Below are 47,783 nucleotides of genomic sequence, written 5' to 3'. Positions count from 1 at the left end.
TGGCTCAGGTTTTTGGTGCTGATAATTCTCTGACTTCTCTCGATTTTCTCACTCTTTCGAGTTAAGATAAAAGCGCAATAAACAGCGTGTAAGGTTCCATTCACACAGCACCTTAGCGCTGTTTATTCAAAAACTCTAATCCTAAAAAAATAGCTGCGATGCTTCCTGATACACAAATTTCTCTGTTTTTTATTTTTACCAAAACTTCGGTAATGGGGACTAAAACTACTTCAATATCTTCGGTAATATCTAATTGAATTTTGCTGGCAAGCTTGACATTTTTAGCAAAGTATAGGTAGATAGAATTAGTGTCTTTTACAGGGTTATCATATAAAGTTGCTAGTTCCAAAATTTCTTCAGCAACATATCCCGTTTCTTCGGCAAGTTCTCTGGCGGCTGCCGATTTACCGCTCTCTTCAGCAGGGTTGAAACATCCAGCAGGCAGTTCCAGCAAAATTTCGCCTGCTCCGTGCCTGTATTGGCGCACTAATACAAGTTCTTGCTGCTCTGTCGTGGCAAATATTAGGGCGATATTGGGTCGGACATTAACAAAAAAGTCGTCTATAATTTGTCCGTTTGGCAATTCTATTTCATCTTGTCTAACCTGACACCACTTGTTTTTAAGAACAAAGCGCGATCGCAATAATTTCCATTTAGTTAAATTTTTCATATCGCCATAATGCTAAACTTTCAGCGTCATCCGAAGGCACAATTTTCCCATCCATAATCTATTTCAGATCAAAAATTTCACTTAGCCGCCATGCCATACAAAAAATTATTCACCCGATTTGGGGAAGACTTACAAAAATTGACTGTTAATTCTCTAGCACCCGGATTGTTGGCGATCGAGTCACTGAGTCTGAGTCTAGCAGTCGTTACCGCAGTTGCGACAGTGCCGGTAACACTAGAACCAGCAAATGCTTCTACAGTCACAAGTTGGAAATTCGATCCGGCGACGAATCAGTTAGAAATTACTCTTCCAGAGGGAACAACCCCTACATATTCTCTACTCAACCCGTCTCAGATTGCTGTGGATTTACCCAATACTGAGCTCGGAGTAGATGCAACTCAGCTATACCCACAAGGCAGAGTGCGTTCTGTGGGGGTGAGTCAACTTCAACCGGGAACGGCGAGAATTCTGGTCAATTTGGCTCCTGGAGTCGGTTTCAGCGCAGGGAAAGTTCAGTTCCAAAGAATAGGGGTAGAAAATCGCTGGGTGTTGCGTCCTTCGATCGAACCGACTCCAATTATGGAAACTTCCGAAACTCAACCCCAGCCTGCAATGCAAGTACCGCAAAACCAGCCACCGACAGATTCCAACTCAACTGCTGCCACAGAGGTCGATCGACCTGAGTCTCCTACTTCCCCAAATCCCGGTTCAAATTTTTCGCAGCGGTCTAGTTCAAATGACCAAATCCGGCCGATAACAGTGCCTTTAGTTAATGTTCGCCTTGACGAACGCCGTGGGGTACAAGCTGCTGCTGTACCCCGCCTAGCCCCTCAAATAACGGCTGTTGCTGCACCCCAACAGCGCACTCTTACTTTTGGTGAACCACTTCCTCGCGGCCGCTCAAATGCTCCTTTGCAGGCTGCGACTGGGGCGAATGTTTTGTTGCCGGCGGGAACGGAACTCAGTTTGCTCTACCCCGGCGATCGGGCTTTGCGCCTTGCCCGTGCGAAGCCCAGCCGAGAGGAAGTGCTGCTGCTGCAAGGGGGAATTCTCGACAGTCTTGGCAATACGATCGTACCTGCTAATACATCGGTCATCGGTCGATTTGAAACGACTAACCTCGGCAGTCGATTTGTAGTGGAAGCTATTAGTCTCAACGGCCGCAATATCCCTCTGGTGGCTCGCTCGGAACCCCTGGAAGGTCGGCGGGCTCAGCCTTCCGATCGCAGTTTGTTGCGAAATACTGGTATTGGTGGCTTAGCTTTGTTCTTGCTGAGCGGCTTTTCCGGTATCGGTTTGTTGGCGGGAGCAGCAGGTGGTGTTGCTACCACTTACGTCGCGGCTCCTCAACCTGCTACGATTCAACCCGGCCAAATTTTGCAAGTTCAGTTAACCGAAGATTTCCCCCAGTTCAGTTTTTGAAGGAAGAAGGAAGAAGGAAGAAGGAAGAAAGTCTTCTTTCTTCTTCCCTCGAACCTCTTGGTTCAAAATTTACTTAGAGCAGTTTTCCATTCTCTGAAATAAAGTAGGGACTTAGGCTAAGCCTAAGTCCCTACCCCATATCTCTACTTCACTCTAATCAAAATCGCTATATCGGCGGTTTAGAAATTTTGACCTTCAGTGGTTGGAGCTATCGAACCCGGTTGGTTGAGGAACAGGTTTTTAGCGCCGTCGTTTTGGTAGATACAGTTAATTTCGGGTTGAGCTTCCAAGGGGCCGGTGAAGCCAAAGGTGTTCATGCGATTTTTACAATCGCGCACTTGGTCTTGGCTGATGAGTTTTCTTTGTTCCAGAATTGCCCAGTTATTGGTTCGCAGGACGCATCCGGGGCGCATACTCGGCTGCGAGATGTAGACGTTGAAAGGGTTGAGGGTGACGTAGAGGCGCATATCTGTCACCATCGCGCTTGCTCCAAACTGCACGCAAAGTTCTGGGTTCGGGGCACTGCGATCGATAAATTCACGGGAGGCTACGTTCTCTGGGCTAATTGTAGCTGTGGAGCTAAAGGCAATGCCAATCCCAATTCCCAGAATAAAGACGGCTGTTAAGATTCCTAGGGTGGCGGAATTGAGGAAAGAGGGTTTGCCGGACTGAGGTTGACGCCGCGACTGTCCGCCCATGGAGCCGGGGTAGTCGGAGTCTTCATCTCCTCGGGATGGGTCGCCGCTGAATCTGTCGTTGTAGGATTTAGGTTTGCGTTTCATATAAGGTTCCCTCAGTTCTGGAGACTCAACAGGTAGTAGTTTGTTATTTTTAACCGATCTCGCCTTTCTAATATTATGGCGCTAGGAAGGTGGTTGCGGAGGGCCCAGGACACCTCCTGTGGGTTTGGTGTTGGGTTCACAGCTCGCGATCGACCAAGGGGCTGCCTTGTCTGAATTTTCAGATTTCAATAAAATAGCTGAAAGTGAGATAGTCTTGCACAGCGGAGGAATCCGGCTCAAGATTGTTGACAAATTTTAACATTTTACAAGTCAGGAGGTATAGATTAGTGTCTGTCGAAATTATTCAAAAGCCTTCCACAGTCCGCAAGCTTGCACCGCGCTACCGCGTTCTGCTGCACAATGATGATTTCAATCCTATGGAGTACGTGGTGCAGACTTTGATGGCGACGGTACCGAGTCTGACTCAGCCACAGGCGGTAAATGTGATGATGGAAGCCCATACTAACGGGATGGGATTGGTGATTGTTTGCGCTCTCGAACACGCTGAGTTTTACGCTGAAACCCTCAACAATCACGGATTGAGCAGCAGCATCGAACCTGACGATTAAAACCTGACGGTACTGCAACGAATTCGCCCAGCCGATTTCAGTATCATACCGTAAACTCTCATACCAAAAAGCCAAGGGTTAGGCCCTTGGCTTTTTGGTATATTTAATGCGGTAGATATGGAAACTTGAAGAGCATAGGTTTTTCGGAACGGCCGGAAGTGGTTCGGAGCTAGGTGAGCTCTCGCACCAATTTCAACTCTCCAATCTCAAATCTTTATCCGAGGAAATTAATAACGTCCTCCTCCGCCTCCTCCTGCGCGACCAAATTTGCCAGGGCCGCCGCCCCGGTTGCCGCCGCCCCGGCCACCTTCATCTTCGCGGGGCTTAGCTTTGTTAACTTTGAGATCGCGACCCATCCACTCTGCTCCGTCGAGAGCACTAATGGCTGCATCTTCTTCTGCATCTGTGGACATTTCTACAAAACCAAAGCCGCGGGGGCGACTGGTTTCTCTGTCGGTAGGTAGATGTACTCGCTTAACGGTTCCGTATTCGGCGAAGACGGTGGTGATGTCTTCTTGGGTAACTTGGTAGGATAAGTTACCGACGTATATCGACATGAGGAATAACTCCAAAATTTAGACAGTGCGAAGATTTCAGTTTCGGAGAGTCCCCTGCCGATACAGAAGGGCAAGTTTTTAGACAATTCTGTAGCAATGAACAAAGCCTGCAACTGAATCTGATTCACACTAGGTACTTTAACATAGAATAAAGTCTTTTGAGTAGTTTTCAGGAGTTAATTAAGTCGTTCTGATTATAATGTAAAACTTTTAGGGTATTCAGAAACCTGCTCGATCGGTGTGATGTTTTGCCTGCTGTGGAAGCAGAGAAGTTATGTCGCGCCCTCTCACCGCAGGAAAGATACATCCACCTTGCCAAAGTTGGTAGTCAAAGCTAGGTTTACGTTTTCCAGGGCTTTGACTAACCACACCACGCCTTCTCGGGTACTGCATTCGTAGTGACCGAACAAAATTGCCAGTCGCTTCTCTAGGTAGGGCTTGACTTTGCCACAAATTAGTACGATTTTCAGCAGTAAACCTGTGGTTTGGGTGGGTCCGAGGTTTGAGATTAGGTCGATGAAGACAAAGTGGTTGGGCCGCACAGTACTCTCCACTACTAAAAAGTTCAATAACTGGCTGCAAGTTCTGATCATTAAAAATTCGTTAAACTTCTGATCGTCGCTGTGGGGCAGGGTGTTTTGTAGTTGCTTATACAATTTTTCGTTAAAGAGACGTTTGCCGTAGCGCTCATCGGTGACAGAAGAAATCAGGTATTCGTACAAGTCGTCTTTAAAGGAGCGGTAGGACTGATGTGTGCTGGCGTTCGCCGTGAAACGGCCCGCTAGCTGTCTGTAGGTATCGGCTCCTTCTACTTTTCCGACAAATTGCTTGAGGGCAAAGAATAGTTCCGAGTCGGTCAACAGTGTGGGATTTTTTATAACTTGTATATTTCTGCCGAAGGAAAGGGAGGTTTCCCGACGAGCTATTTGGGTTTTTCTCACTTGGTGAGCGACGTATTGTGAGAGATTGATCTCAAATTGCTGCTGCTTTTGAGCTTGGATTTTTTTAATGATTTTTTGCTGTTCGTAGGTGCTGTCGTCGCTGAGGAGGCAGTGTTTGTAGAGGTAGGGGTAACGGGGAATTAAGGTTCCGAGGGCAAGGGTAGCAGGGGTTTTGCTGTTGCTGCTATCTTCATTGCTGTGAGTTATGACTTTGGCTAAGCGTTGGAGGGTGAGGTACTGTTCGCTTTCGGTAAATTGATTTACTAATTGGGGGATAGAGCCTCGCCCCCGCGATCGATTGTATCCAAATAATATTTTGGGCGCTTCTTCAAACACAGCGATCAATTCAGGGATGGCTGCTTGCTTGCTGGGGTATGTTTGCCAACGGTTGATCAGGATGTGGCAGCAGCGGTTGAGGATGTATTTGAATTCTTGTTCGGCGTGTTTTGAGGCTGCTATTTTTTCAAGTGCGTCGGCGATCGAGCGATCGGGATATCCGGTACCTTGGATAAACAAAGTGCGAAAGCGGCCGATCAGTTCAGCCGGCTGCTCTCGTTGTACCAACTCCAGCCAGTGCTTGTAAAGTAGCTGTTCTTCTTCGTGGCTTTGTCTGTTGTAGTCGTTCACTGTGGATTAACCCTCCGAGGCTGAGGCAGGAGCTTTCAGCCCTATTATCTTGATGAATTGGCCAATGAATCGCAACAATTGAGTCAACCGAGCTTCTCGCCGGATGAGGCTTATGGGTAGAAGCTGTCAGCAGCTTAAGCCGATCGATATTTTTTGCTTAGTTAAACTATTTATCAACACCAGCATGACATGAATTGTTTGTAATTAGCAAGGCCTTAAATCACCATCTACTTTGTAAAGTATTGGTAAAGATTGTGGGTAGGTACGGGATAATTTCTTGGTGGGCGGACGATTTCGTATTAGGATGTTCAAGGTCAATCCCGATCCGCAGCCCGCTATTAGTTAAATTTGAGGTTGGGCGAGGTAGAATTAGCTGTGAAAATAATTATTTGAAATGTGAGTGCTGGTTATGGTTTGTCGCGTAAGTATCGCCCAACTTGCTGAAATTTTATCTGTACCTTTGCCTGCTGTGTCTGAGGGCGTTTCGACAATTTTAGGGACAGGTATTGCCACAGATACGCGCACTCTTGAGGGGGGTGAAGTATTTTTGGCACTGCGGGGAGACACTTTTGACGGCCATCAATTTGTGGCAAAAGCCGAGGATTTGGGGGCGATTGCCGCGATTGTCGATCGAGATTGGGAAGAGGAATTGCCTAATTTTCCGCTATTGCGCGTGGACGATACTTTAAAAGCTTACCAATCGATCGCCCGTTGGTGGCGCGACCAATTCAGTATACCTATAGTTGCTGTTACTGGTTCTGTAGGTAAAACTACTGTTAAAGAGTTAATTGCGGCGGTTTTGTCAACGAAGGGAAATGTTCTTAAAACTCAATATAACTACAACAATGAAATTGGCGTACCAAAAACTCTGCTGGAGCTTTCACCTTCCCACAATTATGCTGTAATTGAAATGGGAATGCGCGGGAGTGGCGAAATTGCGCTGCTGTCGCAAATTGCGCGTCCTACTGTGGCGGTAATTACTAATGTAGGAACGGCGCATATCGGGCGATTGGGTTCGGAAGAGGCGATAGCCAAAGCTAAGTGCGAACTGTTAGCTGAAATGCCTGCTGATAGCATTGCTATTCTCAATCACGATGGTGACAGATTAATTGCAACTGCGGCCAAATTTTGGCAGGGAAAAACTTTAACTTATGGTTTAGAAAACGGGGATTTGTGGGGAGAATTGCTTAATCCTGATAGAATGTTAGTAGAAGGCGTAGAATTGCCGCTGCCGCTGCCGGGACGGCACAATGCTGTAAATTATTTGGCGGCATTGGCGGTAGGAAAAGTTTTAGGTATTGATTGGGAAGTTTTAAAGCAAGGTTTGTCTGTGCAGTTACCGGACGGACGGGCGCGCCGCTACGATTTGCCCCAGGATATTGTGATTCTGGATGAGACTTACAATGCTGGTTTGGAGTCGATGTTGGCGGCGTTGAGACTGTTAGCAGATACTCCTGGAAAGCGCCGGATTGCGGTGTTGGGAACGATGAAGGAATTGGGCGACAGGGCGATCGAATTTCACCGACAAGTGGGAACGGCTGCGCGAGATTTGCATCTTGATGCTTTATTTGTTTTTGCTGATTTTGAGGAAGCGGCGGCGATGGCTGCGGGTGCGGCGGGTTTGCCTTTTGTGGAGGTAGAAGATATTGCGAGGGAGAATTCCCGCGAAGATTTAGCAAGGCATTTAATGGAGTTTGTCACACCGGGCGATCGCATTTTATTTAAGGCTTCTCACTCGGTAGAGTTAAATCGAGTTGTGGAGAAGTTTAGGGCAGATTTTGCGGGGGAGTAATAGAAAAGAAATTTTGGGGATTTGAAATTATGCGATCGCTTCTAGTCGATCGCCCCCTCAAACTCACGTTTCGATCGTTGATGCGTAGGGTAAGATGCCCATCTGCACCTAAGTCCCGATGGCTTAATATTTTGATAGCCCTCTGGCCTCGATTTCGATATCGGGAGCGATCTCAATTATTGAAATTTTGGCATTTTCAACTACTGTATTTCCCATCATTGTATTGTGCATTGCCTCAAACTTAGATTCATCTTTAGCAATTCGTTCGTAGTGCAAAATTACGTGATAATGCTTTTCAATCGGCTCTCCAGAATCCGAAATTTCCACCGCATCCCAATCTATATTTTGAGAGTCTTCGGCTTGCTGGCGGTAGCGAGATGCTAAATTTTCCAGGGCGATCGCGATCGCGTGTTCTTTCGTTTGTCCGTAAAAATTCATGGTATCATTGGGGCGATCGCTCAGAGATGACGAAATCTGACAAAGATACTGCCCGTTTGATTGAGCGCAAACGTCGATCGCAATTGTACCAGCAGTGCGATCGGGATTTATTTGAGTCATAAGCTGTTCGGCATTTAAAAGACGATAGTAGGGTGCGTCAGTCCATAAGCGTTTCCCAAGTCCTGTAAGTATTCTAACTGACGCACCCTACAAGGCTGAAACTCACCACAGCACAAGTTTTAGGAACCAGGGAAGCGTGACCTATTTCAGGATATATCGAAAAAAAGCTAAAATATCGATTAGTTTTCGTTGCACTTGTCATGTCGGAGAGCAGATATGAATTCAGTTGAGGAAACCGGATTGTCACAAATCGTTGACTTGCCACTGATAGGGTCTGCTGAACAATATCTCTTCTCAGTCGAGGACGATCGAGAGCGTGCTGATAAGCTAAAAGAATTACTTGTCCCTAAGCTTAAAATAATCATTAAACAAGCTTGTGACCAAATTCACCAAGTTTATGGCACAGATGTACTCTCAGATTGTCGAATAACGACTACACCAGCTCATCGCTCTGGAGCCAAGAAAACCAAGCCATTCAAAATAGCAAGCGCTGGCTTGACTATAAAAGGAACTTGGTATTTCCAACTGAGATTCGAGTGTACTTCTGATAGTTTATTTGTGAACTTTTTTGGATTAAGAGGACTAGAAGGGAATCCGATTGTTCAAGTCCTGAAGAAGCATTTGAAAGATGTTACTCAGATTTGGGAGCAGGGTGAATATGAAGTTTACTCTGAAACTATTGCACCGAAAGAAGATGAAAATTTAGAGTATGATGAGTTCATTAACAAGCTGCAATTAGTTCCTGAACGAGATGGGAAAGGTACTTATATTCAGAGTCCATCCCTAGTTCTTCCTATTAAAGACCTAGATGCAGCTCAGCCAGTGATTGATAACTTTGTCGAACTCTTTGCTATCTTTCGTGCTGCAATAAATGTGTATCTTGGTGAGGAAGACCGTTTTGAAGAATATCTAAAATGTTTGAGGAATTGGCAAAATCCCCGTTTTGAAAAATACCTAAAATGTTTGTTGGATTGGCAAAATCCGCTTCAGGTTCAGGAATCTGTAACTACTAGATTGTTTCCTGATGAAGTAGATGCAGTACAAACATTTCGTGAGGGGGCAGTACGGCAAGTTTCAGTCAACGCCTATGAACGTGAGCCTAAAGCTCGGCAAAAATGTATTGATTATTACGGTTCAAGTTGCTCTATTTGTGGTTTCGATTTTGGCAGAGTTTTTGGGCAACTGGGAAAAGGTTTCATTCATGTTCATCATCTAAGACCCCTTTCAGAAATTGCAGAAAAGTATGAAATTGATCCTATAAAAGATTTGCGTCCTGTTTGCCCAAATTGTCACGCTATGATTCATCGTAGTTCACCACCATTTAGTCTTGAAGAAATCCAGATGTTGTTGAAGTCTGCTCGTGGTTCTACTATCTAATATGTGGGGCTTGCTGAATAAGCCGATCGCAAACCCAGACCACCCAATATGCGGTATATTCAGCAAGCCCTAATTACTATCAACGGGGTTTTAAACCCAGTTTTCTAATAAAATGCCTACTGTCGGCGAATCATAGCCATCACAGCATCAACCGTAAGTTCCGGGAGAATACCTAAAACTGGTAAAATATCTGCACCCGAACAGATTATAGGTAGCTCCTCACCCTGCCATACCCAAACTTGTTGGTGAGAGAGATCGATTAGCCATGCTAATTGCGTGCCGTTAATGAGGCAGTGGAGGATCTTATTCTGCAATTTTAAAGTGCTTTGATCCGGCGATAGAATTTCAATTAACCAATCCGGTGCGCCGTTAAGTGGTCCGTCTTCATCGGTAAGCCGATCGCCTGCTACAATCGCTATATCTGGTACTGGCGAGTAGGGAAGTACCAAGCAACGCAACTCTGGTATCGCTTCAAATCGATCAGTCCGATCGTTGATATAGTTAACCAAGTTGTGTTGCAGTCGCGAATGAAAAAGGGTTGGCATAGTTTTTTGAACTGCTCGCCCCAGAATAAATTCCCATGCAGGCGAGGATTCAATATCCGGTTGAGCGAGGAAGTCTGTTAGTGAAAGTGTTGCGATCGACTCAATCATATTTTTTTGTCGAACCTCACTGTACTTATTATCTAGATTAAATCCCCGACTTCGTAGAAGTTGTCGGGGATTGAATTGTTCTGTTTGACTCCAGATAGCACCTACCGGGAGTCAAATACATTACTTCGCAGCTTGACGCTCTTTTGCCGCCTTAATCACTTCTTCAGCGATGTTATTCGGACAAGGAGCATAGTGCGAGAAGGACATTGAGAACTGGCCGCGCCCAGAGGTCATAGTACGCAAATCGCTAATGTAACCAAACATTTCGCTCAACGGTACATCTGCCTTGATCCGTGCTCCTGTCTGGCTTGTCTCTTGAGATTTCATCATCCCCCGGCGGCGGTTGAGGTCGCCGATCACGTCGCCCATGTAATCATCTGGAGTGAATACATCGACATTCATAATCGGTTCGAGCAACTGAGGCGCCGCTTTAGGCAGAGACTGCCGATAGGCCGCTTTGGCAGCAATTTCAAAGGCCATTGCTGACGAGTCAACGGGGTGGAAACCGCCGTCTAGTAGGGTGAATTTCAAGTCCAAGCAGGGGAATCCGGCCAAGACGCCTTTGTCGATGCAGCTTTCAAAGCCTTTTTCGACCGCTGGCCAATATTCTCTCGGCACGCTACCACCAGTCACTTTGGACTCAAACTGGAAGCCACTTCCCACCTCACCAGGCTCGATCACATAGCCAATTTTGGCAAATTGACCGGAACCACCTGATTGCTTTTTGTGGGTGTATTCGTCTTCGAGGCGCTTGGTAATCGATTCGCGGTAGGCTACCTGTGGTTCGCCGACTTCTACTTCAATGCCGTGGGTGCGCTTGAGAATGTCTACTTTGATGTCGAGGTGTAACTCGCCCATCCCCTTGAGAATCGTTTCGCCGCTTTCTTGATCCGTCACCATGTGGAAGGATGGGTCTTCTTGCACCATCTTGGTGAGGGCTGCTCCCATTTTTTCTTCGCCGCCTTTTTGTTTCGGTTTGACCGAAATCGAAATAACGGGATCGGGGAATACCATCGGCTCTAGGGTGGCGGGATTTTTGGGGTCGCAGATGGTGTGTCCGGTGCGGACGTTTTTCATGCCGACGATCGCCACAATGTCCCCTGCTTGCGCGGATTCAATTTCTTCGCGAGAGTTGGCGTGCATTTCCACCAAACGGCTGATGCGCTCGGTTTTGCCTGTGGCGGTGTTGAGTACGGTGTCGCCCTTGGACAACTTACCGGAGTACAGGCGCGTGAAGGTTAAAGCACCGTAGCGATCGTCCATGATCTTAAACGCGAGTGCCCGCAATGGCCTGTTGGGATCGACTATCGCAAACTCGCCGGTTTCCTCGCCCTCGAGATCGACTTCTGGCTGCGGTGTGACTTCCATCGGGTTAGGCAGGTAATCAACTACGGCATCGAGAACCAACTGCACGCCTTTGTTTTTAAACGATGAGCCGCAGTAAGTGGGGAAAAATGCCCGATCGCGAGTACCTTTGCGAATGCAGCGCTTGAGGTCGTCGAGGCTCGGCTCGTTGCCTTCGAGATACTGTTCCATCACAGTGTCGTCTTGCTCGACGGCCAGTTCGATCAACTTTTCGCGCCAAGTTTCGACATCATCGACCATATCGGCGGGGACATCTTTAATTGTATAGTTCATGGGATCGCCGGAGTCATCCCAGATCCAGGCTTTGCGGGTCAGCAAATCGACTACGCCGCAGAACTTTTCTTCTATGCCGATGGGCAATACCATTACCATCGGTTTAGCGCCAAGGATTTTATCGACTTGCTGGACAACGCGGTAAAAATCTGCACCCGTGCGATCGAGCTTGTTGATGTAGATGACGCGAGCGACTTTGGAATCGTTAGCGTAGCGCCAGTTGGTTTCCGATTGCGGTTCAACTCCACCCGAACCGCAGAACACACCGATGCCACCATCGAGAACCTTCAAAGAACGGTAAACTTCGATCGTAAAATCGACGTGTCCCGGAGTATCAATGATGTTGAGCTGATGGTCGTTCCAGAAGCAGGTGGTAGCAGCGGATTGAATCGTAATACCGCGCTCTTGCTCCTGTTCCATGAAGTCAGTAGTCGCCGCGCCTTCGTGAACTTCACCAATTTTGTGGATTTTACCTGTCAGTTTCAGGATTCTTTCTGTTGTGGTGGTCTTGCCAGCATCTACGTGGGCGAAGATGCCGATATTTCGATAACGAGTGAGATCTTTCATAATTACTGTTGAGATTAAATGCGACGAACCGTCGGCGACCACCTGCAAGCGTAACCAGCGAGGAATCAATGTTGCCTTAGGCGCCAGTACAGGCTAGATTTCCTTTCCCCTGTTTCTGGCAGAACTATCTTAATTTTGACACTTCTTCGTCATTCCTGCGAAGGATTCTTGGTCGAATAAGTACCCCAAGCCTGGCTCCTTATCAAAATAGCGTAGATTAAGGCCAAAATCCTCTCTTAAAGTAGTTGGGGTTGAGGCACTCGTTTCCAACAAATTCGTGTTTTTGACGTTTCGATCAACCTGATATTTTGCAGCAGTCTCAGCAAAAAAGTATAAACCGCGTTTCCTGACAAAAAACCTAGGATTTTACGTGAGTTTATGGGAAGAAAACCAGTTTCTGACGTTACTGACATTAAAGAAGTAGGTGCAAATAAACCGCCCTATGGGGAGGATGGTGGGTGAGTGCAGCAATAAACTGGCGGATTTGATATATATTTGCTTAACCCGCCACTACAAAATATTATTAAAAATCCCGTTGCTGCGTTCAAAACCATCTAAGTCAAAATCGAGCCGCTCATCATCCGCTGATATCTCCGTTCCAACTCATCCCGCACTACCGGCCACTGATTCAAACTTTCATCATTCTCAATTACCATTTGAGCCGCCGCCCTCGCCAACTCCAAAACTTCCTGATCCTCCACCAAACTTGCCAAAGCAAAATCCGGCAAACCTGACTGCCGAGTTCCCAAAACCTGACCGGGCCCGCGCAATCTCATGTCCATTTCCGCAATAAAAAAGCCATCTTGAGATTGTTCTAAAACCTTCATTCTCTGCATAGCTTCCCCTGTTTTGGAGCCAGGGATTAACAAACAATAAGAACGGTTGCTGCCCCGACCGACTCGACCCCGCAACTGGTGCAGTTGGGACAGTCCAAAACGCTCAGAATTTTCAATCAGCATTACCGTGGCATTCGGCACGTCTACTCCCACTTCGACCACAGTAGTAGATACTAAAATATCAGTTTCTTTGTCCCTAAATTTAGAAATTGCTTCATCTTTGTCGGCACTGCTCATTCTACCGTGCAGCAAACCAACCTTAAACGCAGGAAATACGCTTTTTTGCAGTTTCTCTTGTTCCTCAATTGCCGATCGCACATCCAACTTTTCCGACTCCTCCACCAGTGGCAGCACCACATAAACTTGACGCCCGCTTGCCACTTCCCGGCGAATCAAATCGTAAGCTTGGATGCGTTCTTTGGCAGACAGTACAGTGGTTTGAATCGCCTGCCTACCAGGGGGGAGTTCATCAATTTGACTCACATCCAAATCCCCGTGCAGCGTCAGCGCCAACGTCCGGGGAATGGGAGTTGCCGTCATCGTCAAAACGTGGGGAGCTTCGCCTTTTTGCTGCAATTTAGCGCGCTGCTGCACGCCGAATCTGTGTTGTTCGTCAATTACCGCCAAACCCAATTTATGGAAATTCACCGTATCTTGAATCAGGGCGTGAGTTCCCACTAAAACTGGCAATTCTCCGGTTTCTAACTGGTTGTGAATTTCTCGGCGCTTGGCTACTTTTGTAGAACCAGTTAACAGTTCAACAGACAAGTGCATCAAGTTAAACCAACCTACCAATTTGCGGTAATGCTGTTCTGCTAAAACTTCTGTCGGCGCCATTAAAGCGGCTTGATAGCCGGATTGAATTGCTGCTAGCATTGCCACGACTGCTACTACGGTTTTGCCGGCGCCGACATCGCCTTGCACTAATCTATTCATCGGTTGCGACGAAGCTAAATCATTGAGGATGTCATTAATTACTCTTTCCTGAGCATTAGTCAAGGCAAAGGGCAAGATTTCATAAAAATGTTCGATCAATTTGCCACTAGGAATGATTACTGCACTAGCTTGAGCTTTTCTTTGGGTTTGGCGGCGCTTTAAAAGTCCTAATTGCAGGTAGAAAAATTCGTCAAAAACTAAGCGGCGGCGGGCGGCGGCCAAACAATCTCGATCGAGCGGAAAGTGAATATTAGTCACGGCATCCGCTAAACCCATTAAACCGTAACGCTCGCGCAAATCCTCTGGTAGGGATTCTGGCAACATTTTCGCCGCCGGCATTGCCGCCAAAATCGATCGCCTCACCGAACCGGCATCCACCCCCTCCGTCAGCGGATAAACTGGTATCAGGCGGCCGACTTTCATTGATTCGATCGCACCGCCGGAGTCGTCTAATACTTCTAACTCAGGATTTTCTAAAGTAATTCCATATTTACCCTGCTTCACTAACCCGGAAGCTGCCAGTACCGCACCAGTACAATACTCGCGCTTTTTGAATTCTTGCCAGCCGCGATTGCTGTAGCGAGGGCCTGCAAAAAAACGACTTATTTTTATTTCTCCGGTGCGGTCTTTTAAAATTACTTCTAATATGGTTAATTTCTTATTCTTAGGACTAGAAAAGCAATTGCAGCGCTTTACTTCGGCGATTAAAGTGACAGTTTCCCCGGCTACTAGCTCGCGAATTTGTACTTGCTTGGCATAGTCGATGTGGTTGCGGGGATAGTAGTAAAGCAAGTCATATACAGTGTATAAACCCAGTTTTGCTAAGCGGTTGCCGTTGGCGGGACCGATGCCGGTGACGCGGGTTAACTGTTGGTCGAGAGTCAGGCTGGGCGGTGCGGCTGCTGTACTCAGGGGTACTGTTCGGGGAACGGAAAGTGCTGGGGCGGTTGGTTCAGAAGCGTTAGCGTTTGCGGGTCTGACTTGTGCTACTTGTTCTTGCTGGTGGCGAGTTTCTTGTTCCCAAACTTGCTCCATTTGCCTCAGAAAACTGACCGTAATGGCGATCGAATGTTGGCGCTGTTCGAGATCTTTCTGAGGGTAGATGTCAAATTCAGCAGCTAATTGTCTGGCTCGATCGCGCGAAGAAGCGGCCACAGAACCTGCAAGTTGTCTCAAACTCAGGCCCAGAAACTCGCTGAAGCGGTATTGACTGCCTTGGATGTCGTTAAATCCGCGATCGGCTTCTACTGAAAGAGCTTTTTGCAATCGCTGCCATTCGGGTTGGTTATTAGTCATCAGTCATTAGTTATTAGTCATCAGTTATTAATAAGTAGTCATTAGTCATTAGTCATTAGTTATTAATCATAGCTCAAGAATTCCAGACACCTGACAACTGACACTTGTCAATTGACAACAGACTAATCTTCAAACCAACTCGATCGCCAAGCCGACTCAGCCTCCACCACAGCGAGTTCCCGCTGCTTTTTCTGGTAATCGCGGCCCAGCGAGTTCAACTTTACAGACAGGTTGCGAATTTGCTGGCGCCAAGCCGAGGTTCCCGCATCGCCAAACTCTATTTCCGATAGTCGCAGTTTAATCGCTGTAATGTGCAGCGCCCTACTACCAAAGGTTTCTGCCAATTTTCGCGATGCTGATGAGGCATCGGTTTCAATGATTAAGTTTAATAAGTTAGGCGGCCCGGCAACGCTGTCGCCGGAGGATTCAGCACCAGAAGCAGCTTCTAGAACCGGTTCTGGCAATTGACTCGGCAAGATTCCCGACTGTTGCAGCAAGCGGTTGGTGTCGCGAGAAAGCAGCTTGAGTATATGGACGATCGACTTTTCAATACTATTTTGCCAGCGTGCCAAACTTTCAGGGGAATTGGCGTTTGGCAATTGATAATTTGCCAATGAAAATAGATAGTTAATTGCGGAAACTTGGTTTTTTTCCTTTTGGTCTTCTTCCTTGTCGCCTGCTTCGTCTTCCTCTTCTTCCTCTTCGTCTTTGTCGAAGTCGTCTTCCTCTTCCTCTTCCTCTTCCTCTTCCTCTTCCTCTTCCTCTTCCTCTTCCTCTGCTTCTGATTCAGTCACCAGCGATCGCAATTTTTCCTCCGACGCCGCGGCCAAAGCCCTTACAGACTGCTGCATTTTTTGCCTTCCCTCGAAGGACAACTTGAGAAACGACTCAGGTACTGATTGAGTGCAAAGGTGATAGCAAGCCAAAATTAACTGCTGCCGCACCGCTTGTCCCAACGCAGTTAAATAACCTTCGTAGGTACTGCTAAACTCCAACTTCAAGGCTGCTAAAGACTCTTCGAGTCCTGCCAAATCTTGCTCTATTCGCTCTCTTGGTCGCACCATATCTCTCGTATAAAATTAAAATAGTACTTAAGCAAGTTTTAAATCCTTACGCTATCTGTAGTAAGGTATGCACTGCACGCCCTACAAATATAGTCGGTCTATAAGTCCTGTAAAAATTAAAAATTAAAAATGCAAAAAATTGATTTTTCACATTTTTAATTTTTAATTTTTAATCTTAATTTGGGATTATTGAACACCCATTTGGGCTGCCACTTCGTCGGCAAAGTTAGCTTCTACCTTTTCAATGCCTTCGCCCAAGACAAAACGCACGAAGCGACGCACTTGGACATTTTCTCCAATTTGGGCGATCGTTTGTTTCACCAACTCTTCCACCGAGATATTCTGATCTTTAATAAAAGGCTGATCCATCAAAGATAACTCTTTCATGCGCTTCTCAATCCGCCCTAGAACAATCTTTTCTTTGATGTTTTCCGGCTTGTTGCCCAAGTCATCTTTGCCCATTTCAATTGCCTTTTCTCTTTCGACAACTTCGGCGGGGATATCTTCAACTTTCACGTATTCCACATTCGGGCAAGCTGCAATTTGCATCGCAATATCCCGCACCAACTTTTGGAATTCTTCGCGACGTGCCACAAAATCTGTTTCGCAGTTAACTTCCACCAGCACTCCCACGCGGCCGCCGGTGTGAATGTAGCTGCCTACAAGTCCTTCTGAGGCGACTCGTCCACCTTTTTTACCTGCCGAAGCCAGACCTTTTTTCCGCAGCCACTCAATGGATGTTTCGATATTGCCTTCGTTTTCAACGAGGGCTTTTTTGCAGTCCATCATGCCCGCGCCAGTTTTTTCGCGCAGTTCTTTAACAAGTTTTGCAGATATGTCCGCCATCTTCTTTAAGTTCCCAATCAAAATTAGTTATTAGTCATTAGTCATCAGTCATTAGTCATCAGTCATTAGTCACTAATTTTAATGTTAATGATTAGACCAGAGTGAAGAAATACCCAGTCGATCTTAGTACCGACTTTGTAGGTGTAGCGCCAGAATTAATTCTGACCCTGACACAATGAATGCTTTTGCCAGAGATCTACTAATGACGTAGACTCGTGCTATCTACAATTAAAAATTAAAAATATCCAACTAAAAATAATAATTATTTTTAATTTTCAATCTTTAATTTTTAATTTCCTGATGTCAGATTCCGAGGGCAATACTAGCTCTCGGTTTCTTCGCCCTCGGCCTCAGCAGCGTCGTCGGGATCTACATAATCGGGGTCATCCAATTCTTCGATTTCGACATCATATTCAGCGCCTTCGTAACCACCGTCGTAGTCGTAGTCTTCCTCAGAGTCGCCGCCCTGCTGACCGTGACGACCTTCGTAGATGGCATCAGCCAACTTGCCGACAATCAGCTTGATCGATCGAATAGCATCGTCGTTCGCCGGAATCGCAATGTCAACCAAATCCGGGTCGCAGTTGGTATCCAACAGAGAGACGATCGGAATTCCCAACTTTTGGCATTCCAACACCGCATTATACTCGCGGCGTTGGTCTACCAGAACCACTCCGTCGGGAATCTTCCGCATAGATTTAATCCCGCCCAGATATTTCTGGAGTTTTGCCATTTCTCGGCGCAGTACCGAAGCTTCTTTTTTCGGCAATAAATCGAGGGCGCCGATTTCCTCGCGGCGCTCCAAATCCTTGAGGCGCTCCACGCGGGACTTAATCGTCGTCCAGTTGGTGAGCATTCCCCCCAGCCAGCGCTGGTTGACGTAATAAGCACCGCAGCGTTGAGCTTCTTGGGCTACAATCCCTGCAGCTTGGCGCTTCGTACCCACGAACAAAAACTTTTTGCCTTTTTCTGAGGCAACTCTCATGTACTCGTAGGCGTCTTCCATAAGCTGAGCGGTTTGCACGAGGTCAATGATGTGAACCCCGTTGCGCTCTGTAAAAATGTAGGGAGACATTTTAGGGTTCCACCGACGGGTTTGGTGTCCGAAGTGAACCCCTGACTCTAACATTTGAGCCAAACTGACTACTGGCATTGTATTTTTAACTCCTGATTCGGGTTAATCCTCCACCCGGTCGTATTTCTGAAGGTTTGCGCCCTCGAAACACCCGAAAACCCGGATGTGCGAATTTAAACAACTTTTCTAGTTTATCACAGCGCGCGCTACTTTTTCTGACAATCTAATATCCGTAGGGTTGGCTTGGCAGACAGATGTGAGATTTAATGGGAGGGTTGGGTGTGGGGTGTGCACGATGCGGTTAGAGTTACTCGCAAGCGCTTCTTAAAAACGAAAAATCTAGGTGGGAGGTTGCCAAAGCCTTTGTTCGCTTGTGAGAGAATGGCGTTGTTGGTGCGCCTCTTGTGCCTTCTACCTTCGATCGAGCTGGCGGCATCCATTTTTTTCTCGGCAATCCAGTCAACTTTATTAGTCTGCCCTCTCTATCCGCAAAAATCCCAAAGCTAAAAACGCCATGCCCATACCCATTCTCGTTCTGCTTGAAGTTCTAATTGTCATTGCACTTTCGAGACTTGTAGGTTTAGGATTTCGAGCGATCAAACAACCTCAAGTCATTGGAGAAATTGTAGCAGGAATTATGCTTGGGCCTTCTCTGTTTGGCTTAGTTGCACCAGCCACCGCAACAGCACTTTTTCCAGCCGAAGCCGTTCCCTTCCTCAACGTGCTATCTGAGGTGGGGCTAATATTTTTCATGTTTTTGATTGGTTTGGAACTGAATCCCAAGTATCTCAAAAGCAATTTAGATATAGCGATTTTAACTTCCCACGTCAGCATTCTAGTGCCATTTTCTCTAGGAAGCTTGCTAGCGCTGCTGCTGTATCCTATCGTTTCAAATAATAGCGTTTCGTTTACAGCCTTTGCCCTATTTTTGGGCGCTGCGATGTCAATTACTGCCTTTCCGGTGCTAGCAAGAATTATTACAGAACACAACTTGCAGAATACAAAATTGGGGACGCTGGCCCTGACTTGCGCTGCGGTAGATGACGTAACGGCGTGGTGTTTGTTAGCGGTGGCGATCGCAGTTACTCGTACTAATTCGATGCTCGGTGCTTTGCCGACAATTATTGAGTCTTTAATTTACATCGGTTTCATGCTAACTGTAGTCCGCTGGTTCTTGCAGCGGCTTTCCAAGCACTACAACCGCACTGGCAGATTAACACAATTAGTTCTGTCCGGCATTTACATGGGAGTTGTAGCTTCTGCCTTAATTACTGAATTAATCGGCATTCATTTAATTTTTGGTGCATTTTTGCTAGGTGCTGCCATGCCGAAAAATGCTGGATTAACTAGAGAATTAGCAGAAAAAACCGAAGACTTTGTACTAATATTTCTGCTGCCGATATTTTTTGCTTACAGCGGCTTGCGGACTCAAATCGGCTTGCTCAACAGTCCCGAATTGTGGCTGCTGTGCGCCGCAGTTTTGGGAGTAGCCATTGTCGGCAAGTACGTCGGCACTTACGTTGCTGCCAAAGTTTGTGGCATCAACAACCGCGAAGCTTCAGCCTTGGGATGGCTGATGAATACTCGCGGTTTGACTGAACTAATTGTGCTGAATATCGGTCTTTCCTTGGGTGTCATTTCCCCGCTGCTATTTACGATGTTAGTCATCATGGCTTTAGTGACAACTTTTATGACTTCACCACTGTTGGAGTGGACTTATCCAAAACGGTTAATTAGGTTAGATATTTCTGAGTTTAACTCTGAGGATTCAGAATTAGAACGTTCAGAATTCGCGGAAAGCAGCGAAGAAACTGCTAACAAATTGCTGCCAACTTATCGAATTTTAGTACCTGTTGCCAATCCCAGCACGCAGAAAGGTTTACTGCGACTAGCGGTAGCGCTGGCGCAGCCGGCTGCTGGTATGGGTGGTGATGATTTAAAGTCGGCGGCGGTTCATCCTCTGAGTTTGATAGAATTAAATGATGACTATGCTTTTGAAAGTACGCCGGCGGAAGCCGATCGCATTATTCAAGAGCGCCGCTCGAAATTATCAGAATTGATTGAGAGTTTGGAACTGCCGGAGGCACAAAAATTCGTACATCCCATCATTCGGGTTACTAATGATGTAGCGAGGGAGACGGCACAAATTGCGACAATAGATCGCGCGGATTTGATTTTAGTAGGATGGCACAGACCTACTTTTAGCAGCAACCGTTTGGGAGGACGTGTCGGCCAAATTCTCAGCAACGCTAAAGTGGATGTAGCAATTTTTGTTGACAGAGGCCGGGAAACGTTGAATAACTTGTTAGTACCTTACGCAGCAAACATTCACGATGATTTGGGTTTAGAATTGGCGCTGAGACTGTTAGTTAATAGCGAGGATCGCCGTTTGACGGTGCTGCGGGTGGCGGTTGACGGGGAAGCTGGAAACGAGCTGAGTTACGAGTTTCAGCGAGTAATGGATCAGTTACCGGTTGATGTGCGATCGCGCATTGAAACTCCGATTGTGGAGGCTGCTGAGCCAATTCAAGCAGTAGTAGCGGCTTCTGCTAATGCTGATTTGACTATTGCAGGTACGAGTCGGGAGTGGGGAATTGAGCGCCAAACTTTGGGACAGTATACTGATGAATTGGCTGTGCAGTGTCATTCTTCGCTGCTGATTGCGCGGTGCTACGTTAAAGTGCGATCGCACTTGGCTTCGGTACTTCCTCAAAGCTAGTCGGTTGACTGTTGACAGTTGTTATTAGTTATTAGTTATTAGTTATTGGTTATTGGTTATTTGTGAGTTAGTACCAATGCCCAATGCCCAATTACCGATGACCAATTACCGATGACCAATTACCGATGACCAATTACCAATTACCAAAATCATGAATCAGTTTAACGTCAAAAAAATAACATTCTATGGTGTTTCTATCGCTTTTGTTGCGGTACTTTTTAAAATAGTGAGTGCTTACGGGGAAGCAAATTTAAAGGCTCCTCCGGCAATTGCGGGAAATTATCGCTTCGATGCTCAAAGTTTGCCCGAATGTCTGAAATCTGATGTTTTGGTATTGACAATCGAGCAATCGGGTGTTTATTTGAGCGGTAATTTGCGATCGGGCAGCAGGGAGGGCAGGGAAAAAACAGCCGAGGAGAGACCTTCTCTATTTGGTAAATGGGAAACTCAAGGATTGAACTTGTCGGGTGCGGTTGCTAATTTAGCTGGTTGCAGCGACTCCACCGCAACCGGTCAAAACAGCTCTGTTAAAATGCGCGCAATTGTGGAGCAAGATAGCCTCAAGGGAAAAATTAGCCTAACTGATAAGGCGGCGGCTAGTGATTTTATGGCTCAAAGAGAAGCAGCCACGAAACCCCAGAAGCAGGAACATTGATCGATCCCAATAGGAAATAAGCAATGGGAAATGGGTAATTCTTTGTCGCTTTCTGACTCTCCCCTTCTCCCCTAATGAAGCAAGGAATCACAAAGTGGTGGCGGGGTTGGGGGAATGGGCGATCGAACTCCCGCTGGAGCTCGCCTGTGACGGTCGGTTGCTGCTAAATTAGAAAATATACCTAAAAGTCAATGATAAAAATAAAGTATCCCAGAGAAGTTCTTGGTTGAGAATTTGTCTTGCTCAAGACCCCCCGTGCCCGTATAGTTTGTTTGGAATGGATGTTGCCGTGATATTAATGCCGTCAGAAACTTCGCTTACCCAGTCAAACCCGTTAATTTTAGACAGTTTGCCAGACTTGTCGCCTTCCGATGGGGGATGTCCCCGCCGAGCCAGATTACAAATTGACTTGATGTTGCTGGCGATCGAAGCCTTGTATCTCGGAGGTGCTGAAGAAATGCTGGCAGTGTCAAAGGAATTGGAATTGGAATCAATTATCAAAAATCGGGTTGCCCTGTGGCTGATGCGGAATACTAACCCGCTGAGACGCTACACCCAGCGCCGCTCCCTTACCATTGTGGAGGCAAAAGCGCTGGTGGCGATCGCCTGCAATATGGCGCGCAAGTTAACCGCCACAATTCGGCAGTTGCTGCTAGATTCGCAGCAGTTGCGATCGAGAAATCTCCCCCTCAACCAGAACCAGCCGCTGGCCGAGTATTTAGAACGCTTTCGAGCTCACTTTCGATCGCGCATGAACCCCAAGCGATCGCTAGTTGCAGCTTACGATTCTGACGACAAGCTCAACGAACTAGCTTTGAACTTGTTGAGCAAACTGCTATTTTGTACAGGCACAGCCGGAATGCAGCGCTTCTGGGTTAGCCTGTTTGATGGAGAAGTTGAATAAAAAATGACTATTAGGCGTCAGTACAGTCTGCCAAATTGCACCCTGGTTCTAGAAGGGTTGAGCGATGGTTCCGCAGCCAGCCAGTTAGATATACGGCCGGTGCTTTCCATATTAATGAGCGCTGAATGCTATGTTACAGGTCTCGGCGAGCCCCTAAGCGGGGGACGAGATTTTTTTGAAAGCTTGGTGAGGGCCGTCAGCAGCTACGCTCAAGAATTTATGAGCGGAGTGCATTATCCCGATCGCTACGGCCCGAATTTGGGTATGGTGCAGTTACAAAGAATTGACGGGAACTTGCACCGATTGACCGTTCTACCCGCCTCCACAGGCAGCCCAACCCAAATCGATCAAAAAACAGAACTGTCGGCAAAAGTAGATTTGACGACGGTACAGCTATTTGACTTGGTAGAGGCGATCGATCAGTTTTTTGCCGACACGCAGACGCTGCCGGAATTGTCGCTGCAATTAACCCCAATTTCCAGGCGTTACGTGAAGTCTGCCGAACCTTTGGCAAAGCGGAGTTTGCCTGCTGTCGTGGGGGTGTCGAGTTTGGCTTTGGCGGCCATGGCATTTTTCTTGGTACCGGTCCCCGAAGTGCAGCGCCAGAGAGATCCGGTGCCGCAGCCCAATCCAGCGGGCCAGAATCAGGGGACGCCGAATCCGGGCGGATCGGGTTCCCCGAATCCCAATCCCACGCCCCCTGCAGGCGGTTTGCTGCCTGGGACTCAAACTCCGAACGCTGAATCGATTTCGCCGACTCCGAGCCCCGCGCCGCAGCCGGACGCTTCACCTAGCGCCACACCGCAGTCGAGCACTTCGCCAGAAAGCACGCCCAGTCCTGTTGCTGAAGGTTTGGCAAGCCCTGATGCAGCAAGTTTGCCAATTACCGATCCAGCGCAAATTGAGCTTTTGAGGGGCAAAGTTGCTCAGCAAATTGACGGAGTTGTGAAGAATCAGCCTCCGGTTGATGCGGAGTTGGTTTATCGGGTGAGTGTGGCCCAAGACGGGGCGATTGTCGGTTACAAGTCGGAGAATTCGGCAGCAGTCGAGAGATCCGAAACGCCGTTGTCCGAGTTGCTTTACAAACCGGTTGGCAGCAGGCCACCTGCGGAAGCGCTGGCTGATTTCCGTGTAGTTTTGGCACCAGACGGCACTGTTCAAGTCAGCCCTTGGTAATGGTTGATTGTTGAGTGTTGACTGTTGACTTGATACGAAATCCGGTTTTCATGCCCCTTTTATTCTTTAGTCCCTCTCTGCTAGGACGAAAGTTTGTGTAGGATCGGTTTTAACCGCCGATTCTTATCAAGGGGTTTCTAACCCGGATTTGATATGATTCAAAGCCCTGTTGGTGCGATCGGCTCAATATCTGGGTCAAATCCCCCAACTTGATTGGTGCGAATTATCCACAAAAATGCTCCCTGTTTTAATAAAACTTTGGCGATTTCATCTTGGGTGCGCCTTGGCAACATTGTTCGGTAACTAATAGCAGCTTTTATCAGGTTTGCTATACCAACAAAAAAGGTTTTTTTCAGTTCAGAATCAATCCCCGCTAATCTCGAATTTTTGCGCCAATCTGGACGAACAATACCGAGGGGCATTAATACTTTTTCTAAACTCTCTCCTAATGCTACTAGCTGGTGAAATCTTTGGGTTTGTGCGTCGGTAGGATGTGTTTTTAGCCAGTCTTGAATCTGAGGATTTGACTCTATTTCGGAAGTAATTTTTTTAATTGTCGCGTAAATTGCCTGACTTGAATCTTGGACGCAAGAAGTTGCTGGCGTGACTAAACTTGCACCTGTTCCGTCTCCGCTGCGGTAGCGGGCCATCATGATATCTAGTTGCTGGTTTAATTCGGTTAAAGGCGACAAGGTGATGCCGTCAAAATCGTAATCGCAACACACGCAGTCTAGTTTACAGATGATATCGCAAACCGGGCGATCGCCCAACCAGCCGCGCTGCAAGTCTCCCATGTAGCTTTGCCATTTGCTGGAACCTGCGACAATTCCGTCGGGATTGTGGGCGTAAACTTGTTTGTATTCTATGTCAAAACGCAGTTCGCTGGTAAAGCGATCGCGCACCACTTTTGCTACTCCGAAAGCAAAATGTCCGGTGACAATTCCCAGCGGTGGCCGTTCGCCTTTTTGGCCGCCGATGCCCCCGAAACTGTGAATCACTATCCCGATATCTCCTTCTTGCCAAGGAGAGATGGAAGCGTTTTCTGTAGCATCATTTGGCGTTAACAATACTCTTTTTACTTGCCCTTTTTGGGCTGGTGTATTTTCCCAATTTTTACTGTTTAAATAAGCGAGAGATTTTTTCAGTCCTAAATGTGTTTCATCTGGTGTTAATTGGGCAATTTTGCGGGGTTCGATTGCCTGTACTACAAACATATTTTCTGCGTCTCTTTCGCCGTAAATGTACCAGCCGTCTGGATTTAATGGCGATTGTTCGATCAGGTGATTGGTAGACCTCGCTACGCCATTTTTGTCTGGCTGTACTTGTGGAATCCGAATAATTTCGGCTGCGCCGTCAAATTGTTGAGATGTTTTGTTGAAATGCCGGACAATAAATTGGTCGCTGTCGGGTTCTTTTCGCTGTAAAATTGAGACTAAGGCGCAGAAACGTCCGATAATTTGTACTGGTTCGCGATCGATCGTGAGCTCCTGGCGATCGCTGCTGCTATAATTAATCGCAATCACCGGCCTGCGTAGCATCACAGTCACGCTGTTTTCAAGTCTGCTGCCTGCTAGAGTTTCTAAAGGGCCGACATTTCGCCAGCCGTTCAATCTATCTGGATGGATATTGCCAGATTTTTGACTTTTTTTAGTTTCTTGTGTGAAGTTTATATCTTGACTGACTGCGTGGACAAAAAACTGTACTTCGCGATTTGTACTCCACTTCAAAAATGCTGTTTTCCCAATAAAATTTTTATACTTTTTGGGGGCATTTATTACTTCAAAAAAAACTGTACCGTAGGGCTGGCGCTGTTCGTTTGAGGGCAAAATTAAGCGCCCGTGCCAAAGGGCGATCGGTTTGTAGAGATAGGAAACTGATGCTGAATTTTCGCAGATAGTCTCCGGCTCAAAAGCTATTGAAATATCGCTTTTTCCTCCAAAAATAGTAGCAGTTAAATTTCCATCACTTTCTACAAATCGGGGTTCTAAAAAAACATTTTCCGGTTGTGCAATGTTAGCGGATAAATGACCAGTGTTTCTTATGGGCGAGCGTCTAAAGAGGTGATAGTTCTCGAATTTTACCTGCAACCAATTTAGAAAAATGCGAATAAAAATAAACGCTGTTAAACCAAAAACAACAGCTAAAATAATCAGCACCAAGGTCAAAATGAATTGGTTGAAAGACTGACCTGACACTAAAAAAATTGTTGGCCCTATCAAAGAAAATGCCGCCATAATATCTAAAAACGAGTTTTAGGTTCGATCCAGTCTGTGCTGGCTTGACTGCCAAAAACTAGGGGTTTGTCCTCGGTGACAGGTACCGTTTGCCCTGTCATATCCACTGCACAAAGAGGCCAAGATCGATCGCCCAAATTGCCTGCGCGGAACAGAACTTTTCCGGGACAAACTTGACTCCAACCCAACAATACAGCATGAGTGTAAAGACTGCGAGCGGGAGCAACGGTATAAGTGTAATTATCATTTTTGTCCCAAATGACACCGTAGTCGGACATATCGGAAGAGTTGAAAAGTGCTTCAAATTCGCGGGCGAGAATGCGGGAACCGTCTTGATTCCAAGAAACAGGCACTAAAATGGCGATCGTCCCGGACATATCTGTATCCTCGCTACCATACATCCCACTTTCCGCCAGTGGCGAAGCAGCCGCCACTGTTTGCAGTTCGCCGGTTTTGAGATTTTCCACAAACATGACGCTGCTAACCCGACACTGGGAGAATTCCGGCTGCACTTGCAACTCAATTCGACTGTAAGCTGCGTATTGGCCGTTAGTTGATACTAGGGATGGACTGCGATAATAGCGGAGGCCTGTGCCGGCAGTGGAGCTCACTTTAGCATGAGTGGCACTAATCCATTCCCAAGGAACGGGATAAGGGCTATTTAAAGGGTCAGTCATCGGTTTTTTTTCCAAAAGTTTTACTGAATTATCCAACAGATTCACGCTGGCACGCAACGGATTAGACACCCGGTTTCTGCCTCGATGCTTCGCCACCAAACCCCAGATTTAGAGAAACCGGGTGTCTTTTTGAGATTTTAGATTGGAGGACAAATCTAAAATCTAAAATCTCAAATTTCAAATCGGATAGGTAAGATAGTATCGAAATTAATCTGGTATTTACACTGAGAGGGATGAAATATGACGCGATCTTTTAACCAAAAACCTTCAATCCCCCCCACTCACGTCTCCAAGTCGCGGGGAAAAGGTTTGCTTGTACTGTCGCTGATTTTTCGACTGCTGCTGCTGGGGGTGGGCAGCGGTTTTGCGTGGGTTTTGGGGATGGCGATCGCTCAAATTTATCCGTCAGGCGCGACGGAAATGCCGCTGGCAGAGAGATTGCTGCGTGTAACTCAAAATTTGACCTCCAGCCCGAAACGCGCGCCAGCAACGCCAATTCCAGCGCTCCCGCCACCAACCGCTACACCGACTCCCCAGTCAAAACTCAGTCCTGCCCAGAGAGAGAAATTGCAGTCGGATTTGAGACAGTTGCAGGGTGAACTCAACGCGCTGATTGGTCGCACCGCGGCTTTGGAGAGTCAGTTGGGCAGCAGCCGCCCGACGGAAACTTTGGAAAAGCGTTTGCAGTTGATGTCGCGGGAATTGGCCGCGCCGGAAACGGCGGCAAGTGTTGCCCCTGCTTTACCGGCGATCGGCAGCAGCCCCAGTCTGAACCCTGAAACGGTGAATACTGCCCCACAGAATGCCAATAATCCGGTATTTGGGGGGGATGGGCTGATGGTGACTCTGCCCAGCGATGTTTTGTTTGATACTGGCAGCATTTCTTTGCGCGCGGGAACTAATGCGATTTTGGACAATTTGGTGGCGGAGTTGAGCAATCACGAGGGGGCAACTGTGCGCGTTGCGGGTCACACTGACGACGCGGGGGAAGCGGCGGACAATCGCAATGTGTCGTTTGCGCGGGCTCAGGCTGTGGTGCAGTATTTGTCGGGTGTACTCGGTCAGAAGTATCATTGGGTGGCGATCGGCTATGGGGAAAGTCGCCCTTCGGTGGATAATAGTTCCGATACTAATCGGCAGCGCAACCGCCGCATTGAAGTGGCAATTAGTCCTTAGTCAGCGGACTTGTGGATACTACATTTATTGCATGAATCTTTGATTGATAGTCAACCGCAGATGTAAGGCAGATAAACACGGATAAACGCAGATATTTTCCACAGAGGTGAGCGAATGCTTGCAATTGGAGTCTACTGTGTTGAATTCTCAAGGCGTAAGCTGCTGTTACGCTGAAGGTGTCAGAGGTGGCAAGTCAGAATTATTTTTAGCCCGATCTATTGTCTCTCGATGTTCGCTCCTAAGTTTGGGTTTTAAATACAAGTTTTCAATCAAAGCTGCCACTCCCGCAAACCAAGGTGGCACAATTACAGCTCCAATAATTCCTAATACTTGAACTCCTCCCAATACAGACAGCAGTTGATATAAAGGATGCACACCAACCGATGAACCAACCAGCAAAGGATCGAGGACGTAAGTTTCTAAATTCTGGATGATTACAAATAACAGTAATACCCACACAAGTACCCAGCCACCTTTCGCTAATGCTACGATTAATGCTGGTACTGCTCCTAACACGGGGCCGATGAAGGGAATCAAGTTGGTAACACCTGCGATCGCACCCAAGCCTAAAGCAAATTCCGGCATTCCCAAAATGCTCAAACCTGTGGTAATAAATATCCCTAAAATGCCCGAAACTAACACTCGCCCGCGAATATAACTCCCCATTCTTTGACCGATTGGCGCGGCTTGTGCGGCTAATCTTGTGTCCCAAGGTTTAGGGAAAAATTGCACCAAACTTTTGATTAATGTGTCGCTGTCGGCAACCATGTAACCTGAAATAAATAATGCTAAAACTAGGCTGAAGACCCCACCTAGAATGCCTCTCGTTAAACTGTACGATCGCAAAACCAGTTGTTGGCTCGATCGAATCAGCCAATTAGTCAGCGATTGAGTGTCCACCAACTGACCCACCAGGGTTGGGGCATCGTCGGTTAGGCGACTCAATACATTAGTTGCCACAGTTCGCAAACTTTCGACATAAACTGGTAGCTGCCGCAGCAGTAACTCTATTTGTTCGATTACCGTGGGCCCGATTAACACTACCGTCCCGCTAAATCCGCCGATGAGAGTTAAATAAACCATAATCACCGCCAGCCAACGGGGAACCCGCATGGTTTCTGCCCAATTCACGATCGGGACGATCGAAGCAGCCAGCACAACTGATATCATTAGAATTACTAGCAGGCTCCGCAATTGCCACAGCAGCACTAGCAGCAAGGACGATGCTACAATTAGCAGCAAGTTAGGTAAAGAAATAGTTATCCGCTGTTCTGACATAATTAAGTAATCAAGGTTTGTATTGGCACTTATGTCATCCCGCAGAGCGGGTTTATTTATATTCTCATTTACCAAATATATGTCGGGTAAAACCCGCACCTACTCATATTATAATAAAAAGTAACATCGGTTCAAAAAAAAATAATATGCAACCGCCATATTCAACCCAAGATTTATCCACCATTTCGTCTATAAAGTCACCAACGCTGTTTTACGAATGGCAAAACTATCGCTGTGCTTATGATGTTTATAACCCAACTACTGCGACAGAAGATAGCATCCCTTTGTTATTAATTCATCCGATAGGAGTTGGTTTGTCAAGAATCTTTTGGCATAGATTTTGTGAGAGTTGGTACAAAGCAGGCAACACTAATCCGATTTACAATCCCGACCTGCTGGGCTGCGGCGATTGCGAAATGCCGGCTGTGGCTTGCTATCCTGACGATTGGGCCGCACAGTTGCAATATTTCTTGGAAAGTGTAGTAAAAAAACCTGCGATCGTCCTCGTGCAAGGTGCTTTACTGTCTGTAGGCTTGGCTTTAGCAAAAATGCAGCAGGAAAGCGGCTCAAATTTAATTCGCGGGTTAGTTCTCGCGGGGCCTCCCGCTTCGGCGGTAATGAACAAACATTCGACAGAAAGACAGCAAAGAATTGTCTGGAATTTGTTAAATTCTCCCTTGGGAAATGCTTTTTACCGCTACGCCAGACGCGCTGAGTTTTTGCGTTCTTTTTCTGTGAAACAACTGTTTGGCGATGCGGCAAAGGTTGACAGCGAATGGTTGGATGCTTTGCAGGCTGGGGCGGCGAATCCTGACAGCCGTCACGCGGTTTTCTCGTTTTTAGCGGGGTTTTGGCGGCAGGATTACAGTAGCACGATTCAAAAGTTCGATCGACCCGTACTCGTTGTGATGGGAGAAAAAGCCTCAAGCATCAGTCAAGAGGGTAAGGAAGAGAAACCGGATGAAAGATTAGCGCAATATTTAACAACTTTTCCCAATGCGGAAGGTTTATTAATGCCGGGGCGCAATGTTTTGCCTTATGAATCAACCGCAGAATTTGTCGCGACTGTTGCGGAGTTTGTGGATAAGTTAAAGAAAAATTAAATCTATTTGTGGAGTTGTTATTTAATAATAACTGACACAGTTAATAGACCTCATCATGTGTCCCGATGTCGAGTAAAACAATGACTTCACTATTTGTTTCTGTATCCTCTTCAATCGAGAACACAATCCGACAATTATAGCCGCAAGAGCAGGACTGAAGACCATCAAGTTTGCCACCTAGTTTATGAGTACCTAGGTTGGGAAAAAATACATCTGCTTCCATTTGTTGAAGAGAGTCTTCAATACGTTGCTGGAGGTCAGGATTTCGTTTCACAAACTTGCGGAATGCTCGTTTGAATTTGGGAGTCAGAACCAGTGGTCTCATGTTTCGGACTCGTCCAAAGACTGGCGTAATGTTGAAATAACATCCTCGGCTGACTGCTGTCGGAATTTGCCTTTACGGAAATCAGCTAAGGTTTGTTGAGCATCCGCAGCTATTTCGGCGCGGATACTCTCGCGGTGACGGTTTTGCAGGATTTTTATCAGCATTTCCTGCTGTTCGTAGGACAGTTGCAAAGCAGTTTCTAGCACTTGGTCGAGGGTATTCATAGAACTAGGCTATTACCTCTAAGGTTGAACAACTTGCGAAGTTTAGTAAATTGTATCGCTTATTCCAAGACTAGGCTAAACTTCAAGAAAAATGCACTAAACTAGGTCTTGTCATGAGCGAGCGCAAAATCATTACGATCGAACCAGGTAAACGCGGTGGAAAGCCTTGCATCAGCCGAATGCGAATTACCGTGTATGATTTGTTGGGTTGGCTGGCTGCGGGAATGTCTCATACAGAGATTCTAAACGATTTTCCTGAGTTGACGGAGGAAGACTTTAGATCGTGTTTAGAATTCGGCGGTTGAAACCGCTTCTTGTCAAACAAAGTCTGCCTCCGCAGACTATGAATTTAGTTTCAACTCTGGTGCCAGATGGTTGTACCATCCTTTTGATCGATCAAAGTAATTCCATTATCCTTAAGTTCATTGCGAATGCGATCGCCCTCAGCGAAATTCTTAGCCTTTCGGGCATTTTTCCGCTGCTGAATCATCACCTCAATATCCTCATCAGTTAATCCGCTAATGATTTCAGGTTCAAGACTAAAAGATGAGTGATCGCCACCGATAGTCGCACGTGCCGGGACGAGATTGGTAAATCCTAGAACTTCGGCTAACTTAACAAGAGTCTGCCACTTTTGTTGCAAGACTTCCGAAGGCATTTCCGTTTTTCCCCCATGTACAATTATATTGCGTTCGCGCCGCAATTCCTTCGCCAATTCAAACACAACAGCTAAAGCATTAGGAGTATTGAAATCATCATCCATCGCTGCTATAAATTGCTGTACAGCCTCACTATCCCCTAGGGGCAATTTCAGAATTTTATCTAAATCCCAGCCCAATTGGGAACCGTGCAAATCACCAAAAACTAGGCTTTCTTTAAGAGTCTGCCAGCCATTTTTTGCAGAGGCGATCGCCTCTTCGGTAAAATCAATTTGACTGCGGTACTGCGCTGTTAACACAAACAGCCTCACCGCCATCGGTTCCACCGCTTTTGACTTCTCGCTTCCTTCACTCTTACTCCCCCCCTTACCAAGGGGGGGCTGGGGGGGGTTAGATTCCAAATCCCCCGACCAATTGCCCTCCAACAAATCGCGAATTGTAATAAAATTGTGCAAAGATTTCGACATCTTTTTGCCGTTGACAGTCACAAAAGCATTGTGCATCCAATAATTAGCAAGTGACTTGCCAGTCGCCGCTTCAGATTGAGCAATTTCATTCTCATGGTGGGGGAAAGTTAAATCGGAACCGCCGCAGTGAATGTCAATTGTTTCACCCAAGCAATCGCGCACCATCGCCGAACATTCGATGTGCCATCCGGGGCGACCTTTTCCCCAAGATGAATCCCAAGCAGGTTCTCCCGGTTTAGCACTTTTCCACAGGGCAAAATCTGATGAATCTTGCTTTTTTTGAGCTTCTATTTCTGCGGTTTCCAATCTACCGCTGGCCCCGGCCTGCATTTCTTCCAACTTGCGGCCAGAAAGTTTTCCGTAATCTGGAAATTGCCGAACATTGTAGTAAACGTCGCCGCCGGAAGCATAGGCATAACCTTTATTTTCTAACTCGTGAATCAGCCGTTTAATGCCGTCCATTGTATGGGTGGCGCGCGGATATTCATCTGCCCTGAGAATATTTAGCTTGTCCATATCTGCAAAATATTCCTCGATGAAGCGTTCCGCCACGGCTTCCATTGTGGAATTTGTTTCGCGGGCGCGGTTGAGAATTTTGTCGTCAATATCTGTAAAATTCTGCACGTAGCGCACATCGTATCCCCGCCACATCAGATAGCGCCGCACCATGTCCCAAACAATGTAAGCGCGGGCATGGCCGACGTGGCAGTAATCGTATACCGTAACGCCGCAGCAGTACATCCGCACCTTTCCTGGTTCGATGGGTTCAAAAGGTGATTCACGACGGGTCAAGCTGTTGTAAAGCGTTAGAGGCATGGGATTTGAGATTTGGGATTGACGTACTGCTCTAATTTATTATATTGCTGTTGGTGAATCTTTCGGTGTCACTACCAAACATCTGTTAAATCTAAGACAAACCCTGGTAACACATCTTCCCCTGACAAAGTGCTGGGATTATCTAATATTTCCACATCCTGATTTTGTCTGTATATTTAGACTTGCTTATTTTCGCGATCGATTAACCACCACAAACTTGCTCCATTCGCGATGTATTCCCGCATTTTTTCTCGCAATGGTTCCCTGTTGTCAGATTTAGATCGCAATTCTACAATAAAGTCTGCACAAAGGGGAGCGAAGCCTTCTTGTTCTTTGGGTGTGATAGTTTGCCACCGTTCTAATTTAACCCAGGAGGTATCTGGGGAGCGATCGGCCCCATTGGGCAGTTGAAAACCAGTAGAAGAGTCAAATACTACTCCTAGCTTGGTTTGTCGATTCCACTGCTACAGTTGTCCTGACACATCTTGGTTGCGTTTGCCTGTATCGCTTCCTGTGGGGGGCATAACAATTAATTCTCCTGTAGCTGTTCTCTCTAGTCTTAACTCACGGTTGACGGCAGCAATTTGCTGGAACTGTTCGTGAGTTACTTTGAAGGTTTGGGGAATGGTAATGGTGTTGTTGAGCATATTGTGCAGCCTCGCGCATCGGCTATTACCTATTGTACAGAGCCGAATACCGCAAATTCAATAATCTGCAAACGCCGATCGAACTCAATAATCGCTTTTAGTGAACCACCCCATCATTTTTTAACAATATTTTTTATACCCAAATCTGGAAAATTTATATATTCATTTATTAAAAGTCCTAAAGTTTATTAATTTTTAGAGCGGGAAAACTTTTATCACTAGCCACCGGATCAACAAGATAACGAATACTTTGTCAAAAACCGATTTTATCGATTGAAAAAACAAAAATTTTCCAGTATTCCTCAACATCAGCAATAAAAGCTGTATTATCCACTGTTAAATCCTCACCTTCATCAGCAGGTAAAGTCATATTCAGTCGAATAACACTCGCTTCTAGCGGCATTCGTCTTACTAACATTGTTTTCCTATCCAGCCGCTCAACTCTATATCTATTGGCTTTTTGGGCAATTTTTGGTGCGATTATGGGGTAGGGCGCATCCGTATCAAGAACAGCTTTTGTTCCACTATCTTCGACATAAAAAACAATAATAAATCGATTCGTTGGCTCGATAGTAATTGCCGGAATATAAGCATAATTAATCGCACCGCGCGCCAAATATTCTTCATCTGAGAATAGCTGTAGCTAATCATTTACCCGCTTTTACTGCTACCAAGTTACGGCGATATTTTTGCCAGTTTTCTCTCATCCGCTGGCGACTTGCTTGAATGTTTTTACGCTTTTCTATCACTGGGACTAACAGTAACTTTTGAGGTAGCGAGAATGTAAGCATACCGATAAATCTCTCCATTGTCCGGGTAATGACGCGCCGCTTCTATGGAAATCTCCTGGGTACTTTGCCAATTGCCAATATCTAAAGCTGCATCCATTTCTGGGGTAAAATATTCTGCTGCTGTGTTGTTGATATAGCAATCCTAAATGATTTATGAGATAATAGCCACGATCGCTACATAATTTGTATATGTTAGAATAGTTAACGGAATTTATCCAATCTAATCCCGATCCGCGCGATTTGAAACGAGAAATTACCGTCTCTATGCAGCTCAAAGGATATAAGCAACGCGAGATTCAGGAATGTTTATCAGTGAGTTCTGGCTTTATTAGTAAATAGACTCAGATATTCACCATGCAAGGTGTATCTGCTCTGAAGCTGGCTTATAAGGGTTCCGTGGGATATTTTAAAGTTGAGGAACGAGCAGCCATTATTGATGGGGTACGAAAAAAAATATGGGAATTTAGGAGAACTAAAAGCTTATATAGAAGAGCGGTATGAGATTGTTTTTAGTTCTCAGCAAAGTTACTATGAGATTTTTGACTCTGCTGGTTTAAGCTGGAACAAATCTCAAAAACGTAACCCTAAAACAGCTCCTGAACTGGTCAACAAAAACCTAAGAAGTGACCCAATGGTTAGATGCTCATCGCCAAGAAATCGAATGAGGTAAGTGGGTAGTTTTTTTTCAGGATGAATGTCATCTTCTTTGGGGAGATATCTGTGGGTATGTTTGGGGCAAGAAGAATCAAAGAGTGGAAGTCCCAATTGTGAATGAGAAAGAGCGACAGACTTACTTTGGTTCCGTAAATATTGCGACTGGTCAATGTCTAATTCAGGCATATCCAAAGGGAAATGGAGAACATACTATTAAATCTTTAAAGTATCTGATGAGCCAATATAAGGCTCAGCAGATAGCATTAATTTGGGATGGCGCTAAATATCATTCTTCAGCAGAGGTTAAAGATTTTTTATCAGTGGTGAATAATGGTTTAGATGAATCTGATTGGAAAATCACTTCTTTGAGATTTGCGCCCAACGATCCGACTCAGAATCTAATAGAAGATATTTGGTTACAAGCTAAACAATGGATTAAGGATTGCTATCATATGTGTAAGACTTTTGCTGCCGTCAAATGTATATTTAAGTTACTTACTCATTATCAGATATTTGATTTCGCTAAGCTTCACATTTATGGTAAATTCTCATAAATCATCTAGGACTACTATATTTGTTGTTATATTAGTTGATAGCTGGGGACTATTTGGGGTAGCTAACTTTTTGGCTGAAAGTCTTGCAGTTTGTCAGATCCCAAAAGACATATAGCACTACTAAACCAAAAGGGTAATAACGGGACGGAAAAACTAAAAAATCTGCTGCTTTCATCCAGTCGAGGACATCTTGATGGCATCACATCCGTTTATTTACCTGTGCCAAATAATTCTTTTTTGGTAGTAAGAATGTTTCGGGCTGAAAAATACATCAAAGCCACTAAAGGAATCACCAAAATCACTACGAAATACCAAGGAATACCTGCATAGATAAAAGAGTTAACCCAGAGATTTATCGTGCTGCTGGCATATTCATTAGCTTCAGAAGATGTATCTTGGATTCTGATAATTGGTCCATGGGTTAGCATCCGAAAAATATTACCAAATCCTGCCTTCAACATATCTATTGATTGGCTATTTTTCCAACTCCAAATAAATACTTTATCACCAATTAAACCGCGCTGTGTGGCATACTCCATCCGAAAATGCCAATTAGAAATAATTGATGATAACCCTAGAATAAAACCAAAAGTTCCTAGAATTATGGCAGTAACTTTTAAAAGTTTGTCTCTCAGTACATACTCAATATTGACCGCAAATGGTAAAAATATTAAAGGCAAAATAGTAATGTAGTGCCTTGGCCCCCATCCCCAAGCGCCATACCAACTTCTTAATCTACTGTGAAGTAGAAACCATAGTATTATTAAAGCACCAATGTATATGGCTTCTTTCTGATGTTCTTGATAAAATTTCTTAAACAGGAATGCAGACAAAATTAGTAAAGGTGCATAAATCAATAGACTTTTCCCTGGGCTAATGAGTATACCTGCTATTCCTACAAAAATATTTCCGTCTAAAGCGTTATTGTGTGCATATACTGCTGTTTGTACAGGCGATTTATAAAATATTCCTGTTCTAAGATAGTTATACCAACATTGCCACGCGATAAAAGGTAACAATGTTAATCCTGCTAAGAACAATCCCTGAATGCGTGTTGCTAATGTTGAGCGATAAACGATTAACAAATAAGCACAAGTTACTATGATGGCTAATATCATGGATATACGAGTGATAAAAGCGAATCCTAGGCAAATAAAACAACCAACTAAATACTGGGGTGTATTTTTATGCCGATATGTTAATAGGAGAAAAAAAGATACTGTCAACAGTGTGGCACAGAGTACGCCGTCATATAAGTTGCGAGAATAAGTCCAAAAATATGTAGTCAGTGCCAGACATAATGTTGCTAAAAAGCTGGGGATTTTTGCTATCAAAAATCTAGTATGCAATATCGCAAAGAAGGTTGTGGCTGTAATTGCTGAATAAACACCGGCTTGAAAGGATAAAATAAAATTTTGTAGTAATACTATTTTATCTAGAGCGACAAATCTAGATAAAACATTTTCTAGCATCACATTTATCAATGCTGTTGGTAGTATGAAAAGAGTGTTGCCAATTTCATGAGACCCATAAGCTTTGCCATTAGGTGCCAATTGAAATACTCCTGACGGTAACTTATCAAAACCTAACTGTCCGTGTTTAACTATTTGAACTGCGACTTTGTAATGGGATACACCTTCAGAAGTATCAAATCCACTATTACTTAGAGCAAATAACGCCCAGAAAAAAATAAAGACGTTGAAGTGTATTTGATGTTCGCAATAAATTTGACGACAAACTTGAATTAGTTTTTTCATTTTCCTTTGCCTACGAGCGCGAATTTACGAAAAGTCATGTAGTATGTTCTGACAGGACTTTTTTCTTGAATTAGAATGACAATTAAACAGATTTAGTGAAAGTGATAGCTGAAATTACACTTAACATTAGTCCCTCCCCAACCAGTGGGCCATACTGCAATACAATAAAATAAAGATGTCAAATGGGTTCTATAAATCATTAGATATAAAAACCTTTTATATTCAAATATACCATAAATTTTCCCAAGTTGTTTAAGGTAGGGATAAGGTTTATGTACCCATTTCCCGGCAATTGTATCCCACCATCTAGGCGGATGTGGTAGTGTGGAAACCTTGAAACACTAATACCCCGAAAGCCATACTCCTAAAACATCAGTATGTAAACTATCACCTATTACTACTACTTGTTTATGGTTAAGTTGTATATAAGCAATTGCCTGGTAAATGCAGAAGAAAAAAGTTTTTTTGCTGGACTAATCGCCTGAATGTTTAGACTGTGAAACCAATATTTGACTCGATAATGTCGTTTCCCATTTGAGAGAATAAACAAATGCAACCCTGCAAATTTTGTCTGTGTAATCCAATCCTCTGGACCCGGAGATAAATATACTGGTCATCTTCAGAGATGATCGTGTCGTCTAGATCGAGAATGATTCCTTTAATGCCAGATTCTCTCAAGCAGTTAATCTCAATTTGAGCTAGTAGATCTGCTCCGTGTGCCAATGTAGGAAGTTTTCTTTTGATTCCTATCTGGCGTAACTTTAGCAACAAATTCTTTAAATTTCCCTATTCCCAAAATGTTGATCTTGAAATTTTTAGTCGATTAGTGATTGATGTTTTAGCCACAAAATCGTAAAGCAGGTGAGAACCCAACCGATAACCGTGAGTAGTATTGGCACGTCTTTTAAGAGAACTTCTTCAGGTCTTTCACTGCTTCCTCCTTGCTCAATATTAGTATCACTGTTAAGAGAAATTTCCTGGGGTTCGCTTAGTAGTTGATAGCGAAAAATGCCATAGAGTAAAAATGGTATTGTCAGTAGCATCCAAGAAGTGGATGCTCCACGCATATAGGGGCCTGAACTCCAAAGTGCATAGGTTACAATTGTACTAGAAGTAACAACGTTTTCCATGCTATTCAACATTGGTAAGGAGTAGCGTTTGAGGACAGAACGAGGTGTGCTACCTTTGAGTTGTGTCAATCGCAGTTCTGCTTTGCGCTTCTCAATCCCTAAAAACAATGCTAGCATTGCTGTGCAGAGTAGAAACCAAGATGATAAAACTACACCTGTAGCTGCTGCACCACCAAAGGCTCTGAGAACAAATCCGGTGGCGATCGCGCCAATGTCCAAAATCACTATCCGTTTAAGTCGAAGATTATAAGCAACTTGCAATAAGGCATAAGCGGTAATGCTTGCACCTAACTGAGGAGTCCTTAACCAGCTAAGAGTCAAAGCGCTACCTAATAGCAAAACAGCCATCCCTATCGCGACGGGAATGCTAACTAAGCCGGATGCGATCGGTCGCTGACTTTTGACGGGATGTTGACGATCGGCTTCGATATCGACAAGATCATTAATTAAGTAGAAACTACTAGACGCTCCACAAAATAATGCAAAAGCCAACAGGCTACCTAGTAATGATTGTAAATTAATGCTAAAGGCAAACAAAGGTGCAGCAAAGACAATGAGATTTTTTGTCCATTGCCTTGGACGCAAAGCTTTCAAGTAGGCTAGTTTTCCTGGTAATAATAAAACATGATTTTTTGTAGACATACTCTTTGGGAATTTTATTGTTTAACATGATGAAGGAAAGTGTATTTTTTGAATTTCCGGCTTCATATTCTCGAACAAAAAATTCTTTTGTTTGATAGTTGAGAACACCAAAATATATTTGCCTTTGTCTCTGATTTGTCATGGGTACTTCTATTCTTACCTTAGTCTTTCCCCAAACATATCCACAGACATCTCCCCACAGTAAATGACATTCATCAATCATACACACGACAAGTTTTCCAGCTTCTATCTTGTCTCATTTTTCGGCCGAAATTCTCTCTATTTCTATCTTCTTTGTTTCTACCAATTAATGATTTTTTTGTTATTTTATTGAGTTTCCTTCCAGCTAATCTTTGCTTCATCAAGTAATTAATGTATAATAAGTTTGATTTGAAGCGATCATTATACTTGTCTTCTATATATTCTCGAAACTCCTGTAGGCTTAAATACACTTGAGGATCTAAGTAATTAATAATCTCCCGGCGTTGGGCTTGACTGAGATAGGCTTTTGACCCTTGATACTTCAGTTTTAATTCTTCAACTCCATTTTCGATAAATTTCATTTTGCATTGACTGATAAATGTTGCTGATACATTTAATATTTTTTGTATTTTAGAACAAGGCATCCCCTCAATCCACATCATTAACTCTCAAAGCTCAATTCATTTGTATAGGAGCGGGGTTGCTATCTATAAAATCATTTAACTCTTTTAAATGTTGTTGCTCACACATATTGTTTTTTTAATTAATATTTCCTATCCAAGTATTATACTCCACAACCATTATAAATTATAAAATTTTGTGAATCATTTAGGATTGCTATATAGTCCTGGACGCTGGGAGCCAAGAAACCGGGTTTTTTACCGAATCTGCGATGGTATAACGAAGTATTTTCGTAAAAAACCCGGTTTCGAGGAGTCGGATTGCATCGATCGCTGACATATCTAAACGATCGCCCCCACCCTCCAAATCCATCAAAAGCCCCCTATCGCAATATGTCATCAAATCCTGACATTCGCTTCACCACCGATCCCCCCTACTCCCTAAATGTCAAGATTCCCTGACAATTTGATCCCCAAAATCACGAAAATGCGTATAAGTACCCAGGATTGATGGAAAAGACCCCTTGACCCGATCGCAAGTTGTCTGCAACATTAAGTCATGACAAAGCGATCCCAAAGAAATGCTTGAATTAAGCAGGCCTGGGAGTCGAATAGCGCGTGTGCTGCTAGCACAGCGTTGCTAGCAGCACCGGTCGCACTCACAAAGTCGATCTTGTCAATCAAGAATCGACAGATAAAGCTTTATTTAGATCGGACGGTGCGCGCAGAAGCCAATAAGTCCAAACCCTCGATCGCATGGGGGACAAGACAAGCTAAAAACAAGCAAGGCTTCAAAGGTTGGAGAGATTTGGAAGCTCGATAATATGTGGATTTAAAAGAGTTTCTAACTCAAAAAGTCAACACATTTGTGTTGAAAGAAAAAATCTAACCCGCCATCCCAAATTAGTGGAGAACGAACTCATGGCAAAAGAACGCCCACCATTAGAAGAGATGACTTTGCGACAACTCCGCAGAGTTGCTAGCGAATGTGGAGTCTCTCGCTACAGCCGGATGCGGAAATCGCAACTCCTGGCATCAATTCAAGAAATTCAGCGCACCAAATTTTCCTACAGCCCATCTCGCAAACTAGAGGCACAAGAAGCAGTGGAAGCAGCAAAGTTTGAACTCGGTCAAGAAGATAGAACAGGCGGTTCTTTGTCGTCTGTAGACGAAGGTTTAGCAGATTTGCCCAACGGCTACGGCGAAAGCCGGGTGGTTTTAATGCCCCGCGATCCTGAATGGGCCTACACTTACTGGGACATTCCCAACGATCGCAAAGAAGAAATGCGCCGCCAAGGAGGACAGCAACTCGCCCTGCGGATCTACGACGTTACAGATGTTAACCTCGACACTCAAAGCCCGCACAGTATTCAAGAATATCCCTGCGACGAACTGGCACGGGAATGGTATGTGCCAATCCCCGTGAGCGATCGGGACTACGCGATCGACATCGGCTACCGCTGTGCAGATGGTCGCTGGCTGGTATTAGCCCGATCTGCCCAAGTCCGCGTTCCTCCCGTCTATCCCAGCGACTGGATTGAAGATCAATTCATCACCCTCGACTGGGAAGAAGAGTTGCAAGGCAAAACTTTCGCCGAACTGGTTCCTCCGGCAAAGAAAATGGCACAAGCAGCCAATGGCTTTGGTTTCAGCACCGAAAATGCTATCTACGAACAAATCTTCGGCATGGCAGAATCTGCCGAATCCATGCGCGTAGCGGGTTCTATCTTCGGTTCCATGCAGCACGTCGCCGGTTCGGTCCAGCAAGTCGGCATCCACGAACAAGCCCTCAGTTCCTACGTGTTCCCCTCCGGCGTCGGAATGTGGGCAGCTCCCACCATGTCCGGCCTTACCGCGTCAGGTGTCGGTATGTCCGGCCTCACCATGTCAGGTGTCGGTATGTCCGGTCTCACAATGTCCGGTTTCGGTATGTCGGGTGTCGGTATGTCGGGAGTTGGCTTTGCCGCCCCGATGCGCCCTCGCCAGTTCTGGTTAGTTGCGGATGCCGAACTGATCGTCTACGGCGCCACCGAGCCCGACGCTACCGTCTACGTAGGCGGACAGCCGATTAAACTCAATGCTGACGGCACTTTCCGCTTCCAGATGTCCTTCCAAGACGGCTTAATCGACTATCCGATTTTTGCAGTAGCAGCAGACGGCGAACAAAACCGCGCCATCCACTTGAAATTCAACCGCGAAACGCCAGAACGGCGCACCAATACCAAGCAGGATGCCGTTGTGGAATGGTTGGGCTAATCCCAAAGGTCGATCGAGCGGCGGGCGATCGTGCAGGTTTGTGCCAATTTTTGAACCATCACAAGGCATAGCCTCAGCCGATCGTGATTTGTTAAGGTTAATCCCAGACAACAACCCATAACACCCCCTATACACCGTTCTCCTGTTTTGAGGAGCGGTGTTTTTTGTGTTTAGAAGGAAGAAGGAAGAAGGAAGAAGGAAGAAGGAAGAATTATTTATTTAAATGTTCTCAATAGACTTGAATTGCATAAATCTTTGATTGAATGATCGACCGTAGATTACAGGCAGATAAACACAGATAAACGCAGATAATCTCAAGATAGTTGATGATTTTTGTAATAGGTTTAATATCTATCTGTAGATAGATGTTGATTTAACTCGCTATCTAATCAGTTCAATCAACATTTGCACTTTTGACTCAAGCATTATTAAGTAAGCTAAAGTTTACTTAAACTTTTATTGCATAAACTCGGTAAATCCAGCGAAACAAAAGAAAGCGAGTTATGAGAGAAATAAGGCGATCGCAGCGCCATTTCTCAAAAGCAAATGCAAAACATAAATTCCCCGCAGCAACGAAGCCAGAAGCGTCCCCGTCTTTTAGCCTTATTCGCTGCCACATTAACCGCCGTCTTGCTTTTATTTATTCTGCCGGCACTGACTCAACAGCCAGTCGTGCTCACCATGTTAATGCAAGGCCAAGACATTGTTAACTGGAAACCCTTTGTCAAAGAATTTGAACAGAAAAACCCCGACATTCGCATCAACCTCATAGAAGGGCCTTTTGACACCAACCTCATAGAAAATCTTTATACATCTGCCTTTCTTTTAGGCGAATCGCCCTACGACATCATCAACATGGATATTGTCTGGGTTCCCAAATTTGCAGCCGCAGGTTGGGTAAGCGATTTGACAGACAGAATTCCCCCGGAACAACTTTCCAAATTCATCCAAGGTAACGTCGAAGGCGGGCGGTATCGAGGCAAACTTTACCGAATTCCCCACGCTTCCGATGCCGGAATGCTTTATTACCGCAAAGACATTTTAGAACAAGCGAAAATTCCAGCCCCGAAAACCTTTGAAGAGATGGTAAAAATCTCTCAAAACTTGCAGAAACAGGGAAAAGCTACTTGGGGTTATCTGTGGCAAGGCAAACAATACGAGGGAGTATCTGCGATGTTTGTCGAAGTGCTCTCCGGTTTTGGTGGCTTCTGGGCCAACCCTCAAACTTTTGAAGTTGGGTTAGATAAACCGGAGGCAATTAAAGCAGTGGAATTTCTCAAAAATACGATCGCCTCCGGCATCTCTCCTCCAGGTGTCACCACCTACGGCGAAGAAGAAACCCGGCTTTTGTTTCAAAACGGCAAAGCGCTGTTTTTGCGAAACTGGCCGTATGTTTGGAAGCTGGCAAATGCCGGAGGATCGAATGTTAGAGGCAAAATTGCGATCGAGCCAATGCTCAGCAGTACCGGTAAAACAGGCGGTTCCTGCTTGGGCGGCTGGGGCTGGGGAATTGCCAAAACCTCAAAACATCCAGAACAAGCCTGGAAAGCAATTCAGTATCTTACCAGCGAGGAAACCCAGCGCAAATTTATTTTAGAAACAGGTTTAATTCCCAGTTACAAATCCCTATTTACCAACAAAGAAATAGTCGCCAAATATCCCCACTACCCGCAACTGCTAAAAGTAGTGGAACGGCCAGCTTTGCGCCCGCCCCTGGCACAATACGCTCAAGCTTCTGATATTTTGCAGCGTTATTTGAGTTCAGCTTTTACCGGGAGAATGAGTGCAGAACAAGCAATGAAAGCAGCAGCTAGCGAAACGCGCAATTTATTAGGCAGTTTGAAACAACCCCAAGCTTCGTAAGTCCTCAACAGGCTTTCCGGCTTGTTCCACAAAGAGTGAATTTTTTTATTGTGGGGCGGGCATCTTGCCCGCCCGAACAGGCTTTCGGGCCTGTTCCACAAAAAGTTAATTCAATTGTGGGGCATTGCTTCTAGCCCGCCAAAAAATAAATTAAAGGTGAAAATTATGCAATTAGACAAGATGCGACAGCGCGAACAAACAACCGGATGGATATTAGTAGCACCAGCTTTGATAATTCTGCTGCTAGTATTTGCTTACCCAATATTGCGCGCTTTTTGGCTGAGTTTATTCACCCAAAACCTCGGTACTGAATTAAAACTGGTTTTTTCTGGTTTTGCTAACTACAGTCGAATGTTAGGCGACGGGCGTTTCTGGCAAACTTTAGGCAACACCACAGTATTTACAGTCGTCTCTGTTTTGGTGGAATTAATTCTCGGTATGGGCATTGCCTTAGTCTTAAATCAATCTTTCACAGGGCGCGGCATTGTTCGCACAATTTCTCTCCTACCTTGGGCATTGCCCACTGCATTGATGGGAGTAGCTTGGGCGTGGATTTTTAACGACCAATACGGCGTAATTAACGACATTTTGAGGCGATTAGGATTGATTCAAAATAGCATTAGCTGGCTGGGAGATCCGACTTTGGCAATGATGGCAGTGATTACAGCAGATGTGTGGAAAACTACGCCCTTTGTCAGCTTGCTTTTGCTAGCGGGATTGCAATCAATTCCCGGTGATTTGTACGAAGCCCACGCGATTGACGGCGCGAGTAGCTGGCAGAGTTTCCGTCAAGTTACTGTGCCCCTGCTGATGCCCCAAATTGTGATTGCTTTGCTGTTTCGATTTGCCCAGTCTTTCGGCATTTTTGACTTGATTCAGGTGATGACGGGAGGGGGACCGGCGGGGGCAACGGAGACGGTTTCTATCTACATTTACAGCACAGTGATGAGGTATTTAGACTTTGGGTACGGGGCGGCTTTGGTGGTTTGTACTTTTTTGCTGTTAGTGGCAGCAGTTGCGATCGCCGCTTACCTGTTATCGAGAGCCCGCATCAATGCAGCCGGAGGAAACTAAGACGATTTTACATTTGGGATTTTGGATTTGAGATAACCCACAGTTGCACATTTATTTGATTGGTATAAATTATGTCGATCGCCCGCGAACACCCCACGAAAAAAACCTTTAACATCCGGCAATTAATCTTGCCAATCTCAGCGCTCTTAATTGTTGCCTATTTCCTCGCACCTATTATCTGGCAGGTGCTAACTTCTTTTAAAGTAAATCCCGATATTTCGGCGATTCCCAACATCTACATTCCCAAACGAATTACTTTCGAGCATTACCTGTCGCTGTTCCAGCGCCGCCCGTTTGCCCTTTACATTTTAAATAGCGCTTTTGTTTCCATTACTTCAACATTGCTGTGTTTAGCAGTAGGCGCTCCTGCTGCTTACGCTTTAGCCCGGTTGCGGTTGTGGGGCGAGAGAATAATTCTGGCAACTGTGACGATTGTAACGCTATTTCCGGCAGTTCTGCTATTTTTGGGACTGCTGGAAATTGTCAAAGCTTTGGATTTAGGCAATAATTATTTAGCATTAATTATTCCTTACACCGCGATCAATCTGCCCTTGACAATTTTGGTAATGCGGAGTTTTTTTCAACAGTTGCCCAAAGATTTGGAAGATGCAGCTAAAGTAGACGGATACAACACTTTCCAAATGCTGTGGCAAATCGTGCTACCGATGACATTTCCCGCGTTAGTCACAACGGGAATTTTGACATTTATTTCAGCTTGGAACGAGTTTATTTTTGCACTAACATTTATGACTCGCGAATCTCTAAAAACAATCCCAGTCGCCACGGCTCAACTCAGCGGGGTGTCAGTATTTGAGATTCCTTACGGCCCGATCGCCGCAGCTACCGTTTTGGGAACTTTGCCCTTAGTTTTTCTGGTTTTGGTGTTCCAGCGGCGCATTGTTCAGGGTTTAACTGCGGGGGCTGTAAAAGGATAAATCGATTTTAGATTTTAGATTTTAGATTTTAGATTGAACTGGTTCCTGGGTTCTGGCTGGGAACGAGTCAAACAACACAGTCAACAGTCAACAGTCAACACTTTAAAAATCATGGCAAAATTGCAACTAAAAAACCTCAATAAAACCTACAGCCCTAAAGTAGTTCCCGTAAAAGACATTAGTTTGGATGTCAGCGAAGGAGAATTTCTAACCTTGCTGGGGCCGTCGGGGTGTGGCAAATCTACGACACTGCGGTTAATTGCAGGGTTAGAACAGCCAACTAGGGGCGAGATTAGAATTGGCGATCGCAATGTCACTTATCTCAGACCGGGCGATCGCGATATTGCAATGGTTTTTCAAAGTTACGCGCTTTATCCGCACATGACAGTATACGAGAATATGGCATCGAGCCTCAAACTTCGCAAAATCTCCTCCGGTGAAATCAATCGGTTAGTGACAGAAGTTGCAGCATCCCTAGGATTGACGGAATTAATCGATCGCAAACCCGGAAAACTATCAGGCGGACAGCGGCAGCGAGTCGCCCTCGGTCGCGCATTAGTGCGCCAACCGGAAGTATTTTTGCTCGACGAACCTTTGAGCAATCTCGACGCATTATTGCGGGAAAAAGTTAGGGCCGAACTCAAACAATTGTTTTCCTCTCAAAAAGCTCCTGTAGTTTACGTCACTCACGACCAAACCGAAGCAATGACGCTTTCTACAAAAGTCGCAGTTCTCAACAGCGGCAACGTGCAGCAACTAGACCCGCCACACTTAATTTATACCCGTCCTGCAAATCAGTTTGTAGCCGGTTTTGTGGGAAGCCCGCAAATGAATTTGCTCGTGCTTAAATGCCAGGGAAATTTTGCTGTGTTGGGCGATTTTCGAGTTCCACTCCCAAATATACCTACTGTGCCGCCAGAAATTGTGTTAGGAATTCGCCCGGAACACGTCGGCTTTGCAGATGCAGAGGCCGGCAATATGTCTGCCCCAGAGGCAATTAAAGGTGAGGTTTATTTAGTGGAAAACTTGGGAATGCAAAATTTAGTTAGCGTCCGAGTTAAAGGTTTGGAGTCAGTAACGGTGCGAGCTTTACTGCCAAATGACCGCCACTGGAATTCGGAAATTGTAGAGCTGGTTTTTCCGCCTCAGTTGCTGCACTGGTTTGACGTGAAAACGGGCGATCGCTTGCAATAAGAATTTGCTTTGCAGAGCATGATTGATTAAAAATTGTCTAACCCTGTGCTGAAAAATATTTTTTTTGCTTCTAACTAAGTTATGACTTTAGTTAGAGGTAGAACTATTTGGCTGCTGTTAAGGTGATATTCATGTGTGAAAAAGCTAATTGGCTGACACATAGGTGGCGTGTCTACCAGATTTTATCGCTAACCTATAACTCTATTTAGGTGGTTGATCGGAAGTTAAAGCTAAGTTGGCTTTACCTCGCATTAGCTGCTGATTTTGGAGCAAGTCAATTAGATGAAAAAATGTTGAAAATTATCACCACTCAACTTAGGGAGTATTACTGAGATGAATTTGATTTCCACAGCCATTGCTCGCATCAGTTCCCTGCTTAAGGGCTTTCAAATTAAGAGTTTTTTGAGTGTTGTCCTAGTCGGTTTTCTGGTGCTGACAACCACTGTTGATTCGGGACGCACTAACAAAGGTTTTGGCACGCAAGCAAGCTCAAAATCTGAGCTCAACAATCCTGAAAGACCCCAAACCACGCGCGAATGGAGGCAAGAAGCTCGCGAAACCTCAGACTCTCCCGGCGATCGAGCTCAGAAGATTGGCCAAGAGGCAGGAGCAGCCGTGAAAGAAATGGGGGAGATGTATCAAGACACTGCTAAGAGAAGTATCCGCGAATTAAAGGATTAGGAGCTCCACCTAAAAAATATAACACTGAGAAACCTGATTGCTTTCGGGGGGCAGCCAAGAGTGCTCGCCCTTCCAGGTTTCTGAACACCTGAAAAGTTTGACGTTTAAATAAGTTGAGCTACTTAATACGACAGACGCAATCAAGTAGGCGAGCATACATAAACTAGAACAGATGCTCAAAAACCCAGTTTCACCTGAGAAACTGGGTTTTTGAGTTGGAAGTCTTTTATGTTAAATTAAATCAAATTCGCGTTAAAAGCCCGTTGCTCAAACTAGGTGGTTAAAACCTGGGGGGGTGACAAAGAGGCCTAGGAGATAGACCGAATCAGGGTTGCAGCCCGCATACCTTGTTGGTAAAAGCGGCGTTTATTTCGAGTTAACTTT

41 protein-coding genes and 2 pseudogenes are annotated in these 47,783 nt (G+C 45.3%); 19 read left to right on the top strand and 24 right to left on the bottom strand.

Annotation, left to right across the window (positions count from 1 at the left end; translation table 11 throughout):
* Positions 1 to 112 precede the first annotated feature (112 nt).
* On the bottom strand, positions 113 to 670 hold the full coding sequence (locus QUA33_RS18475) for an NUDIX hydrolase (protein WP_333150098.1): 558 nt from the start codon (positions 668 to 670) through the stop codon (positions 113 to 115).
* 90 nt (positions 671 to 760) lie between these two features.
* Here QUA33_RS18475 and QUA33_RS18470 point away from each other — a divergent pair, with 90 nt between their 5' ends.
* Complete coding sequence (locus QUA33_RS18470; protein WP_333150096.1) at positions 761 to 2,092, top strand: AMIN domain-containing protein; 1,332 nt, start codon at positions 761 to 763, stop codon at positions 2,090 to 2,092.
* Between the two features lie 179 nt (positions 2,093 to 2,271).
* Here the strand turns inward: QUA33_RS18470 and QUA33_RS18465 are convergent, their stop codons facing one another.
* Complete coding sequence (locus tag QUA33_RS18465; RefSeq protein WP_333035210.1) at positions 2,272 to 2,874, bottom strand: DUF3172 domain-containing protein; 603 nt, start codon at positions 2,872 to 2,874, stop codon at positions 2,272 to 2,274.
* Between the two features lie 287 nt (positions 2,875 to 3,161).
* Between QUA33_RS18465 and clpS the strand changes: the two genes are divergently transcribed.
* On the top strand, positions 3,162 to 3,443 hold the full coding sequence (gene clpS / locus QUA33_RS18460; protein WP_015178019.1) for an ATP-dependent Clp protease adapter ClpS: 282 nt from the start codon (positions 3,162 to 3,164) through the stop codon (positions 3,441 to 3,443).
* 227 nt (positions 3,444 to 3,670) lie between these two features.
* Here the strand turns inward: clpS and QUA33_RS18455 are convergent, their stop codons facing one another.
* Both QUA33_RS18455 and QUA33_RS18450 read right to left on the bottom strand, forming a co-directional pair.
* Positions 3,671 to 4,000, bottom strand: a complete 330-nt coding sequence (locus QUA33_RS18455) for an RNA-binding protein (RefSeq protein ID WP_333072609.1) — start codon at positions 3,998 to 4,000, stop codon at positions 3,671 to 3,673.
* 287 nt (positions 4,001 to 4,287) lie between these two features.
* Positions 4,288 to 5,568: a hypothetical protein gene (locus QUA33_RS18450; RefSeq protein ID WP_333100232.1), complete on the bottom strand. Its 1,281-nt coding sequence runs from the start codon at positions 5,566 to 5,568 to the stop codon at positions 4,288 to 4,290.
* A 409-nt stretch (positions 5,569 to 5,977) separates the two neighbouring features.
* Here QUA33_RS18450 and QUA33_RS18445 point away from each other — a divergent pair, with 409 nt between their 5' ends.
* Entirely contained in the window at positions 5,978 to 7,360 is a 1,383-nt protein-coding gene (locus tag QUA33_RS18445; RefSeq protein WP_333150094.1) for a UDP-N-acetylmuramoyl-tripeptide--D-alanyl-D-alanine ligase, read from the top strand.
* A 123-nt stretch (positions 7,361 to 7,483) separates the two neighbouring features.
* Here QUA33_RS18445 and QUA33_RS18440 read toward each other — a convergent pair whose 3' ends face one another.
* Entirely contained in the window at positions 7,484 to 7,918 is a 435-nt protein-coding gene (locus QUA33_RS18440; protein WP_333150092.1) for a hypothetical protein, read from the bottom strand.
* A 216-nt stretch (positions 7,919 to 8,134) separates the two neighbouring features.
* Between QUA33_RS18440 and QUA33_RS18435 the strand changes: the two genes are divergently transcribed.
* Positions 8,135 to 9,295, top strand: coding sequence for an HNH endonuclease (locus tag QUA33_RS18435; RefSeq protein WP_333150090.1), 1,161 nt, complete (start codon positions 8,135 to 8,137; stop codon positions 9,293 to 9,295).
* 116 nt (positions 9,296 to 9,411) lie between these two features.
* Here the strand turns inward: QUA33_RS18435 and QUA33_RS18430 are convergent, their stop codons facing one another.
* The 6 genes from QUA33_RS18430 to rpsB all read right to left on the bottom strand — a co-directional run bounded on the left by QUA33_RS18430 (position 9,412) and on the right by rpsB (position 18,284).
* Positions 9,412 to 9,948, bottom strand: a complete 537-nt coding sequence (locus QUA33_RS18430; protein WP_333100238.1) for a Uma2 family endonuclease — start codon at positions 9,946 to 9,948, stop codon at positions 9,412 to 9,414.
* Positions 9,949 to 10,068: 120 nt separating this feature from the next.
* Positions 10,069 to 12,153, bottom strand: coding sequence for an elongation factor G (gene fusA, locus QUA33_RS18425; RefSeq protein ID WP_333150088.1), 2,085 nt, complete (start codon positions 12,151 to 12,153; stop codon positions 10,069 to 10,071).
* A 554-nt stretch (positions 12,154 to 12,707) separates the two neighbouring features.
* A complete protein-coding gene (gene recG, locus QUA33_RS18420) occupies positions 12,708 to 15,221 on the bottom strand; it encodes an ATP-dependent DNA helicase RecG (protein ID WP_333150086.1) in 2,514 nt (837 codons plus the stop codon).
* Positions 15,222 to 15,343: 122 nt separating this feature from the next.
* Entirely contained in the window at positions 15,344 to 16,285 is a 942-nt protein-coding gene (locus QUA33_RS18415; RefSeq protein ID WP_333150084.1) for a hypothetical protein, read from the bottom strand.
* A gap of 186 nt (positions 16,286 to 16,471) precedes the next feature.
* Positions 16,472 to 17,131: a translation elongation factor Ts gene (tsf, locus tag QUA33_RS18410; protein WP_333072626.1), complete on the bottom strand. Its 660-nt coding sequence runs from the start codon at positions 17,129 to 17,131 to the stop codon at positions 16,472 to 16,474.
* Positions 17,132 to 17,453: 322 nt separating this feature from the next.
* On the bottom strand, positions 17,454 to 18,284 hold the full coding sequence (gene rpsB / locus QUA33_RS18405) for a 30S ribosomal protein S2 (protein WP_172187021.1): 831 nt from the start codon (positions 18,282 to 18,284) through the stop codon (positions 17,454 to 17,456).
* A gap of 436 nt (positions 18,285 to 18,720) precedes the next feature.
* Here rpsB and QUA33_RS18400 point away from each other — a divergent pair, with 436 nt between their 5' ends.
* The 4 genes from QUA33_RS18400 (at position 18,721) to QUA33_RS18385 (ending at position 23,660) form a co-directional block, all read left to right on the top strand.
* Complete coding sequence (locus QUA33_RS18400; protein ID WP_333150082.1) at positions 18,721 to 20,925, top strand: cation:proton antiporter domain-containing protein; 2,205 nt, start codon at positions 18,721 to 18,723, stop codon at positions 20,923 to 20,925.
* Between the two features lie 151 nt (positions 20,926 to 21,076).
* Positions 21,077 to 21,580: a hypothetical protein gene (locus QUA33_RS18395; protein WP_333150080.1), complete on the top strand. Its 504-nt coding sequence runs from the start codon at positions 21,077 to 21,079 to the stop codon at positions 21,578 to 21,580.
* 298 nt (positions 21,581 to 21,878) lie between these two features.
* On the top strand, positions 21,879 to 22,484 hold the full coding sequence (locus QUA33_RS18390; RefSeq protein ID WP_333150079.1) for a DUF3038 domain-containing protein: 606 nt from the start codon (positions 21,879 to 21,881) through the stop codon (positions 22,482 to 22,484).
* A 3-nt stretch (positions 22,485 to 22,487) separates the two neighbouring features.
* A complete protein-coding gene (locus QUA33_RS18385) occupies positions 22,488 to 23,660 on the top strand; it encodes a DUF4335 domain-containing protein (protein ID WP_333150077.1) in 1,173 nt (390 codons plus the stop codon).
* A gap of 158 nt (positions 23,661 to 23,818) precedes the next feature.
* Here the strand turns inward: QUA33_RS18385 and QUA33_RS18380 are convergent, their stop codons facing one another.
* Positions 23,819 to 25,855: an abortive infection protein gene (locus QUA33_RS18380; RefSeq protein ID WP_333150075.1), complete on the bottom strand. Its 2,037-nt coding sequence runs from the start codon at positions 25,853 to 25,855 to the stop codon at positions 23,819 to 23,821.
* 44 nt (positions 25,856 to 25,899) lie between these two features.
* Positions 25,900 to 26,571, bottom strand: coding sequence for a hypothetical protein (locus QUA33_RS18375; protein WP_333150073.1), 672 nt, complete (start codon positions 26,569 to 26,571; stop codon positions 25,900 to 25,902).
* A gap of 240 nt (positions 26,572 to 26,811) precedes the next feature.
* Between QUA33_RS18375 and QUA33_RS18370 the strand changes: the two genes are divergently transcribed.
* Positions 26,812 to 27,747 carry an OmpA family protein gene (locus QUA33_RS18370; RefSeq protein WP_333150071.1) on the top strand — a complete coding sequence of 312 codons (936 nt, stop codon included), beginning with the start codon at positions 26,812 to 26,814 and terminating at the stop codon, positions 27,745 to 27,747.
* Between the two features lie 165 nt (positions 27,748 to 27,912).
* Here the strand turns inward: QUA33_RS18370 and QUA33_RS18365 are convergent, their stop codons facing one another.
* Positions 27,913 to 29,025: an AI-2E family transporter gene (locus tag QUA33_RS18365; RefSeq protein WP_333150069.1), complete on the bottom strand. Its 1,113-nt coding sequence runs from the start codon at positions 29,023 to 29,025 to the stop codon at positions 27,913 to 27,915.
* 146 nt (positions 29,026 to 29,171) lie between these two features.
* Between QUA33_RS18365 and QUA33_RS18360 the strand changes: the two genes are divergently transcribed.
* Positions 29,172 to 30,128 carry an alpha/beta fold hydrolase gene (locus QUA33_RS18360; protein ID WP_333150067.1) on the top strand — a complete coding sequence of 319 codons (957 nt, stop codon included), beginning with the start codon at positions 29,172 to 29,174 and terminating at the stop codon, positions 30,126 to 30,128.
* A 40-nt stretch (positions 30,129 to 30,168) separates the two neighbouring features.
* On the opposite strand, the gene QUA33_RS18355 is transcribed toward QUA33_RS18360, so the two are convergent.
* Together QUA33_RS18355 and QUA33_RS18350 are read right to left on the bottom strand one after the other, a co-directional pair.
* Positions 30,169 to 30,402 carry a type II toxin-antitoxin system mRNA interferase toxin, RelE/StbE family gene (locus tag QUA33_RS18355; RefSeq protein WP_242729068.1) on the bottom strand — a complete coding sequence of 78 codons (234 nt, stop codon included), beginning with the start codon at positions 30,400 to 30,402 and terminating at the stop codon, positions 30,169 to 30,171.
* Positions 30,403 to 30,449: 47 nt separating this feature from the next.
* Positions 30,450 to 30,677, bottom strand: coding sequence for a hypothetical protein (locus tag QUA33_RS18350; protein WP_333081929.1), 228 nt, complete (start codon positions 30,675 to 30,677; stop codon positions 30,450 to 30,452).
* Positions 30,678 to 30,790: 113 nt separating this feature from the next.
* Here QUA33_RS18350 and QUA33_RS18345 point away from each other — a divergent pair, with 113 nt between their 5' ends.
* Positions 30,791 to 30,982: a DUF433 domain-containing protein gene (locus QUA33_RS18345; protein ID WP_333150065.1), complete on the top strand. Its 192-nt coding sequence runs from the start codon at positions 30,791 to 30,793 to the stop codon at positions 30,980 to 30,982.
* A gap of 50 nt (positions 30,983 to 31,032) precedes the next feature.
* On the opposite strand, the gene cysS is transcribed toward QUA33_RS18345, so the two are convergent.
* From cysS to QUA33_RS18325, 4 genes and pseudogenes are all read right to left on the bottom strand, one after another.
* Positions 31,033 to 32,619: a cysteine--tRNA ligase gene (gene cysS / locus QUA33_RS18340; protein WP_333150063.1), complete on the bottom strand. Its 1,587-nt coding sequence runs from the start codon at positions 32,617 to 32,619 to the stop codon at positions 31,033 to 31,035.
* Between the two features lie 71 nt (positions 32,620 to 32,690).
* Positions 32,691 to 33,266 (bottom strand): annotated as a pseudogene (locus tag QUA33_RS18335) (Uma2 family endonuclease).
* A gap of 253 nt (positions 33,267 to 33,519) precedes the next feature.
* On the bottom strand, positions 33,520 to 33,882 hold the full coding sequence (locus tag QUA33_RS18330; protein ID WP_333150061.1) for a hypothetical protein: 363 nt from the start codon (positions 33,880 to 33,882) through the stop codon (positions 33,520 to 33,522).
* 116 nt (positions 33,883 to 33,998) lie between these two features.
* Positions 33,999 to 34,154, bottom strand: a complete 156-nt coding sequence (locus QUA33_RS18325; RefSeq protein ID WP_333150059.1) for a hypothetical protein — start codon at positions 34,152 to 34,154, stop codon at positions 33,999 to 34,001.
* A gap of 339 nt (positions 34,155 to 34,493) precedes the next feature.
* On the opposite strand from QUA33_RS18325, the gene QUA33_RS28290 reads away from it, so the two are divergent.
* Both QUA33_RS28290 and QUA33_RS18320 read left to right on the top strand, forming a co-directional pair.
* On the top strand, positions 34,494 to 34,727 hold the full coding sequence (locus QUA33_RS28290; RefSeq protein ID WP_445243260.1) for a helix-turn-helix domain-containing protein: 234 nt from the start codon (positions 34,494 to 34,496) through the stop codon (positions 34,725 to 34,727).
* A 19-nt stretch (positions 34,728 to 34,746) separates the two neighbouring features.
* A pseudogene (locus QUA33_RS18320) lies at positions 34,747 to 35,265 on the top strand (transposase); the annotation flags it as partial.
* 209 nt (positions 35,266 to 35,474) lie between these two features.
* Here QUA33_RS18320 and QUA33_RS18315 read toward each other — a convergent pair.
* From QUA33_RS18315 to QUA33_RS18305, 4 genes are all read right to left on the bottom strand, one after another.
* On the bottom strand, positions 35,475 to 37,022 hold the full coding sequence (locus QUA33_RS18315) for a glycosyltransferase family 39 protein (protein ID WP_333150057.1): 1,548 nt from the start codon (positions 37,020 to 37,022) through the stop codon (positions 35,475 to 35,477).
* Positions 37,023 to 37,363: 341 nt separating this feature from the next.
* Positions 37,364 to 37,456, bottom strand: coding sequence for a hypothetical protein (locus QUA33_RS28285; RefSeq protein WP_445243261.1), 93 nt, complete (start codon positions 37,454 to 37,456; stop codon positions 37,364 to 37,366).
* Positions 37,457 to 37,837: 381 nt separating this feature from the next.
* The gene (locus QUA33_RS18310) at positions 37,838 to 38,794 is read right to left on the bottom strand and encodes a decaprenyl-phosphate phosphoribosyltransferase (protein ID WP_333150055.1); all 957 of its coding nucleotides are present in this window, start codon (positions 38,792 to 38,794) and stop codon (positions 37,838 to 37,840) included.
* Positions 38,795 to 39,009: 215 nt separating this feature from the next.
* The gene (locus tag QUA33_RS18305) at positions 39,010 to 39,438 is read right to left on the bottom strand and encodes a hypothetical protein (RefSeq protein ID WP_333150053.1); all 429 of its coding nucleotides are present in this window, start codon (positions 39,436 to 39,438) and stop codon (positions 39,010 to 39,012) included.
* Between the two features lie 879 nt (positions 39,439 to 40,317).
* Here QUA33_RS18305 and QUA33_RS18300 point away from each other — a divergent pair.
* The 6 genes from QUA33_RS18300 (at position 40,318) to QUA33_RS18275 (ending at position 47,399) form a co-directional block, all read left to right on the top strand.
* Positions 40,318 to 41,652: a DUF4912 domain-containing protein gene (locus QUA33_RS18300; RefSeq protein WP_333097948.1), complete on the top strand. Its 1,335-nt coding sequence runs from the start codon at positions 40,318 to 40,320 to the stop codon at positions 41,650 to 41,652.
* Between the two features lie 546 nt (positions 41,653 to 42,198).
* Positions 42,199 to 43,515 carry an ABC transporter substrate-binding protein gene (locus QUA33_RS18295; RefSeq protein ID WP_333150051.1) on the top strand — a complete coding sequence of 439 codons (1,317 nt, stop codon included), beginning with the start codon at positions 42,199 to 42,201 and terminating at the stop codon, positions 43,513 to 43,515.
* Positions 43,516 to 43,680: 165 nt separating this feature from the next.
* Complete coding sequence (locus QUA33_RS18290) at positions 43,681 to 44,589, top strand: sugar ABC transporter permease (RefSeq protein ID WP_333150049.1); 909 nt, start codon at positions 43,681 to 43,683, stop codon at positions 44,587 to 44,589.
* Between the two features lie 71 nt (positions 44,590 to 44,660).
* The gene (locus QUA33_RS18285) at positions 44,661 to 45,524 is read left to right on the top strand and encodes a carbohydrate ABC transporter permease (RefSeq protein ID WP_333150047.1); all 864 of its coding nucleotides are present in this window, start codon (positions 44,661 to 44,663) and stop codon (positions 45,522 to 45,524) included.
* A gap of 111 nt (positions 45,525 to 45,635) precedes the next feature.
* Positions 45,636 to 46,718, top strand: a complete 1,083-nt coding sequence (locus QUA33_RS18280; protein ID WP_333150100.1) for an ABC transporter ATP-binding protein — start codon at positions 45,636 to 45,638, stop codon at positions 46,716 to 46,718.
* A gap of 333 nt (positions 46,719 to 47,051) precedes the next feature.
* The gene (locus tag QUA33_RS18275; RefSeq protein WP_333069655.1) at positions 47,052 to 47,399 is read left to right on the top strand and encodes a hypothetical protein; all 348 of its coding nucleotides are present in this window, start codon (positions 47,052 to 47,054) and stop codon (positions 47,397 to 47,399) included.
* The last annotated feature ends 384 nt before the right edge of the window (positions 47,400 to 47,783 follow it).

Source organism: Microcoleus sp. Pol14D4 (genome assembly GCF_036701245.1).
In the GTDB taxonomy this organism is placed as follows: Bacteria; Cyanobacteriota; Cyanobacteriia; order Cyanobacteriales; family Microcoleaceae; genus Microcoleus.
This window is presented reverse-complemented; position numbering and strand designations above follow the sequence as displayed.

Coding starts and splice junctions, on each gene's coding strand:
- QUA33_RS18475 (WP_333150098.1), bottom strand. CDS start 670: ATGAAAAATTTAACTAAATGGAAATTATTGCGATCGCGCTTTGTTCTT.
- QUA33_RS18470 (WP_333150096.1), top strand. CDS start 761: ATGCCATACAAAAAATTATTCACCCGATTTGGGGAAGACTTACAAAAA.
- QUA33_RS18465 (WP_333035210.1), bottom strand. CDS start 2,874: ATGAAACGCAAACCTAAATCCTACAACGACAGATTCAGCGGCGACCCA.
- QUA33_RS18455 (WP_333072609.1), bottom strand. CDS start 4,000: ATGTCGATATACGTCGGTAACTTATCCTACCAAGTTACCCAAGAAGAC.
- QUA33_RS18445 (WP_333150094.1), top strand. CDS start 5,978: ATGGTTTGTCGCGTAAGTATCGCCCAACTTGCTGAAATTTTATCTGTA.
- QUA33_RS18440 (WP_333150092.1), bottom strand. CDS start 7,918: ATGACTCAAATAAATCCCGATCGCACTGCTGGTACAATTGCGATCGAC.
- QUA33_RS18435 (WP_333150090.1), top strand. CDS start 8,135: ATGAATTCAGTTGAGGAAACCGGATTGTCACAAATCGTTGACTTGCCA.
- QUA33_RS18430 (WP_333100238.1), bottom strand. CDS start 9,948: ATGATTGAGTCGATCGCAACACTTTCACTAACAGACTTCCTCGCTCAA.
- fusA (WP_333150088.1), bottom strand. CDS start 12,153: ATGAAAGATCTCACTCGTTATCGAAATATCGGCATCTTCGCCCACGTA.
- recG (WP_333150086.1), bottom strand. CDS start 15,221: ATGACTAATAACCAACCCGAATGGCAGCGATTGCAAAAAGCTCTTTCA.
- QUA33_RS18415 (WP_333150084.1), bottom strand. CDS start 16,285: ATGGTGCGACCAAGAGAGCGAATAGAGCAAGATTTGGCAGGACTCGAA.
- tsf (WP_333072626.1), bottom strand. CDS start 17,131: ATGGCGGACATATCTGCAAAACTTGTTAAAGAACTGCGCGAAAAAACT.
- rpsB (WP_172187021.1), bottom strand. CDS start 18,284: ATGCCAGTAGTCAGTTTGGCTCAAATGTTAGAGTCAGGGGTTCACTTC.
- QUA33_RS18400 (WP_333150082.1), top strand. CDS start 18,721: ATGCCCATACCCATTCTCGTTCTGCTTGAAGTTCTAATTGTCATTGCA.
- QUA33_RS18395 (WP_333150080.1), top strand. CDS start 21,077: ATGAATCAGTTTAACGTCAAAAAAATAACATTCTATGGTGTTTCTATC.
- QUA33_RS18390 (WP_333150079.1), top strand. CDS start 21,879: ATGCCGTCAGAAACTTCGCTTACCCAGTCAAACCCGTTAATTTTAGAC.
- QUA33_RS18385 (WP_333150077.1), top strand. CDS start 22,488: ATGACTATTAGGCGTCAGTACAGTCTGCCAAATTGCACCCTGGTTCTA.
- QUA33_RS18375 (WP_333150073.1), bottom strand. CDS start 26,571: ATGACTGACCCTTTAAATAGCCCTTATCCCGTTCCTTGGGAATGGATT.
- QUA33_RS18370 (WP_333150071.1), top strand. CDS start 26,812: ATGACGCGATCTTTTAACCAAAAACCTTCAATCCCCCCCACTCACGTC.
- QUA33_RS18365 (WP_333150069.1), bottom strand. CDS start 29,025: ATGTCAGAACAGCGGATAACTATTTCTTTACCTAACTTGCTGCTAATT.
- QUA33_RS18360 (WP_333150067.1), top strand. CDS start 29,172: ATGCAACCGCCATATTCAACCCAAGATTTATCCACCATTTCGTCTATA.
- QUA33_RS18350 (WP_333081929.1), bottom strand. CDS start 30,677: ATGAATACCCTCGACCAAGTGCTAGAAACTGCTTTGCAACTGTCCTAC.
- QUA33_RS18345 (WP_333150065.1), top strand. CDS start 30,791: ATGAGCGAGCGCAAAATCATTACGATCGAACCAGGTAAACGCGGTGGA.
- cysS (WP_333150063.1), bottom strand. CDS start 32,619: ATGCCTCTAACGCTTTACAACAGCTTGACCCGTCGTGAATCACCTTTT.
- QUA33_RS18325 (WP_333150059.1), bottom strand. CDS start 34,154: ATGGATGCAGCTTTAGATATTGGCAATTGGCAAAGTACCCAGGAGATT.
- QUA33_RS28290 (WP_445243260.1), top strand. CDS start 34,494: ATGGGGTACGAAAAAAAATATGGGAATTTAGGAGAACTAAAAGCTTAT.
- QUA33_RS18315 (WP_333150057.1), bottom strand. CDS start 37,022: ATGAAAAAACTAATTCAAGTTTGTCGTCAAATTTATTGCGAACATCAA.
- QUA33_RS18310 (WP_333150055.1), bottom strand. CDS start 38,794: ATGTCTACAAAAAATCATGTTTTATTATTACCAGGAAAACTAGCCTAC.
- QUA33_RS18305 (WP_333150053.1), bottom strand. CDS start 39,438: ATGATGTGGATTGAGGGGATGCCTTGTTCTAAAATACAAAAAATATTA.
- QUA33_RS18300 (WP_333097948.1), top strand. CDS start 40,318: ATGGCAAAAGAACGCCCACCATTAGAAGAGATGACTTTGCGACAACTC.
- QUA33_RS18295 (WP_333150051.1), top strand. CDS start 42,199: ATGCAAAACATAAATTCCCCGCAGCAACGAAGCCAGAAGCGTCCCCGT.
- QUA33_RS18290 (WP_333150049.1), top strand. CDS start 43,681: ATGCAATTAGACAAGATGCGACAGCGCGAACAAACAACCGGATGGATA.
- QUA33_RS18285 (WP_333150047.1), top strand. CDS start 44,661: ATGTCGATCGCCCGCGAACACCCCACGAAAAAAACCTTTAACATCCGG.
- QUA33_RS18280 (WP_333150100.1), top strand. CDS start 45,636: ATGGCAAAATTGCAACTAAAAAACCTCAATAAAACCTACAGCCCTAAA.
- QUA33_RS18275 (WP_333069655.1), top strand. CDS start 47,052: ATGAATTTGATTTCCACAGCCATTGCTCGCATCAGTTCCCTGCTTAAG.